This window comes from Jeotgalicoccus marinus DSM 19772 (assembly GCF_000425825.1).
Lineage (GTDB): Bacteria > Bacillota > Bacilli > Staphylococcales > Salinicoccaceae > Jeotgalicoccus > Jeotgalicoccus marinus.
In genome coordinates, this window is the sequence record NZ_AUEE01000006.1 from 57,672 (window position 1) to 115,342 (window position 57,671).

At 36.5% G+C, this 57,671-nt stretch carries 61 protein-coding genes, 1 other RNA gene, 1 riboswitch and 1 other annotated feature (2 of these 64 cut by a window edge); of the genes, 8 read left to right on the top strand and 54 right to left on the bottom strand.

Translation table 11 applies throughout. The features are described from left to right. From H624_RS0103950 to H624_RS0104060, 22 genes are all read right to left on the bottom strand, one after another. Nucleotides 1-245, bottom strand: partial view of a ComEA family DNA-binding protein gene (locus tag H624_RS0103950; RefSeq protein ID WP_026866447.1) — the 5' end (the start) only. The gene continues 391 nt to the left of window position 1, outside the view; the window shows 245 of its 636 coding nt (coding positions 1-245); it begins with the start codon at nucleotides 243-245; its stop codon lies off the left edge, out of view. Nucleotides 246-331: 86 nt separating this feature from the next. Continuing rightward, nucleotides 332-1,051 (bottom strand): class I SAM-dependent DNA methyltransferase, encoded by a 720-nt coding sequence (locus tag H624_RS0103955; protein WP_026866448.1) that lies wholly within the window; start codon nucleotides 1,049-1,051, stop codon nucleotides 332-334. After that, a complete protein-coding gene (gene rsfS, locus H624_RS0103960) occupies nucleotides 1,044-1,385 on the bottom strand; it encodes a ribosome silencing factor (RefSeq protein ID WP_026866449.1) in 342 nt (113 codons plus the stop codon). The genes H624_RS0103955 and rsfS overlap by 8 nt, the downstream gene beginning before the upstream one ends. Before the next feature lie 4 nt (nucleotides 1,386-1,389). Next, on the bottom strand, nucleotides 1,390-1,959 hold the full coding sequence (gene yqeK, locus H624_RS0103965) for a bis(5'-nucleosyl)-tetraphosphatase (symmetrical) YqeK (RefSeq protein WP_026866450.1): 570 nt from the start codon (nucleotides 1,957-1,959) through the stop codon (nucleotides 1,390-1,392). After that, on the bottom strand, nucleotides 1,949-2,512 hold the full coding sequence (gene nadD / locus H624_RS0103970; protein ID WP_026866451.1) for a nicotinate (nicotinamide) nucleotide adenylyltransferase: 564 nt from the start codon (nucleotides 2,510-2,512) through the stop codon (nucleotides 1,949-1,951). The genes yqeK and nadD overlap by 11 nt, the downstream gene beginning before the upstream one ends. After that, nucleotides 2,509-2,802, bottom strand: a complete 294-nt coding sequence (gene yhbY, locus H624_RS0103975) for a ribosome assembly RNA-binding protein YhbY (RefSeq protein WP_026866452.1) — start codon at nucleotides 2,800-2,802, stop codon at nucleotides 2,509-2,511. The genes nadD and yhbY overlap by 4 nt, the downstream gene beginning before the upstream one ends. Beyond that, nucleotides 2,802-3,599: a shikimate dehydrogenase gene (gene aroE, locus H624_RS0103980; RefSeq protein WP_026866453.1), complete on the bottom strand. Its 798-nt coding sequence runs from the start codon at nucleotides 3,597-3,599 to the stop codon at nucleotides 2,802-2,804. The genes yhbY and aroE overlap by 1 nt, the downstream gene beginning before the upstream one ends. Nucleotide 3,600: 1 nt before the next feature. Further along, on the bottom strand, nucleotides 3,601-4,707 hold the full coding sequence (gene yqeH, locus H624_RS0103985; protein ID WP_026866454.1) for a ribosome biogenesis GTPase YqeH: 1,107 nt from the start codon (nucleotides 4,705-4,707) through the stop codon (nucleotides 3,601-3,603). A gap of 1 nt (nucleotide 4,708) precedes the next feature. Then, nucleotides 4,709-5,233, bottom strand: a complete 525-nt coding sequence (locus H624_RS0103990) for a YqeG family HAD IIIA-type phosphatase (protein ID WP_026866455.1) — start codon at nucleotides 5,231-5,233, stop codon at nucleotides 4,709-4,711. Between the two features lie 179 nt (nucleotides 5,234-5,412). Beyond that, the gene (locus H624_RS0104000; protein WP_026866456.1) at nucleotides 5,413-6,114 is read right to left on the bottom strand and encodes a 5'-methylthioadenosine/adenosylhomocysteine nucleosidase; all 702 of its coding nucleotides are present in this window, start codon (nucleotides 6,112-6,114) and stop codon (nucleotides 5,413-5,415) included. Continuing rightward, on the bottom strand, nucleotides 6,107-6,583 hold the full coding sequence (gene greA / locus H624_RS0104005; protein ID WP_026866457.1) for a transcription elongation factor GreA: 477 nt from the start codon (nucleotides 6,581-6,583) through the stop codon (nucleotides 6,107-6,109). The genes H624_RS0104000 and greA overlap by 8 nt, the downstream gene beginning before the upstream one ends. 27 nt (nucleotides 6,584-6,610) lie before the next feature. Then, nucleotides 6,611-7,231, bottom strand: a complete 621-nt coding sequence (gene udk / locus H624_RS0104010) for a uridine kinase (RefSeq protein ID WP_026866458.1) — start codon at nucleotides 7,229-7,231, stop codon at nucleotides 6,611-6,613. 14 nt (nucleotides 7,232-7,245) lie between these two features. Beyond that, nucleotides 7,246-7,929, bottom strand: a complete 684-nt coding sequence (locus tag H624_RS0104015; protein WP_084145715.1) for an O-methyltransferase — start codon at nucleotides 7,927-7,929, stop codon at nucleotides 7,246-7,248. Between the two features lie 26 nt (nucleotides 7,930-7,955). Then, nucleotides 7,956-9,083 carry an endolytic transglycosylase MltG gene (gene mltG, locus H624_RS0104020; RefSeq protein ID WP_026866460.1) on the bottom strand — a complete coding sequence of 376 codons (1,128 nt, stop codon included), beginning with the start codon at nucleotides 9,081-9,083 and terminating at the stop codon, nucleotides 7,956-7,958. A gap of 57 nt (nucleotides 9,084-9,140) precedes the next feature. After that, nucleotides 9,141-9,452, bottom strand: a complete 312-nt coding sequence (locus H624_RS0104025) for a DUF1292 domain-containing protein (RefSeq protein ID WP_370545384.1) — start codon at nucleotides 9,450-9,452, stop codon at nucleotides 9,141-9,143. After that, complete coding sequence (gene ruvX / locus H624_RS0104030) at nucleotides 9,449-9,880, bottom strand: Holliday junction resolvase RuvX (protein ID WP_026866462.1); 432 nt, start codon at nucleotides 9,878-9,880, stop codon at nucleotides 9,449-9,451. The genes H624_RS0104025 and ruvX overlap by 4 nt, the downstream gene beginning before the upstream one ends. Further along, nucleotides 9,873-10,136: an IreB family regulatory phosphoprotein gene (locus H624_RS0104035; RefSeq protein WP_026866463.1), complete on the bottom strand. Its 264-nt coding sequence runs from the start codon at nucleotides 10,134-10,136 to the stop codon at nucleotides 9,873-9,875. The genes ruvX and H624_RS0104035 overlap by 8 nt, the downstream gene beginning before the upstream one ends. Nucleotides 10,137-10,195: 59 nt before the next feature. Beyond that, on the bottom strand, nucleotides 10,196-12,823 hold the full coding sequence (gene alaS / locus H624_RS0104040) for an alanine--tRNA ligase (RefSeq protein WP_026866464.1): 2,628 nt from the start codon (nucleotides 12,821-12,823) through the stop codon (nucleotides 10,196-10,198). Between the two features lie 243 nt (nucleotides 12,824-13,066). After that, nucleotides 13,067-15,427 (bottom strand): SF1B family DNA helicase RecD2, encoded by a 2,361-nt coding sequence (gene recD2, locus H624_RS0104045; RefSeq protein WP_026866465.1) that lies wholly within the window; start codon nucleotides 15,425-15,427, stop codon nucleotides 13,067-13,069. Nucleotides 15,428-15,432: 5 nt separating this feature from the next. Further along, nucleotides 15,433-16,077 (bottom strand): tetratricopeptide repeat protein, encoded by a 645-nt coding sequence (locus H624_RS0104050; RefSeq protein ID WP_026866466.1) that lies wholly within the window; start codon nucleotides 16,075-16,077, stop codon nucleotides 15,433-15,435. Next, nucleotides 16,077-17,180 carry a tRNA 2-thiouridine(34) synthase MnmA gene (gene mnmA, locus H624_RS0104055; RefSeq protein ID WP_026866467.1) on the bottom strand — a complete coding sequence of 368 codons (1,104 nt, stop codon included), beginning with the start codon at nucleotides 17,178-17,180 and terminating at the stop codon, nucleotides 16,077-16,079. Before mnmA ends, H624_RS0104050 begins: the two co-directional genes overlap by 1 nt. A 29-nt stretch (nucleotides 17,181-17,209) precedes the next feature. Then, the gene (locus tag H624_RS0104060) at nucleotides 17,210-18,343 is read right to left on the bottom strand and encodes a cysteine desulfurase family protein (RefSeq protein WP_026866468.1); all 1,134 of its coding nucleotides are present in this window, start codon (nucleotides 18,341-18,343) and stop codon (nucleotides 17,210-17,212) included. A 122-nt stretch (nucleotides 18,344-18,465) separates the two neighbouring features. Between H624_RS0104060 and H624_RS0104065 the strand changes: the two genes are divergently transcribed. After that, a complete protein-coding gene (locus tag H624_RS0104065; RefSeq protein ID WP_026866469.1) occupies nucleotides 18,466-19,467 on the top strand; it encodes an LLM class flavin-dependent oxidoreductase in 1,002 nt (333 codons plus the stop codon). Between the two features lie 44 nt (nucleotides 19,468-19,511). Here the strand turns inward: H624_RS0104065 and thrB are convergent, their stop codons facing one another. Genes thrB through H624_RS11575 form a run of 3 tightly spaced genes read right to left on the bottom strand, consistent with a single transcriptional unit; the run spans nucleotide 19,512 to nucleotide 22,655 of the window. Beyond that, on the bottom strand, nucleotides 19,512-20,381 hold the full coding sequence (gene thrB, locus H624_RS0104070) for a homoserine kinase (protein ID WP_026866470.1): 870 nt from the start codon (nucleotides 20,379-20,381) through the stop codon (nucleotides 19,512-19,514). A gap of 1 nt (nucleotide 20,382) precedes the next feature. Further along, nucleotides 20,383-21,444, bottom strand: a complete 1,062-nt coding sequence (thrC, locus tag H624_RS0104075) for a threonine synthase (protein WP_026866471.1) — start codon at nucleotides 21,442-21,444, stop codon at nucleotides 20,383-20,385. Next, nucleotides 21,444-22,655 (bottom strand): homoserine dehydrogenase, encoded by a 1,212-nt coding sequence (locus tag H624_RS11575; protein ID WP_051220471.1) that lies wholly within the window; start codon nucleotides 22,653-22,655, stop codon nucleotides 21,444-21,446. The genes thrC and H624_RS11575 overlap by 1 nt, the downstream gene beginning before the upstream one ends. A gap of 146 nt (nucleotides 22,656-22,801) precedes the next feature. Here H624_RS11575 and H624_RS0104085 point away from each other — a divergent pair, with 146 nt between their 5' ends. Together H624_RS0104085 and H624_RS0104090 are read left to right on the top strand one after the other, a co-directional pair. Beyond that, nucleotides 22,802-24,154, top strand: coding sequence for an aspartate kinase (locus tag H624_RS0104085; protein ID WP_026866472.1), 1,353 nt, complete (start codon nucleotides 22,802-22,804; stop codon nucleotides 24,152-24,154). Between the two features lie 75 nt (nucleotides 24,155-24,229). Further along, nucleotides 24,230-25,915, top strand: a complete 1,686-nt coding sequence (locus H624_RS0104090) for an ABC1 kinase family protein (RefSeq protein WP_026866473.1) — start codon at nucleotides 24,230-24,232, stop codon at nucleotides 25,913-25,915. A gap of 55 nt (nucleotides 25,916-25,970) precedes the next feature. Here H624_RS0104090 and H624_RS0104095 read toward each other — a convergent pair whose 3' ends face one another. Further along, entirely contained in the window at nucleotides 25,971-26,387 is a 417-nt protein-coding gene (locus tag H624_RS0104095) for an RrF2 family transcriptional regulator (RefSeq protein WP_026866474.1), read from the bottom strand. A gap of 82 nt (nucleotides 26,388-26,469) precedes the next feature. Here H624_RS0104095 and H624_RS0104100 point away from each other — a divergent pair, with 82 nt between their 5' ends. Then, entirely contained in the window at nucleotides 26,470-27,741 is a 1,272-nt protein-coding gene (locus H624_RS0104100; protein WP_026866475.1) for a replication-associated recombination protein A, read from the top strand. Nucleotides 27,742-27,809: 68 nt separating this feature from the next. On the opposite strand, the gene ssrS is transcribed toward H624_RS0104100, so the two are convergent. Together ssrS and H624_RS0104105 are read right to left on the bottom strand one after the other, a co-directional pair. Further along, nucleotides 27,810-28,004: non-coding RNA, 6S RNA (gene ssrS / locus H624_RS12350), on the bottom strand. 59 nt (nucleotides 28,005-28,063) lie between these two features. Beyond that, nucleotides 28,064-28,759 carry a Crp/Fnr family transcriptional regulator gene (locus tag H624_RS0104105; RefSeq protein WP_051220472.1) on the bottom strand — a complete coding sequence of 232 codons (696 nt, stop codon included), beginning with the start codon at nucleotides 28,757-28,759 and terminating at the stop codon, nucleotides 28,064-28,066. Between the two features lie 119 nt (nucleotides 28,760-28,878). Between H624_RS0104105 and H624_RS12845 the strand changes: the two genes are divergently transcribed. The 3 genes from H624_RS12845 to H624_RS0104120 are packed head-to-tail and all read left to right on the top strand — an operon-like array spanning nucleotide 28,879 to nucleotide 31,200. Beyond that, nucleotides 28,879-29,031, top strand: a complete 153-nt coding sequence (locus H624_RS12845; protein ID WP_240921823.1) for a cytochrome c oxidase subunit 2A — start codon at nucleotides 28,879-28,881, stop codon at nucleotides 29,029-29,031. 8 nt (nucleotides 29,032-29,039) lie between these two features. Then, the gene (locus tag H624_RS0104115) at nucleotides 29,040-29,531 is read left to right on the top strand and encodes a cytochrome c oxidase subunit II (protein ID WP_026866477.1); all 492 of its coding nucleotides are present in this window, start codon (nucleotides 29,040-29,042) and stop codon (nucleotides 29,529-29,531) included. 16 nt (nucleotides 29,532-29,547) lie between these two features. Next, nucleotides 29,548-31,200, top strand: a complete 1,653-nt coding sequence (locus H624_RS0104120; protein ID WP_026866478.1) for a b(o/a)3-type cytochrome-c oxidase subunit 1 — start codon at nucleotides 29,548-29,550, stop codon at nucleotides 31,198-31,200. Between the two features lie 84 nt (nucleotides 31,201-31,284). On the opposite strand, the gene H624_RS0104125 is transcribed toward H624_RS0104120, so the two are convergent. From H624_RS0104125 to H624_RS0104255, 26 genes are all read right to left on the bottom strand, one after another. Then, complete coding sequence (locus H624_RS0104125; RefSeq protein WP_026866479.1) at nucleotides 31,285-32,004, bottom strand: YwaF family protein; 720 nt, start codon at nucleotides 32,002-32,004, stop codon at nucleotides 31,285-31,287. Between the two features lie 71 nt (nucleotides 32,005-32,075). Beyond that, nucleotides 32,076-33,836 carry an aspartate--tRNA ligase gene (gene aspS, locus H624_RS0104130; RefSeq protein WP_026866480.1) on the bottom strand — a complete coding sequence of 587 codons (1,761 nt, stop codon included), beginning with the start codon at nucleotides 33,834-33,836 and terminating at the stop codon, nucleotides 32,076-32,078. After that, nucleotides 33,837-35,099, bottom strand: coding sequence for a histidine--tRNA ligase (gene hisS / locus H624_RS0104135; RefSeq protein ID WP_026866481.1), 1,263 nt, complete (start codon nucleotides 35,097-35,099; stop codon nucleotides 33,837-33,839). Nucleotides 35,100-35,398: 299 nt separating this feature from the next. Next, the gene (locus H624_RS0104140) at nucleotides 35,399-36,136 is read right to left on the bottom strand and encodes an N-acetylmuramoyl-L-alanine amidase family protein (RefSeq protein ID WP_026866482.1); all 738 of its coding nucleotides are present in this window, start codon (nucleotides 36,134-36,136) and stop codon (nucleotides 35,399-35,401) included. Then, complete coding sequence (dtd, locus tag H624_RS0104145; RefSeq protein WP_026866483.1) at nucleotides 36,136-36,588, bottom strand: D-aminoacyl-tRNA deacylase; 453 nt, start codon at nucleotides 36,586-36,588, stop codon at nucleotides 36,136-36,138. Before dtd ends, H624_RS0104140 begins: the two co-directional genes overlap by 1 nt. Nucleotides 36,589-36,597: 9 nt before the next feature. Then, nucleotides 36,598-38,778 carry a RelA/SpoT family protein gene (locus H624_RS0104150; RefSeq protein ID WP_026866484.1) on the bottom strand — a complete coding sequence of 727 codons (2,181 nt, stop codon included), beginning with the start codon at nucleotides 38,776-38,778 and terminating at the stop codon, nucleotides 36,598-36,600. A 104-nt stretch (nucleotides 38,779-38,882) separates the two neighbouring features. Further along, nucleotides 38,883-39,401: an adenine phosphoribosyltransferase gene (locus H624_RS0104155; RefSeq protein WP_026866485.1), complete on the bottom strand. Its 519-nt coding sequence runs from the start codon at nucleotides 39,399-39,401 to the stop codon at nucleotides 38,883-38,885. Nucleotides 39,402-39,415: 14 nt separating this feature from the next. Further along, nucleotides 39,416-41,659, bottom strand: a complete 2,244-nt coding sequence (gene recJ, locus H624_RS0104160; RefSeq protein WP_026866486.1) for a single-stranded-DNA-specific exonuclease RecJ — start codon at nucleotides 41,657-41,659, stop codon at nucleotides 39,416-39,418. Nucleotides 41,660-41,713: 54 nt separating this feature from the next. Then, a complete protein-coding gene (gene secDF / locus H624_RS0104165; RefSeq protein ID WP_026866487.1) occupies nucleotides 41,714-43,993 on the bottom strand; it encodes a protein translocase subunit SecDF in 2,280 nt (759 codons plus the stop codon). A gap of 95 nt (nucleotides 43,994-44,088) precedes the next feature. Then, nucleotides 44,089-44,346 carry a preprotein translocase subunit YajC gene (gene yajC, locus H624_RS0104170; protein ID WP_026866488.1) on the bottom strand — a complete coding sequence of 86 codons (258 nt, stop codon included), beginning with the start codon at nucleotides 44,344-44,346 and terminating at the stop codon, nucleotides 44,089-44,091. Nucleotides 44,347-44,364: 18 nt separating this feature from the next. Then, nucleotides 44,365-45,510: a tRNA guanosine(34) transglycosylase Tgt gene (tgt, locus tag H624_RS0104175; RefSeq protein WP_026866489.1), complete on the bottom strand. Its 1,146-nt coding sequence runs from the start codon at nucleotides 45,508-45,510 to the stop codon at nucleotides 44,365-44,367. Between the two features lie 12 nt (nucleotides 45,511-45,522). Continuing rightward, a complete protein-coding gene (gene queA / locus H624_RS0104180) occupies nucleotides 45,523-46,545 on the bottom strand; it encodes a tRNA preQ1(34) S-adenosylmethionine ribosyltransferase-isomerase QueA (RefSeq protein ID WP_026866490.1) in 1,023 nt (340 codons plus the stop codon). Between the two features lie 19 nt (nucleotides 46,546-46,564). Beyond that, a complete protein-coding gene (gene ruvB / locus H624_RS0104185; RefSeq protein ID WP_026866491.1) occupies nucleotides 46,565-47,563 on the bottom strand; it encodes a Holliday junction branch migration DNA helicase RuvB in 999 nt (332 codons plus the stop codon). Nucleotides 47,564-47,579: 16 nt separating this feature from the next. Next, nucleotides 47,580-48,167 (bottom strand): Holliday junction branch migration protein RuvA, encoded by a 588-nt coding sequence (gene ruvA / locus H624_RS0104190; protein ID WP_026866492.1) that lies wholly within the window; start codon nucleotides 48,165-48,167, stop codon nucleotides 47,580-47,582. Between the two features lie 9 nt (nucleotides 48,168-48,176). Next, complete coding sequence (obgE, locus tag H624_RS0104195; RefSeq protein ID WP_026866493.1) at nucleotides 48,177-49,457, bottom strand: GTPase ObgE; 1,281 nt, start codon at nucleotides 49,455-49,457, stop codon at nucleotides 48,177-48,179. A gap of 85 nt (nucleotides 49,458-49,542) precedes the next feature. Next, a complete protein-coding gene (gene rpmA, locus H624_RS0104200; protein ID WP_026866494.1) occupies nucleotides 49,543-49,827 on the bottom strand; it encodes a 50S ribosomal protein L27 in 285 nt (94 codons plus the stop codon). A gap of 11 nt (nucleotides 49,828-49,838) precedes the next feature. Continuing rightward, a complete protein-coding gene (locus tag H624_RS0104205; RefSeq protein WP_026866495.1) occupies nucleotides 49,839-50,159 on the bottom strand; it encodes a ribosomal-processing cysteine protease Prp in 321 nt (106 codons plus the stop codon). After that, nucleotides 50,159-50,467, bottom strand: coding sequence for a 50S ribosomal protein L21 (rplU, locus tag H624_RS0104210; protein ID WP_026866496.1), 309 nt, complete (start codon nucleotides 50,465-50,467; stop codon nucleotides 50,159-50,161). The genes H624_RS0104205 and rplU overlap by 1 nt, the downstream gene beginning before the upstream one ends. Before the next feature lie 11 nt (nucleotides 50,468-50,478). Further along, nucleotides 50,479-50,549: a sequence feature (ribosomal protein L21 leader region), on the bottom strand. A 41-nt stretch (nucleotides 50,550-50,590) separates the two neighbouring features. Continuing rightward, nucleotides 50,591-51,109 carry a rod shape-determining protein MreD gene (mreD, locus tag H624_RS0104215; protein WP_026866497.1) on the bottom strand — a complete coding sequence of 173 codons (519 nt, stop codon included), beginning with the start codon at nucleotides 51,107-51,109 and terminating at the stop codon, nucleotides 50,591-50,593. A gap of 3 nt (nucleotides 51,110-51,112) precedes the next feature. Beyond that, on the bottom strand, nucleotides 51,113-51,961 hold the full coding sequence (gene mreC / locus H624_RS0104220; RefSeq protein WP_026866498.1) for a rod shape-determining protein MreC: 849 nt from the start codon (nucleotides 51,959-51,961) through the stop codon (nucleotides 51,113-51,115). A 71-nt stretch (nucleotides 51,962-52,032) separates the two neighbouring features. Then, complete coding sequence (locus H624_RS0104225) at nucleotides 52,033-53,181, bottom strand: aminotransferase class I/II-fold pyridoxal phosphate-dependent enzyme (protein ID WP_035856033.1); 1,149 nt, start codon at nucleotides 53,179-53,181, stop codon at nucleotides 52,033-52,035. Continuing rightward, on the bottom strand, nucleotides 53,181-53,987 hold the full coding sequence (locus H624_RS0104230; protein WP_026866500.1) for a MetQ/NlpA family ABC transporter substrate-binding protein: 807 nt from the start codon (nucleotides 53,985-53,987) through the stop codon (nucleotides 53,181-53,183). The genes H624_RS0104225 and H624_RS0104230 overlap by 1 nt, the downstream gene beginning before the upstream one ends. Continuing rightward, on the bottom strand, nucleotides 53,987-54,586 hold the full coding sequence (locus tag H624_RS0104235) for a methionine ABC transporter permease (RefSeq protein WP_084145725.1): 600 nt from the start codon (nucleotides 54,584-54,586) through the stop codon (nucleotides 53,987-53,989). Before H624_RS0104235 ends, H624_RS0104230 begins: the two co-directional genes overlap by 1 nt. A 52-nt stretch (nucleotides 54,587-54,638) precedes the next feature. Further along, the gene (locus H624_RS0104240) at nucleotides 54,639-55,652 is read right to left on the bottom strand and encodes a methionine ABC transporter ATP-binding protein (RefSeq protein WP_026866502.1); all 1,014 of its coding nucleotides are present in this window, start codon (nucleotides 55,650-55,652) and stop codon (nucleotides 54,639-54,641) included. 58 nt (nucleotides 55,653-55,710) lie between these two features. Continuing rightward, a riboswitch (SAM riboswitch) is annotated at nucleotides 55,711-55,813 on the bottom strand. 36 nt (nucleotides 55,814-55,849) lie between these two features. Beyond that, a complete protein-coding gene (locus tag H624_RS0104250) occupies nucleotides 55,850-56,338 on the bottom strand; it encodes a SprT-like domain-containing protein (RefSeq protein WP_026866503.1) in 489 nt (162 codons plus the stop codon). Nucleotides 56,339-56,666: 328 nt separating this feature from the next. Continuing rightward, nucleotides 56,667-57,521: a putative RNA methyltransferase gene (locus tag H624_RS0104255; protein ID WP_026866504.1), complete on the bottom strand. Its 855-nt coding sequence runs from the start codon at nucleotides 57,519-57,521 to the stop codon at nucleotides 56,667-56,669. A gap of 116 nt (nucleotides 57,522-57,637) precedes the next feature. Between H624_RS0104255 and chrA the strand changes: the two genes are divergently transcribed. After that, nucleotides 57,638-57,671, top strand: partial view of a chromate efflux transporter gene (gene chrA, locus H624_RS0104260; RefSeq protein WP_026866505.1) — the beginning only. The gene runs 1,139 nt beyond the window's last position; 34 of the gene's 1,173 nt are visible here — the first part of the coding sequence; it begins with the start codon at nucleotides 57,638-57,640; its stop codon lies beyond the right edge, outside the window.

Genomic DNA, 57,671 nt, shown 5'->3' on the forward strand with positions numbered 1-57,671 from the left:
TAGACACCTGGTGAGTTAACTGCACCCTTCACTTCAACGTACACCGTCGTCTCTATGTTTTCTAGGTCAGCTTCTTTAGCATCTACTTCACTGCCCTCAATATCTTCACTGACGTTCATAGAGATATCCTCAATAGCCACAGTGTCTTCTTTCATAAAGATAAAAAGAACAATGACCAAACCAATGAATAATCCCCCACCAGCAAGGTAAAATTTATACTGTTCGAAAAAGGTTTTGATTTCCAATCCATCTCCTCCTTAAAATAGCTCTCATACTATATATATTAAAAAAAGATGGATTTACTTTTTATCGGACAAGTTATTTAATTTACCTAGAGTCGTTTTAGAATATAGAAATTCCTTTCAGCTACTTCTGTTAATGGATTATCAATATCAAAATCACTAAAAGAGTGATGGATTGTAAAGCCGGCCTCATTAGCTAACTGTAATATGTCACTATGCTTATAAGTTTGTTGATAATGCGTTTCTTCAAATTTTTCATAGAGATCATTTTGAACTTTGATGAAAAATGTCAATTCATGCCAGACACTGAGTTCCGCTTCACCCGGTATCGTCTGCCAAGTATAGAATACATCATCGTTAGAATCAGAATATAGTTCATAGTTAAAATCTGTTTTCATCTTATATTCTGTATGAACATCAAAGATAAAGACGCCGTCTTTGTTCAAATGTTTGTATGCATTTTGAAGTACATTACCAAAGGCTGTTACATCTTTTGCATAATTGAGTACATCTGCTGTTGCTATGATCATATCAAAGGATTCACTCAAGTCGAATTGAGTCATATCGTCACAAAAATACTCGGATGTTGGATCATTTTCTCTTGCAATTTCCACCATTGTTAATGAATTATCGATACCAACTTTCCTTGGTACTTTTAATGCATTTAAAACAGTCCCCGTACCTGAGCCTATGTCTAAAATTGAGTTTACATTTTCACCGTAATATTTAATGATATCGAGCCATAAGTTATATGGCATCTCATCATTAAATAAGTCGTAAACTTTAGAAAAATTTTCGTATTTAGGCACGTCCAAGGTCATCACCAGCATCTTTGAATAAACGCTCTAAATTGTAGTATTCTCTTTGAGTTTTTATAAATACGTGAACAATCACGTCTCCTACATCACAGAGAATCCACTGCCCTTCTTTATGGCCTTCAATTTTTACATCAAGGTTATTCTTAAAAGCGACATCTCTGATTTCATCAGAAATTGCTTGCGTTTGTCGTTCTGAATTACCGTGACAGATTACAAAATAATCTGTCACAGGGCTATGATCTTTTACATCGTAAACTTTTATGTCGAGGGCACGTTTATCATCCACGGCCTCAACCATTAAATCTAATAGCTTATTGCTATCCATACTTTCACTCCTTAGCCATATTGTAATAATTCAAGCACTCTAATGTTTTATAATAAATGGTTTGATCTTTTTCTAGTAAATGCTGCATATTTGCTTTAGTAATCTGATATACAGCCCGGTCAATATTTTCTTCTTTATAAATTATATCCCTGATGAAATCTACACCTGGCTGACTTCTTTCGGGCTCAATATAATCCGCCACAAATATAATTTTTTCAATGATACCCATCTGCTTTGCCCCAGAGGTATGGTGGGTAATTGCTAAAAGTACATCTGGGTCATCTAGACCAAATTTATTTTTAACTTTAACTGCTGCAATCGGACCATGTAATACTTCTGATTTGTACTCTAATAATTCAGGATCTAAGCCTTCAGATTGAACAGTTTGATACATCTTGCCAAGGTCATCATACTTGGAATAATCATGTAATACACCTGCAAGATATACTTTATCTTTATCTGCGTTAAAAATCTTTGCCATTTTTTCTGCAGTTTCAGCTACCCTTTGGCAATGTTTAAAACGTTTTTTTGGTAATTTTTCTTCTGAAACTTTTAAAGCTTCCTTACGTTTCATAAATACGCTGCTCCTTTATAAACTTAAATACGTTTGGATTAACAAGGTGTTGTATTTCTGTATTCGTCTTAAGTCGCTCTCTGATTGTTGTGGATGATACTTCAACAATATTTGTTTTTAAATATTTGAATGGTGATTTAATTTCAAGGTTTGAAACATCACGATTAATGACCACAAATTGAGCTAAATTATGGAGTGCTTCTGAATGCGCCCATTTGTCAAAATTTAAATAATGATCTGTACCAATAATGAAATACAAGTCATCATTAAGATATTTTGACTTTAAAGTGCTTAAAGTATCAAAAGTATAAGTGACTTCTGCACGTTCTAATTCACTTGTATCAATAGAAACAAATTCGAAAGGTTCAACGGCAAGCCTAAGCATTTCTAAACGCTCAGAATCACTTGAATTTGCCGAATTTTTTAAAGGTGAAACATAAGTCGGAACGATAATGATCTGGTCTAAATTCAGACCAATATATGCTTCCACAAAGGCATTGATATGTCCATTGTGAACAGGATCAAAAGTTCCGCCGAAAATGCCTATTTTCATGGTAATTCTATCTCTTTATGTTCATCAGATTCTCTATATAATACGATAGTATTTCCCATAATTTGAACAATTTCAGCACCGGTTGCTGATTCTAGCGCTTTTGCAATAGAATCTTTATCTTCTAAACAATTTTGTAGTACAGAAATTTTAATTAATTCTCTTTTGATCATGACATCGTCCACTTGTGCAATAAAATTCTCAGTCACACCATTTTTCCCAATTTGAAATAGTGGTTTTTCATGATGAGCGAGTGATCTTAAGTAGCGCTTTTGTTTTCCTGTCAATGTCATTATGATTCCTCCATATATTTTTCTAATTTGTCTTTTACTGATTTAGTGTCACCAGTTTGCCCTGTCCAAATTTTATAGGCATCCATCGCTTGATTAACTAGCATATCTAATCCATTAATACTGTGCTTAAAATATGTCATGAATGGTGTTGTTTTCGGATTATAAATTAAATCCATACCCACTGTATCATCATCAATAAATGATGGATCAATGCCCATTGTTTCAAATACATCTTCATGATTTAACCCTATAGGTGTAGCATTAATGACAGCATCATAATGCCGGTTTGTAAAATCGTTTGTCACAATACCTGTAAAATCATCAGACTTAAACGTAGCAAAACTTTCAAGTCTTCTAGCAACAATTGTAACAATATCACCATGATCAATATGTGCTCTGTGGACTGCTTTTGCTGCACCGCCAGCACCTAGAATTAAGATATGACGTTCTTTTTTTTTCTCAAATGCTGCATTAAAGGCAGCTATATATCCTGTTACATCGGTATTATACCCATGTAATTCACCGTCTTTATAATGAACAGTGTTCACAGCACCAATTTTTATCGCCTTAGGATCGATATAGTCTAAGTGAGCCATGATGGTTTCCTTATGTGGCACCGTCACATTAATGCCCGATAATTCACTGTCCATGATCCATTTTTTTATATCTTTAATGTCTTCTGCTAGGACTTCATGGGCAGTATAAGTCGACTCATTTTTTAAGGCGTCAAAGTTTGTTTGGTGTATAAGTGGTGACATGGTATGTTTTATAGGATAACCGATTACAGCATAGTTCATCTTACTGCACTCCTTTAAAAATGGTCGGTCGTACGGTAACATTTACATCTTTAGGTACTCGAACACTTACCTTCGCTTTCTTTGCCACAGAAATAAAGGCTAGACCACTAATCAATACATCACTCGCACCATGTAAATCGAATTGATATTCGTCGTAATTTGACGTTAAGAAATCTTCTTCTATGGTTGGGGGTGCCAACAATTCATTGAAATGCTTACTGTAAAAGTCATAGGCATTTGTCGTTTTAGTTCGGTGAACGGTAAGGTGTTGACTACAGTAGACAGAAAAACTATTTGAGCCACCTTCTGTATAGTCTATACGTCCAAGATTACCGATAAACAGAGTTTGATCAATATTCAACTGAAAAGTCTTTGATTTAATCTCTTTTGTTGGAGATACAAATTTTAAGTCACTTGCTTTTACAAAATGTGAGATTTGTGAATCCACAACAATACCTGGTGTGTCATACATCGTTTGATTATCACCGAGAGGAATATCAATCATGCCAAGTGTAGTCCCTGGAACATTGCTTGTCGTGATCACATGTTTTAAGCCCGTATTATCTTCTAGTAGTTTATTGATTAAAGTAGATTTCCCAACATTTGTCGTACCGACAATATAGACATCCTTACCTTGTGCCATACTACTTATCTTTTTCAATAATTCATCTAAGTGTTTTCCTTTAAGTGCACTGATTGCTATCGTATCATTTGCAGTTATACCTTCGTCCTTAAGCATTTTTTTGGCACGTTCAACTAATCTAGATGTATTCGTTGATTTTGGCAATAAGTCAATTTTGTTAATGACTGCTAAGACCTGTTTTTTTCCGACGATTCGATTAAATGATGGTATAATACTACCCTCAAAATCAAATACATCGATGACCTTTACAATTAAGCTATCTGTTTCATAAAGTGAATTCAACATGGTTAAGAAGTCGCCAGAATCCATAGAGACTTCTTGTACCTCATTATAATGTCTTAAGCGGTAACAACGCTGACAAATAGGTTCATCTTTCTTTAAGCCAGACTCAGTTATATAACCTTCTTTATTCTTATCATTGGTTTGGAGTACACTGCCACAACCGATACATTTTATGTCTGTCAAATTAATCCTCCCAGGTAATCATGTTCTTTTTCTTAAAGTACTTCATTATAACACGTTCTATACGGCGGTTTAAGTAGGTCGCCCATCCATCTTTTTCTTTGACAGGGATAACGAGTACACTTTTTATGCCAACCCGATTTGCACCCAGTACGTCTGTCATTAACTGGTCTCCGACCATCACAGTATTTTTCTTTTTAGTACCTAATAATTTCAAGCCTTTATGAAAGTTTGCAAGCATTGGTTTTCTAGCACTATCAATATAATCTATACCATGCGGTTCAGCAAATGCTTTTACTCTCTCATGACGTCCATTTGATAAGATGAGCAACTTGATATTGGAAGCTTCAAGTGACTGAATCCACTTAAGTACATTATCATCTGCATCCGCTTCGTCAAAAGCAACCAAGGTATTATCTAAATCCGTCATGACAGCACTAATATTATGCGCTTTTAAAAATTCAACAGTAATATCTTCATATCTATTCACAAAATGGCTAGGTAAAAATTTATCTTCAATAATTGTCATAAGCTCTCTCCAAATTAGTGATAATACACAAAAAAAGCACCTTAAATAGTTTAAGGTGCGCATTTTACTACTCGATTATTTCAGGGTCTTCCGTTTCAGTTTCTGTGTAAACAACAAAGCCAATAATAACCGTAAATACAATTGCAAGAATCATTAAGAATAACATAGCTACCTCCACATTACAGTTCTCTTAATATTGATTTTACAACTTCAGAAGAATGAACACAAGCCCGAGCTAAAAATTCATCATAACTCATGTCCGCACTATCATCCGCTTTATCACTCATCGAACGCATAATTAAAAATGGTGTCTCAAATTGATAGCAAGTTTGTGCAATACTACTTGATTCCATATCTACACAAAGTGCATCAGCAAAATTACTAAGAATGTTATCTTTTTCTACTTTACTATCGATAAATGAATCACCACTTACAACTTGACCACATTGTCCTTTAATCTCTTCGTTATTGTCGATTATAGATAGGGCGAGTGCTTGAAGCTGATCATCACTATGATAAACCTCTGGCATGCCAGGAACTTGGCCCAATACATAACCGAAGGCAGTTGCATCCACATCATGATGTGTGACATCTGTTGAAATCACCATATCTGTTACGTTTAATTTATTTGATAAAGCACCAGCGACGCCAGTGTTTATTAAATAATCTAAATCATAGCGCTCAATCATTAATGCCGTAATGATACTCGCATTCACCTTACCAATCCCAGACTGGACTAAGACAATATTCTGCCCATTCAACTGTCCAATACAGGCAGTAGTGTGAATAAGCGATTCTTCTCTCTCTATTGTCATCGCCGTTTTTAACAAGGCAACTTCAGGTTCCATTGCACCTACGATACCGACTGTAAACTTAGTCAATTTTCACGATTTTCACTTTCATTGAGTTACCATTTGGTAAGGGTACATCGACTTCGTCTTTTAATTTTGCACCTAATAGTGCTTGTGCCATTGGAGATTCGTTCGAGATTTTTCCTTCAAACGGATCCGCTTCTGCACTACCAACGATCTGATATGATTCTTTATCACCATCAGGCACTTCAGTAAATGTTACTGTATTACCTAAACCAACAGTGTTTTTATCTCCATTATCTTCAATGATAACAGCGTGTCTAATCATTTCTTCAATTTTAGTAATCTCTTTTTCAACAAAACCTTGTTCATCTTTAGCTGCGTCGTACTCTGAGTTCTCAGATAAGTCACCGAAACTACGTGCAACCTTTATTTTCTCAACCACTTCTGGTCTTTTAACTGTTTTTAATTCATCTAGTTCAACTTGTAATTGCTCAAAACCTTCTTGTGTCATTGGGTATTCTTTTTTGTTTTCCATCGTAATCCTCCGTTAAATATAAATCTTTTATTCGTTGATTAAAGTTCTAATCTTCGTTGTAATGATATCGATTGCCACCATATTTTCCCCACCTTCAGGAATAATAATGTCACTGAAGCGTTTGGTAGGCTCAATAAATTGAAGATGCATTGGTCTAACAACTGATAAATACTGATCGATCACTGAATCTAGTGAGCGACCACGTTCTTTGATATCACGTGCCAAACGACGTAAAATACGAATATCTGAATCCGTATCTACATAAAGTTTCACATCCATAAGATCTCTAAGCGTTTCATTTTCTAAGGCGAAAATACCTTCAATGATGATTACTTCTTTAGGTTCTACCCTTATCGTTTCAGTACTTCTTGTATGGTTAGCATAATCATAAGTCGGTATATCAATCGTTTCCCTATTTATCAGCTGGTTGATATGTTGAATCAGTAGATCATTATCAAAAGCAAATGGATGGTCATAGTTGGTTTGTAATCTTTCATCCATGGTCTTCTCACTCTGATCTTTGTAATAGTAGTCCTGTTCGATAAGAACAATGCTGTGTCCTTCAAGTGATTCCATAATTTTTCTAGTAACTGAAGTTTTACCAGAACCTGAACCCCCAGCAATTCCTATTATCGTCGGTTTTTCCATTTGCGTACACACCCTTAGTAAATGACTAGTAAGCCGTCTCCGATATTTAAGTATGAAGTCGAATACTCACTATCTTTCATATTCTGATTGAATTCCCTAACCTTATCACGAAGTTTTCTTTTGTTTTTATTCTCAATTTCATCTTCAGTGATTAGCCCACGGATAAAAATATTGTCTACAATGATCAGTGCATCATCGGATAAATAAGTCTTATATTTATCGAAAAAGAATTGATTGTTTCCTTTTGATGCATCTATAAATAGAAAATCAAAATCTTTTTGATTTAGTTCAACTGTTTTAGCATCGGCTAGGATCGTTGTAATTCTATCCTTATATGGGCTGTTGTTGATATTTTCATTTGCAATATTATGACTCGCTTCGTCCTTTTCGATCGTTGTCACGTGAATATCGTCATCAACGCTTGCAAAATGCAAAGCACTATAGCCAATAGCCGTTCCAATCTCTAAGATGTTTTTTGCACCTTTAATAGATATGTACTGTTTAACAGCATTTAAGGCATCGCCATCAATGATTGGAACATGGTGCTTAACTGCGTAGTCATATATATCTATAAATATCTCAGCCTCTGTATTCAATTCTCTAATATATTGTTTTAGTTCCATCTGATCACCATATACAAAAAATACAACTGATAACAAAGTTATCAGTTGTTCATCCATTACGATAGATAATAACACATTTCAATTAATTTGAAAAGCGCATATTATTCTCCATCAATATATTTCTCTCTATTTTCGTTATGCTCTTCATAGGTTTCTGCAAAGTGGTTATTACCTTCACTATCCGCTAGGAAGTAATAATAATTAGTATCTGATGGATTTAATGTACTTTGAACAGATTCTAAACCTGGTCCAGCAATAGGTCCTGGTGTTAAGCCGTTGTGAATGTATGTGTTATAAGGATCATCAACCTCAAGATCTTCATACAAGACCACTTCTTGGTGTTCCCCAAGTGCATAAAGTACAGTGGGATCTGTTTGTAGTGGCATTGTTGGAACGGATGCCATGCGATTTAAAAATACACTCGCGATTCGTGAACGGTCCGCAAGGGAGGTCGCTTCTTCTTCAATTAATGATGAGAACGTCAAGAATTCATGGAATGTTAAAGTACGCGATTCACCTTCATAAGTAATTGTATAATCAGGTGACGATGTATATAAGTTATAACTGTTCTCTTTTGTTGCATTCAGCATATTTCTCACCAATTGTTTTAAGTCTGGTTCTTCTGTTGTAATATCATAGGTTGCAGGATAGAGATACCCTTCAAGTGCATACTTAATATCTTCTTCCTTAATTTCATCCGTTAGCATCTCTGGGTACTCACTTATCAATTCATCAATAAATTCCTCATCATTCATGAGTTCTAGGAATTCATCTGCTGAAGCAGGTGTATTGCTTTCAATCTGGCCAGCGATTTCTTCAATTGTATAGCCTTCTGGAACTGTTAATCTATACTGAACTTCCTCATATATCGTACCGGTTTCTAATGTTCGAGCGATCTGCTCGAAATCCATTGCGGGTGACATTTGATATGTACCTGCTTGATAGCTAGAAATACTATTTAAACGTAAGTATAACTCAAACATCGTACCATTCTTAACAATGCCTTCACTTTCTAATAAATCCCCAATGTCACTAGCAGAATAGCCCTGTTCTATGGACATTTCAATTGTTTCAGTTGAATCCTCATCGACGGGTTGTAAACCACTTCTAATATATAAAAAGGCTGAAATAATACCGACGATTAAAATAACAACTAAAATAATTACGATAAAAAGTGTGAGGTAAGACGATACATTTTTTGAAAATTTAACATCATCGTATTTACTCATAGATTTATCCTTTCTGAAAAAATAGCTTCCAATATTTCTATTGGAAGCTGGAGGGTATTACTCGTCGTAATCATCCATTTGTGTGTTTACAACTTCTTCGATCATGTCCCATTCATCGTCAGTTTCCACTGGTAGGAATTTACCGCCGTCGCCTTCTTCATCGGGAACGTTAATCATTGGGATAAGCTCGATATCCTCTTCTTCGTCACTAAAGTTTCCTTCTTCAGCAAGGATAACGTAGTTCTTATCGAATTCTGGGTGATAAAATTCGAGCATTTTTCTGTAAAGTACTTCTGAACCATCCTCATCATAAAGCGTAAGTAGTTCTTCTTCTTTGTTAAATTCTGTATTCTCGCTCGTCATATTCATGCTCCTTTATGCGGATTATCTAAGTAGCCTTGTAGTATAAATACTGCAGCCATCTTATCAATAACCGCTTTTCTTTTTTTGCGTGATAAATCAGCTTCTAGTAATGAACGTTCGGCAGCGACCGTGCTTAAGCGCTCATCCCACAGAGTTATTTTAACATCTGTGAGTTCAAGAGCAAGTAATTCGGCAAAATGTTGAGATCTTTCTCCACTTTCCCCAATCGTATTGTTCATATTTTTAGGTAAACCTACAACCACTGTATCTACTTCATACTTTTTAACAATGTCTACAAGTTCATCTATGCCGTAATCATCTTGATGCGTGTCTATTTTTAGTGTAGTCAGTCCTTGAGCAGTCCAACCTAAAGCATCGCTCATGGCCACACCAATTGTTTTTGTGCCTACATCGAGCCCGAGAATTCTAACCATTTATCTCTTTGTCGACATAATTCTTCACTAAAATTTCCATAATCTCATCACGTTCAATGTGTCTAATCTGATTACGTGCTTCATTATGGCGAGGAATATAGGCAGGATCCCCACTTTGCAGATAACCGACAATTTGATTAATAGGATTATAGCCGCGTTCTTCCAAAGTGTTATAAACGTTAGTTAAGACATTTTTAACGTTCTCTTCCTTACGTTCATCTACACTGAACTTCATAGTTTTATCGAACTGGTCCACTAAAAGCACTCCTATTCATACATCTATATTTGGTTCATATTATAACATTTTACAGCGTTTTATACATTATCTTTAATATACTCTTCAACAAATTGTAATGCTGCTGTTATACTCTCAGGGTTTGTTCCCCCTCCCTGAGCCATATCAGGACGGCCGCCGCCTTTGCCGCCTACAATTTCTGCCATGCCCTTCATAATTTGTCCAGCATGGATTTTTTCTGTCAATTCCTTAGGCACAGTGACGACTAGTGATACTTTGTCACCCGTTACTGCACTAAGCGCGATAACCGCATCCTGATTTTGTGATTTTATGACGTCCATTTGTTCACGTAATTCTTTGGCATTTGATGCCTCAACTTCTTGGCGAATTACATTGATACCGTCAATTTCAACTGTTGATGCAGATAAATCATTGAGTTTGGTTTCTTGAAGTTCACGTTTTAACCCATCGTAAGCAATCTGTAGTTCTTTTTTATCTGTTAATAGTGTTTCTAGTTTGTGAACCGTATTTTCTGGTTTTGATTTTAGTAATTGATCAATTTGTGATAGTTTATCTTCTTCTTCCTTATAGACATTGACTGCAAATTTACTTGTAACTGCTTCAATACGACGAATGCCGGCGCCAATACCACTTTCTGAAACAATTTTAAATACACCGATATCAGAAGTATTACCAACGTGTATCCCACCACATAGTTCGACTGAATAATTATATATATTTACCACGCGTACAATTTCACCATATTTCTCACCAAAGAGCGCCATTGCACCAAGCTCTTTCGCTTTATCGATTGGCATTTCTTTAATAACAACATCTAAACCTGCATAGATTTTTTCGTTTACAATGTCTTCAATCTGTTGTAAATCTGCCTTAGATATCGACTCTAAATGAGAGAAGTCAAAACGTAAACGTTCAGCTTGTACAAGTGATCCCGCTTGGTTGGCATGTTCACCAATAACATCCTTCAATGCTTGGTGTAATAAGTGAGTTGCAGTATGATTTTTAATTACAAAACGGCGTTTTTCTGTGTTTACTTGAAGTTGATAACTTTCTCCTTTGGTTAAGCGACCTTCTACAACATTAATCACATGAACATTTTGACCATTTGGCGCCTTGTAAACGTAGTCGACCTCTGCTTTACCATACTGGTTAGAAATAATACCAGTATCTGCAATTTGTCCACCACTTTCACTGTAGAATGGAGTTTCACTGAATATGACTTCAACTTTACCTTCTTCAACTGAATCAACGAGTTGATCATCTTTTACAATATAATCTAAAGTTGATTCAACATATGTGGTCTCATAACCTTTAAATACACTTGGGGAGGTAATGCTATGGAAGGTTTCAGACTGCACTTGCATAGAGTCCCCGCTCTTTCTACCTTGTCTTGCGCGTTCTTTTTGTTGAGCCATCTCTTCATTGAATACTGCTTCATCAACTGTTAAACCATCTAAGGCGGCATATTCTACTGTTAACTCATAAGGGAAGCCGTAAGTATCATAAAGTTTAAATGCATCCTTACCATCAATCACACCATTCGTTTGTTTAGCACGATCACGTAATCCTTGATAGATTTTGATACCTTCATCAAGTGTTTGCAAGAACCGTTCCTCTTCACCTTTAATAACTTCTTTTACAAAGTCTTTTTTCTCAGAAACATTTGGATAGAACCCACCCATAACTTCACTTACAACATCCGTCAACTGGTACATAAAGGCTTGGTTAATATCCAAGTCTTTACTGAATCTCACAGCTCTACGAATTAAGCGACGGAGGACATAACCACGTCCCTCATTCGATGGTAGTGCGCCATCAGCAATCGCAAATGCAACCGTTCTAATATGGTCAGAAATGACCTTAAATGCAGTATCGTAAGTATCATTTACACCGTAGTCTTTCTTAGATACCACTTCAATTTCTTTAATGATTGGTGTAAATAAATCAGTATCGAAGTTTGTTTTCGCATCTTGAATAACGCTCGTAATACGCTCTAAGCCCATACCCGTATCAATATTTTGCTTTGGAAGTGGTGTATAAGAACCGTCTTTATTATGGTTGAACTCACTAAATACTAAGTTCCAAATTTCTAGATATCGCTCGTTCTCTCCACCAGGATACATTTCGCTTTCTGGGCTTGTCGTATCGTAAGCTTCACCACGGTCATAGAAGATTTCACTGTTTGGTCCACAAGGGCCTTCTCCTATATCCCAGAAGTTCCCTTCAATACGGATGATTCGTGATTCATCTAGCCCAATCACATCTTTCCATAGATTATAAGCATCGATATCTTCCGGGTGAATCGTCACATAAAGTAAATCTGGATCGAAACCAATCCAATCTTCATGCGTTAAAAATTCCCAGGCACGAATAATTGCTTCTTTTTTAAAATAGTCACCGATTGAAAAGTTCCCTAACATTTCAAAGAAAGTATGGTGACGAGCTGTAAATCCAACATTCTCTATATCATTTGTACGGATTGCTTTTTGTGCATTAACGATTCTCGGTTTTGTAGGCACTGTACGACCATCAAAATATTTTTTTAAAGTTGCGACACCTGAATTAATCCATAATAGTGAATCATCATCGACAGGTACTAGTGACGCACTTGGTTCTACCATATGATCATGTGACTTAAAATAATTTAAAAACATCTGACGAATTTCATTACCAGTTAACTTCTTCATCATTATCACTCCTGTAATTTTATAAAATAAAAAAATCGTCCCTTGTAAAAAAGGGACGATAGTTACCGCGGTACCACCCAGTTTATGACATAGTCATCACTTTAGCATTATTAGTATAACTGGAAAGTAGCACATAGACGGGGTCTCATTGCTTGCACCAACCGCAATGTCTCTAAAAAAACAATCCGTATATTTAAAATTCCAGTAAATTTAAATCAATTATAAAATCTTAAGGTTTAAGTGTCAAACAAATTCATACGGGGTAATACCCTCCATGCCAATCATTGGATCTACTAATTCTTTGTTGACGACTTCTTCCGTTAGATAGTCTGGCAAGGCTGTCGGTTGTAAAAAGGTTTTACAATACGTTCTTAGAAATTCCTCTAACATAGTATTTCTTTCTATTCCTACTCTATTAATTGCACTGTAAAAAGCATTAGGGTCCCCACATAAGACCAAGGACTCCTTCGCACGTGTAATACCTGTATATACAATGTTCTTCAACAACATATGGTAATAACTAGAGACGATAGGCATAATGACAATAGGATATTCACTACCCTGTGCTTTGTGAATACTCGTACAGTAGGCATGTGAAAGCTCCATCAAATCTTTTCTTTCATAGGAGATATGTCCAGTTTCAAATTCAACGACAATTTTGTCCTTGTCAGTTTCGCCGTCGGATTTTAAAAAGATGTTGGAAATTATGCCAGAATCACCATTAAATACATTATCTTCTGTTCGATTAACAAGTTGAATGACCTTATCACCTTTACGAAATACTTTATCACCAAATTCTATTTCGGTTTTGTCGTCACCTTCAGGATTTAGAATACCTTGGAGTAGTTGATTAAGGGTATTAATGCCTGCAGGTCCTCTGTAAATCGGGGCAAGTACCTGAATATCTCTCATGTCATAACCCTTTTCAACAGCTCTTGTAGCGACCTTATCTACTACTTCTACAATTTGGTTCGCATTTGCAGGGAAAAACACCCTGTCTTTAAACTTATCTGTGATATTCATAGGATTACCATTAGCAATATCGTATGCAAGACTAACGATAGACGAACCTTCGCCTTGACGGTAAACTGTGTCGAGAATTGTCGTATTTATAACATTAGACTTAATTAAATCTTTAAATACTCGACCAGGACCAACTGACGGTAATTGGTCACTGTCTCCTACAAAAACGAGTCTGGTATGTGGCATTACATTTTGCATCAACTGATAAAATAACCATGTATCGACCATGGACATTTCATCAATAATTATTAATTCTGCATCAATCTCATTATCTAAAATCTCGTCAGCTTCAGTATCTTGACCCCAGCCGATCATCCTGTGAATCGTCTTCGCTTCTATACCTGAAGTATCCGCCATCCGCTTCGCTGCACGACCTGTTGGTGCCGCAAGTTTAATAGGATATTCCCCATCTTCATATTCACTGAAATTTTTATAGTCATACATTTCCTTATACAGGGCGATAATCCCTTTAACTATTGTTGTTTTACCAGTACCCGGTCCCCCCGTAATTATCGAAACCTTTTCAGTGATTGAATTTAATATCGATGTTCGCTGTTTGTCACTATAATTTATATCGAATGATTTTTCGATTTCTTTAATGGTATGTCTAGCTTCATCCACATCAATCTCATCGATTTTAAAATCCATAATATGAGAAAGCTTATTCGCTGCTTTATACTCAGAATGATAGATATTCGGCATAGTGACACGTTGATCTTTTAAGATTAGCTTCTTGTTTAAAGCTAAGGTCTCAAGCGCCACATCAATATCACTCTTGGTAAAGTAATTTTTTGATGTATTTAAGAGTGTTAGGGTTTTATCTTGTATTAAATCAACAGTCGTATAAGTGTGACCGACCGCATTGATTTCATCGCTAATCGTATACATGACACCAGCAACCAAGCGCTCTGGATCATCCGCATTAATACCTGAATTCAATGCGATTTGGTCAGCCTTTTTAAAACCTATGCCAAAGATATCACTGACGAGTTGATAAGGGTGATTTCTCAATATATTTAAAGTATCACTCTTATATGTATCAATAATTTTAGAACGCTTAGATGGTTCTATATTTAAATTAATCATCAACAAATAAGCTTCATCTGATAGGTTAGACTGTCTAACAGTATCAGTTATCATCTGTCTTTTTTGTTTTGTTAAACCCTTAACCTTATTTAGAGCATCGTCATCATTTGTAATGATACTAATGGCTTCTAAACCAAGCGTTTCAACAATTTTTTCTGCTGTTTTAGTTCCTACACCAGGAAACTTATCACTAGAGAAGTATTGAATCAGCCCTTCATTAGTATCTGGAATTTCCTTATGAAAACTATCTGCTGCGAATTGCTCACCAAATCTTTGGTGGCTTGTTACCTTACCAACAAAACGGTAACTTTCACCTTCTTCAATTTCATGAAAGAATCCAGTGACTATACCATCATCACGGAACTTAGTATTTGTCTTTGTAATATTAACTTTCAATACATGAAACCGCGAATCTTCGCTCATGAAGATAACGCGGTCCACATCACCGATAATATAAAGTTCGTCATATATTGAAGTTTGTCCGTGATCAGCCATAGAATCTACTCCAACTCATTAAATTTTTTTAAGGCGTGATGACTTAGATGATGATCTGCTTGAATTTCAGTCGCCTTCTTAAAATGTTCAGTTGCCTTACTCTTATCCTCAGTTAGCATGTATATTGCAAGTCCTAGATTATATTCAGCATCTGCATGATCGATTTTTTCTGTCACTGACGATAATAGTTTAACCGCAGGTACATATTGTTCGACTTGACACAATGCTAAACCATAGTTAAACAATAAATCTGTGTCATCTGGCATGCTTTGATATGCTTTTTCAAAAAATGGGATGCTCATTTTAATTTCACCGGTATTGACGTGTGTGCGACCTAGCATGAAATTTAAATCTCCATCATCCATTTTACTACCATAAGCAGTTAAATAAACTGTTCTTGCTTCATTATAACGCTCAGCATCAAAATATAAATTACCAAGCGTATATAAGGCACTAAAACTATCTGGATTAATCACTAGTGCTTGTTGTAAAAAACGTTCTGCTTCTTCTATTTTACCTATAGTTGACAAAACAACGGCACCGTTTATATAGTGTGTGTCTTCTTTTGGAGATTCATCTATCGCTTTAAAAATTTCTTCTAAAGCTGCTTCATAGTCCCCTTTTTCAATGAGCGTCTTATATGCAAACATTAAGCCAGATACTCCAATCTCTCATCATTTCTATATACTGAATCAATCGTCGCCCCGCCAATTACAGTATCACCGTCATAGAGTACAACTGCTTGACCTGGTGTGACAGCATTTGCTGAATCGTAAGTGACCTCTATCTGATCGTCGCCCATCACTCTAACAGTTACCGGCACATCTTTTTGTCTATAGCGGAATTTCGCTGTTGCTTCAAAAGTATCTTCAACTGGGTTTATAAAGTTCACTTCACTTGCAAGTAGTCTCGTTGAAGTTAAGGCATTCGACCCATCACCTTGTACAACGTACAATTCGTTTGTTTCTAGGTTTTTACCTGCAACAAAATAGGGCCCACCATCTCCACCAATACCAAGACCTTGTCTTTGTCCTATAGTGTAGTACATTAAGCCATCATGACGTCCTTTATCTTCACCAGTTTCTAAGTTAATCATTCTTCCCGGATTTGCTGGTAAATAGTTACTTAAAAATTGTTTAAAGTCTCTTTCTCCGATAAAACATATCCCTGTTGAATCTTTCTTATCTTTAGTTGCTAGATCGTATTGATGTGCTAATTCACGCACTTCTTTTTTCTCAAGGTGACCGAGTGGAAACATCACTTTAGAAAGTTGTTCTTTAGATAATTGATTCAAGAAATAAGTTTGATCTTTATTATTATCTACCCCACGAAGCATACGTACATTTTCACCATCATGCTCAACTCTAGCATAATGACCAGTTGCTACATAATCTGCTCCAAGTTTCATTGCATGGTCTAAGAATGCTTTAAATTTAATTTCTTTGTTACACATCACATCTGGATTAGGTGTACGTCCTTTTTTATATTCGTCGAGGAAATACTGGAATACACGGTCGTAATATTCCTTTTCAAAGTTAACAGAGTAGTATGGTATACCGATTTCTTCGGCAACCAACCTCACATCTTCGTAGTCCTCAGTTGCTGTACATACACCAAACTCATCTGTATCATCCCAATTTTTCATAAAAATACCGATCACGTTATAGCCTTGTTCTAATAAGAGTTTCGCTGTGACTGAAGAGTCTACACCACCGCTCATACCAACGACTACAGTTGTGTCATTATTAGACATTTGTAAATCTTCCTTTCTTTTTCTTTAGCTTAAATAAAGCCGTTTTCATTTAAATTATTATATATTTTACTTAAAGCGCTCGAGACTGTTTTTATATCTGAGGGGGATAGTTGTTCTGAGAAACTAAAACGTAAAGAATGCTTGCTACGGTCTTTGTCGTACATGGCTGTAATAACATGTGAGGGGACGACTGTACCCGCATTACAAGCTGAGCCACCAGAGGCATATACACCTTTCATATCTAAGGCAGTTAACAAGTATTCCGATTCACTCCACGGGAAATATAAATTCAATATATGTCCTGTCTGATTAGAAATGTCTCCATTGATTTCAAATGGCACCTTATCATCTTCTAGTGACTTAATGAATGAATCTTTTAATAGATTAAGTTGCTCTGTATTTCTCTCTCTATTTTCAGCTGCCTTTTCTACCGCTAAACTCATTGCATAAGCATATAAAGTATTTTCGGTACCCGCTCGACGTTCCCTTTCCTGGGAGCCACCAGTAATCATGCGTTTAATATGTGTATTGTTTTTCACATATAAGACACCTATACCTTTAGGCGCATTTAATTTATGTCCACTTAAGGTGAGGAAGTCACAAGATAATGCCTTAACATCAATAGGTAGTTGCTTAAATGCTTGGACTGCATCAATGTGGAAAAGAGCATCAGTTTCATTCAAGACATTCGCGATCGCTTCAACAGGTTGAATCGTACCTGTTTCGTTGTTTACCATGATTATCGAGACGAGCTTTGTTTCTGGTCTAAGTGCGGCCTTTAGCTCATCGACATCTATTAAACCTGTCTCGTTGACATTCAAATAAGTAATATCAACATTCTCTTTTATATCATCAAAAGTTTCCTTAACAGAAGCATGTTCAACGTTCGTTGTAATAATATGAGGTTTTTCATAAAAACCACTAATCCCACGAATGACAAAATTATTTGCCTCCGTGGCACTCCCCGTAAAGACAATTTCGTCAGCTCTAGCATTTAGATGTTTGGCAACTCGTTGTCGTGATTGTTCATAAAAAGCTTTCGCTTCTTTACCAATCCGATGAATACTTGATGGATTTCCAAACTTATCCGCATTATTTAGCATCTCTTGTAATATTGATTCATCAATTGGTGTTGTCGCTGCATAATCTACATAAATTGACATACTATCCCTCTTATCTCATACATAATTCTTATAGATTTTATCATGTTCGAGCAGATATTTATACTTTTCTGTTTGGATATAAGAAAATGTAATAAATAATATAAATTCATGGAGGTTCACAAATGTCGAAAAACATTAATATATCTGTATTAAATTTAGTTCCTGTAAGAGAAGGTTCTAATGCTACAGGTGCTTTTGAAGATATGATTACTTTGGCTAAACATGTGGATAAAACAGCCTATCAAAGATACTGGATTTCAGAACATCATAATATGAGATCTCTTGCATCCAGTGCGACTAGACAACTCATCCAACATATCTTACAAAATACTGATGAGATTAGAGTAGGATCTGGAGGGGTCATGCTACCTAACCACTCTCCTTATATTGTTGCAGAGGAGTTCGGTACACTCCATGCAATTTTTGGTGATCGTTTAGACTTAGGGCTTGGTCGTGCACCAGGTACAGATATGTTAACTGCTAATGCAATTAGACGCAGTAATCACGAAGGTGTATTTTCATTTAAAGATGAAATAGAAGAGCTCCGTCGTTACCTAGCGGATAACGGGGCTGCCTTAGTTGCATATCCAGGTGAAGGATCAAACGTCCCCTTATATGTATTGGGCTCTTCAACAGACTCTGCCCACATTGCGGCGAAACTCGGCTTACCTTATGCCTTTGCTTCACACTTTGCACCTGCTCAGATGAATGAAGCCTTTATTATATATGAAAATAATTTTGTGCCGAGTGCCCAACTCGACAAACCGTATAAAATGGCATCAGTTAATGCTATTTTAGCTGAAACGACGTCTCAAGCAGAGCATCTAGCAACGACACATTACCAAACTATTATTGGACTAATTAGAAATAAAAGAGAACAACTTCAACCACCTGTTGATTCCATGGAAGGATTATGGACACCAATGGAAGAAAATACGATTAAGCAGCAGTTCCCAATTCAGTTCTTAGGTGACAAGGCGGACGCGATGGCGAGTTTAGAAAAATTCCAAGAGAAATATAATGTAGATGAGTTGATTGTTGCTTCGTATATTTATGATATGGATGCATTATTAAAATCCTACGACCTGTTTGCTGAGGTTGCAAGCGAATATAACAAACTTTAATAAAAGACAAATGTGCACCTGATTTTAAGTCAGGTGCACATTTTTTATTTCTGATAGACATTCACAATTCTATGCTCACAGGAGTGAATAGTTTGTAGGTGTTTTAAAACAGCCCTTGTATCATTTTCTTCAACTAATGTTAGAACTGTCGGCCCTGCGCCACTGATTACTGTGGCTAAGGCACCATTTTTGAGTGCCATTTCCTTAATTTCTTCAAATTCCTGAATTAATGGTTGTCTATAGGGTTCATGAAAGCTATCTTTCATCATTAAATGACCCATTAACTGATAATCTTGGTTTTGTAGTGCGAGAATCATCACATTGGCAAGGGCATTTTGCGCCACTGCCTCTACTCTTGTATAGGCATTTGGTAATACTTCTCTAGCCTCAATAGTATTAATCTCATAATCCGGCACACTAATAATTATTCCAAGTTCCCCAATATCGATATGATAATAATACAATTCATTATTTAAGTAGTAGCCCACAAAAGCACCGCCCGTTATACATGGGCCCACATTATCTGGGTGTCCCTCTATCTGACAGCCGATTAGTACTTTTTCGTGGTCACTTAAATTTAAGTCTAAATAATGATTTGCAATTTCTATTCCTGCAACTATTGCACTAGAAGAAGATCCTAAGCCATGTGAAAGTGGAATATCACTATCCATAATCATATGGATTGGTGGCAATGTTCGCTTATAATCTTTCGCTATTTTTAATGCAGTTTCAAAGACTAGATTGGTCTCATCAGATGGCAATACTTCTAGTTCTTTAGATTTAAATTCCACTTTAAACGCATCTGCTAAAGTGGTTTCAATAGTTAAAAACAGATCAACTGCAACACCGATTGAGTCAAAGCCGAGTCCTAAGTTAGCACTTGATGCGGGTACTTTGAATGATAACTCGCTCATATTATTGACCTAAACTCTCAATATAATCAACAATCGCTTGTTCATCTAATGGTAGTTTCTTCGGTTTTTCCATAGCTGTATCAATCGCTGTATCTGGGTCTTTAAGTCCGTTTCCTGTAAGTACAGTAACGACTGTTGTGCCTTTTTCAATTGACCCGTTATTCACTGATTTTATGACACCTGCAAGAGAAGCTGCGGACCCTGGTTCACAAAAGACACCTTCAGTTTGTGCAACTAATTTATAAGCGGATAAAATTTCATCATCTGTTACAGCATCAATTTTACCTTTTGATTCATCTCTCGCTTTTTCAGCCTTAGTCCAGGAAGCTGGATTACCGATACGAATCGCTGTACCAATTGTTTCTGGATTTTCAATAACTTTCCCTTTAACAATTGCAGCTGACCCTTCTGCTTCAAAGCCAAACATCTTTGGTAAACCAGATTGTTTTTGTTCATGGTATTCTTTAAATCCTTTCCAATAAGCAGCAATATTAGCTGCATTACCGACCGGAATTGCTAAATAATCTGGTGCTTTCCCTAATTCATCAACCACTTCAAAAGCTGCAGTCTTTTGACATTCAATACGGTATGGATTCAAGGAGTTTACTAATTCTACACCCTCATTTTTCAGAGCGATCTTACGCACAATTTTTAAGGCGTCGTCGAAATTACCATCAATAGATACCGTTTTCGCACCAGCCATCATCGCTTGTGATATTTTCCCTGCTGCTACCTTACCTTCAGGTAACACAACAATTGCATTAAGTCCTGCCCGAGCTGCATAGGCTGCAGCTGAAGCTGAAGTATTTCCTGTAGACGCACAGATTACAGTGTGTGCACCCTCTTCTTTAGCTTTTGCAACTGCAAGTACCATACCTCTATCTTTAAATGATCCTGTAGGATTCAAACCTTCGAATTTAGCATATAAATCGATGCCTAAAGTATCGGAAATTTTTTCTAATTTTACTAAAGGCGTGTTACCTTCAAATAAAGTGAGTTGAGGTGTCTGTTCTGTAATTGGTAAATATGCTCCGAACGCTTTAATTAGCCCTTGCCATGCCATTATAAATCAGCCCCTAATATTTGGTATGAAACTTCTGACGTTAGCTTATTTGTAAATGTTTTATACGATGATTCATTAGCATCTTTTATAATACAAATAGCGTTTTCATCATCTAAAACTTCATATGAAATGTTCTCACTATCTAAGACACTTTTAACCATCTTAATTTCTTCACTAAAACGAATATAATAATCTGCTTCAACTATACCATTATTAATTGCAGCAGTCTTTGTCGGTAAAGTTAGTTGATTCACATCGATATTAAAGACGTTAATCATATCACTTAAAACTGCTGAGGCCGTCTCTAAACTTCCTGCCCCAGGTCCATAAAACATTGCTTCTCCGATGCCATTACCTGTAATATACACTGCATTTTTTTCATTTTTAACACTGCTCAGTTGATGGTTATTTGATATCAGTATTGGTGAAACAGATAAGTGATAATCCTCATTTACCGCTTCAGCTACCCCAAGTAACTTTATGGTAAAGCCATTAGATTTAGCGATGTTAACATCCTTAATCTCCACACCAGATATACCAGACATAGTGACTTGATTGAAGTCAAATTTCTTATGAAAGGCAAGTCTTGCTAACAATAAGATTTTTCTTCCAGCATCTATTCCGTCAACATCAGCTGTAGGATCTGCTTCTGCGTATCCAATATTTTGAGCTGTAGAAAGGGCTAATTCATAATCCCAACCCTCGTCACTCATCTTAGTTAACATATAGTTTGTCGTACCGTTCAAAATACCCATCACTTTATTAACTTTGTTACTGTTTAAACTATATTTCATACTATTGATAATTGGAATACCACCAGCTACTGCTGCTTCATAAAGAATCTTAGTATTCGCTTCTATTGCTTTTTCCTCTAGTTCATCTATGTGTATTGCTAACATATCCTTATTCGCAGTGACGACAGGTATGCCTAATCCTAAAATCTGTAGTAAAAGGTCTTTAGTATCATTGATACCACCCATCACTTCAACGACTAAATCAATGTTATCTAAATTAATTTCTTCAATATTATCGGTCACATGCATGTCTGATACATCTACGTCTCTTACTTTTTTTGTATCTGACACTAAAATATGTGTAATGGTAAAGGTAAGACCTGTTGTTTCTTTAATCAAGTCTTCATTTTCTCTGAATAATTTGATAACACCACTACCAACGGTGCCCATTCCGAGTAAGGCAATTTTCTTTTCCATAGTGACCTCCAATAATCTGTTATAGATTCTCATATTAGATGCGTTTTGAAAAAATTTCAAGACATTATTCAGAAAACTCTACACTTTTCTAAACTTTTCTTGTAATATAATAAACTAATCAAAATATATAAAAAAAGGTGTTAATTATGAAAGTAGCTAAATTCGGTGGAAGTTCCTTATCAAATGCAAGTCAAATTAAAAAAGTTGCAGCAATCGTTAAAGAAGATCGTGACATTAAAACCATAGTTGTTAGTGCGCCTGGTAAACGTTTTGATGATGACGTTAAAGTCACAGATCTACTTATTGCGCTTTATACAAATAAAGTCGCAAATATGGATACTTCTAAGATAATAGATGAAATCATGGATCGCTATCGTTCAATCGCTGAAGAACTTTCTTTAGAGACAAAAATAGTCGAAAGTTTTGAGGCCATCTTAAATGACCGTTTAAACAATATAGAGGAACAAGCATATTTACTCGATGCGCTTAAATCATCTGGTGAAGATTTCAATGCTCAATTAATTAGTACATACCTCAATACGCTCGGCTTATCGAGTAAGTACGTCTCTCCAAAAGAAGCGGGTATTATCGTTTCAAATACACCTGCTAACGCACGCTTACTCCAATCATCTTATGATGAAATAAAAAAACTTAAAGACTATGAAGAAGATGTCTTAGTTATTCCAGGATTCTTTGGCTATTCAGAAGATGATGACATCATCACTTTTGCGAGAGGTGGATCAGATATAACTGGTGCGATCATTGCCCGAGGACTATCTGCAGATATTTATGAGAACTATACGGATGAGTCTTATATTTTTGCAGCACACCCAGGTATTATAGATAATCCTTATAAGATTAAAGAAATCACCTATAAAGAAATGCGAGAATTAGCCTATGCAGGTTTTGGTATCTTCCATGATGAAGCGCTTGAACCACTCTATCAGGAAAAAATCCCTGTCATGATTAGAAATACAAATGATCCAACTGTTGAAGGAACAAAAATTGTTGCCGAAAGAGCTTTAGATCCAAAAGTTCCGGTAATCGGCTTTTCATGTGATGAAGGTTTTATTTCCATAAACTTACACAAGTATCTTTTAAACAAGGAAGTCGGATTTACAAAGCGGATTTTACAAATACTTGAAGATTACAACATATCTTATGAGCATATGCCTTCAGGAATTGATGATATTTCAATCATCATACGTTCCAATCAATTTGAAGGCAACGACAATTTAGAACGTGTCATTGAAGATATCGACACACAACTAGAGCCTGAATGGATTGAAGTCGAAGATAATCTTAGTCTCTTATTCATTGTCGGACTTGGTATGGCTCGGCAGGTCGGAACCGTTCAGCGAGTGACTACCGCACTTGCTGACAGCAATATAAATATTCGTATGATGAATCAAGGTTCGACTGAATATAGTATGATGTTTGCCATACAGTCACAGGATCATGTCCCTGCGATTAAAGCATTATTCAATCAGTTTTTCTAAGTCCTATACTTTAACTATTACTTTAGTTTATTCTATAATAGACTTAAGCGTTTTTTCATATAGGAGTGATGGTTTATGAGTCTGCAAACACGTGTGTCTTACATTAATCGCTACAGAGAAATTGCAATTGCAATTTCAAAAAGTGGCTTTGGTTATATTATTGAGGAGCTCGGCCTAGATAAGGTAATTTCCCTACCAAGAAGATTACTAATTTGTCAAAAAGATGATGAAGTTCAAGAATTAACCTATGCAGAGAGAATTCGCTTGTTTATCGAATCGATGGGGACCACCTTTATTAAGCTAGGTCAAATTGCTTCTACACGTGGTGACTTACTCCCACCAGAGCTCATTAAAGAACTTGAAAAACTACAGAGTCACGTGCCAAGTTTTCCGAGTGACAATGTGAAGACGATTATTGAAGATGCACTCGGCGCTCCAATGGATGAAATATTTATGATCTTTGATGAAGATCCAGTCGGGTCTGCCTCAATTGGTCAAGTTCACCGGGCAATGTTATTAAGTGGTGAAGATGTTGCCGTTAAGGTGCAACGTCCAAATATTGAAAAGACTGTCCGCACAGACCTTGAAATTCTCAGGCATTTAGCAACACTCGCTGAGTCAAATCTTGAGTGGGCAAGAAACTATCAAGTTACCGATATGATCGATGAATTTTCAACCGCTTTAATCAATGAATTAGATTATACGATTGAAGCGAGAAATATGGAACGCATAAGTAAAACTCATAAGCATGACAGTCGTGTAATCATCCCTGGTATTCATTGGGATTATACGACTAAAGAAGTTTTAGTGATGGACTTTATAAAAGGTACACCTATAAACCAATTCGATAAGCTCGATGCATTAAATATTGACCGAAGTAAAGTGGCAGACACACTAGCTAAGTCAATTTTTAAACAAATCTTTGAAGATGGCTACTTCCACGGTGATCCGCATCCAGGTAATGTCAGTGTGTTAAATGACGGCAGTCTCGTCTTTTTAGACTTTGGAATGATTGGTCGCTTGACAAGTGATTTAAAAAATAACTTTGGTTCATTACTGATTTCATTAATGAAAAAAGATGCATCAGGTGTTGTTAAATCTATCGTAAAAATGGGTGTTGTCCCAGCTGATGTCTCAATGAAAAAGTTAAATCGTGAAGCGGAAATCATGAGAGATAAATATTATGATGTTCCCTTATCCAAATTGAATTTCTCTGATGCAGTCAATGATTTATTTGGCATTGCGAATAAGTATAAAATTAAGTTACCTCAAGACTTCACAATACTAGCGAAGACACTCTTAACTCTAGAAGGTGTCGTCAGTAAGCTGGATCCAGACTTTAGTATTATGGACGTTGCTGAACCGTTTGGTAAGGCTTTATTACTTGAAAGATATAACCCTAAAAACTTAATCGATTTTCAAATCGATGAGCTCCAGCAAATTGGTACAGAACTTAGAGATGTAACTTCTAATGTGCACCAGTTTTCTAAAGGCTTAAAAAACTCTAATTTACCGATTGAAATTGATGTTAAAGGCCGTTCCCAATTTTCAAAACATCTAGATAGAGTCATTAACCGACTTAGTTTCTCTATTGTTTTACTTGCCTTTAGTATTGTCATGGTAGGACTTATAGTCGGCTCAGCTATACTCGGTGAAGGTAGTATTATTTTTAGAATACCTATCATTGAAATTGCAGCTATTTTTGCAATGGGCATGTTTATTTGGCTCCTCTGGTCAATCGTTAAATCAGGTAGGTTCTAAAGAATAGGTATATAAAAAATGCCCTTAGATTTTTTAATCTAGGGGCATTTAACATTTAGATATAAAACATATATCCATCAAATTCATCTGTATCATTGTCGATAATATCGTGTAAGGTCGTGTGATCTAACACATCGTTAACGGCATTACCAATACGTTTCCACAAGAAGCTTTCATTTTTACTCTCATGATCGTCGGAATCAACCACCATGACATTTTCTTCTACTGCAGAGAACACTTGCCCTACTGTTATTTCTTTTGGTGGATAATTTAGTTCATATCCCCCGTACGCACCTCTTGTACTTTTAACTAAACCATCTTTCTTTAAGTTAGCAACAATCTGTTCTAGATATAAATCACTAATATCTCTTTCTATTGCTACTGATTTTACACTACGTTTTTTTATGCCATATTCTTTTGCTAATGTCAGCATAAAATATAATCCATATCTACCTTTAGTGGATATTTTCATTGTTACACCTCTAAAATTTAAGTTCATAAAGATTTTGTATTATAATTAAATATAACATATCTTTAAAGTAAGGTGAAAAACTATGAATAACCAACCGTTAAGCTATCGAATGCGTCCTCAAAATATTGATGAAGTCCTAGGTCAGAACCATCTCGTCGGCCAAGGTGGTATTATAAGACGTATGGTCGACGCAAAAAGATTGTCATCAATGATTTTATATGGCCCACCGGGTATTGGTAAGACCAGTATAGCAAGTGCCATTGCTGGTTCAACTAAATATAAATTCCGCACTTTAAATGCGGTGACGGATACTAAGAAAGATATGCAGATTGTGGCAGAAGAAGGTAAAATGAGCGGGAGTGTCATCTTACTCTTAGATGAAATCCACAGGCTGGATAAGGCTAAACAAGATTTTCTTTTACCTCATTTAGAGAAAGGTACGATTATTCTAATTGGGGCGACAACCTCCAATCCCTACCATGCAATTAATCCCGCCATTCGCTCAAGAACTCAGATTTTTGAACTAAATCCATTAGAAACAGAGGATATTAAAACCGCAATCCAGAGAGCTCTTAACGATAGTGAACGTGGTTTAGCTGATTTAAATATAACAATTGAAGACGATGCAATTGAACACTTTGTTTCCTCTTCACATGGTGATGTAAGAAGTGCTTTAAATGCTCTAGAGCTTGCTGCCTTAAGTTCTAACAAAGAAGATGGTACTGTTAACATCACCTTGCAAGATGCCTTAGATTGTATGCAAAAATCAGCATTCTTACACGATAAAGACGGTGACATGCATTATGATGTAATGAGCGCCTTACAGAAATCTATTCGTGGTAGCGATGTCGATGCAGCGCTTCACTACCTAGCACGTTTAATTGAAGCTGGTGATTTGGTTACAATTGCAAGACGTATACTCGTCATTGCTTATGAAGATATTTCCCTTGCAAATCCAAACATCGCATCCAGAACTCTTGATGCGATAATTGCTGCAGAACGACTTGGTTTTCCAGAAGCGCGTATTCCTCTGTCACAAGCTGTAATTGAGCTCGCCTTAACACCTAAATCAAATACAGCAATTACAAGTATTGATCAGGCATTATCTGACGTACGTAAAGGAAAAACCGGTGCAATACCTCGCCATCTAAGGGATGGACATTATAAAGGTGCTAAGGAATTAGGTAATGCCATTGGCTACAAATACCCACATGATTATCCTAACCATGTTGTTAGTCAACAATATCTACCTGATGCGATTAAAAATAAGAGATATTATAAAGATGATGGCATTAGTAAATACGAGCAAACTTTAACCGAAACCTATCGCAAACTTAAAAATTTAAATAAATAAAGCAGTGTGGAAAATCCACACTGCTTTTTCTCATAAAAAATAACCACCAAGAAAACTTGGTGGCTACCGAAATACCCAACATAAGCCGTGTGTTATTGTTGATTATTTTGGCCTGCTATTTGCAGGTGGGTGCCCTGTTTCCAACTCCAAACGTCCTATTGCGTTCATAGGCTTGTTTTTCGAAAGAAAACCAATTAGGCTCCCGTTTAAAAAGGTGTTAGGTCAAAATATAATTCAACACATCACGAACTCTTCAGGAATTTCTATTAATATAATAATACCACAAAATATATAGAAGTAAACTAAAAAGTCTGAAAGCGCTTTAAAATACTTGGCAAACATCTATATGACAGTCTTCACAATTAATCATATGTCGTAGTTTTTCGATGTTATGTATTGTAATTACTTTATTTTCTATTGTAATCAATTCCTGCTGAATTAATTCTCTCAATAATCTATTAACGACCTCTCTAGAGGTTCCACACAATTGCCCCATCTCTTGGTTTGTAATCTTTGTTTTAATTACAATCCCTTTTGAAGTCTTTTCACCAAATGAATTGGATAAGCGAATTAAAGTTGAACAAAGTGCCCCAATTTTACCGTACATGATATTGTCTCGCATTTTAGTAATTGAGCGTTGTCGATCAATCTCTACCCAGTGCATCCATTCTGTTTTTATATCTTCATTTTCTAATATTAGAGTCTCAAATCTCTTTCTAGAAATTTTATAGATTTCTGTATTTACTTTTGCCTTAGCGTAAGTTGCATGAACTTTCGGTCCACAAAAGAGTGTTACAGCACCAAATATGCCTTTCTCACTAATTAAATTTGTGGCCAATTCAACACCTTCTGGTTGCATACGACTAATAAATACTTGTCCTTTTTTAATGGTGCATATGTAGGTTGTTTCATCACCTGGATAATAAATATAATCGCCTTTGTTAAAGCTCATTTTTGAGCCGTGAGTTTCTATAAGACTAATGAGTTGGTCAGGATAAAAAATTGTATTATTCATCATAATTTAACCTCCAGTCATTTGAGTAAATTTTATCATAAAGTGTGACAAATATCACTTTTTTCTGAGGCCTACTCGCTTACAATTTATGTATAGAAAACATTCGTAAAGAAGGTGAAAGTATGACTGAGAAGAAAAATTTAGACAAAAAGAACGAAGAAGATAGCCATCAAAATATGGATTTAAGAGGCACATTTATGATGGTACTTTTTCTCGGAGGTTTAATGTTACTCAGTTGGTTCGGTGCATTTATTTTATTCATGGAAAGGATGTAGGTTAACACATGCACAAGTTTGAGAAAATTTGGATTACGCTTGGGACCGGTTCTCTTGCGATATTTTTAATTATTTTAGGTATATCTGCAGTCCATGGTGGGCACACACCTGCTGCAAGTGGTATTGAAACTATAAATCCTGAACATGTCAGAGATGATGAACGATTTAAAGAGCCCGGACTCGTCGAGGCAACTTCTGGAGATCATGATTATGATTTATATTTTGTTGCGAGTGCTTTTATGTATGAACCAGGTGAAGTTGAAATTCCTGTGGGTTCTAAAGTTAAAGTCCATGTCACCAGCCCAGATGTTGTTCACGGCTTTCAAGTCGTTGGGACAAATATCAACATGATGGCTGAACCGGGTCTAATTTCCACATATGATATGACCTTTGATGAGCCTGGAGAACATCTAATACTCTGCAACGAATATTGTGGTGTCGGTCATGCTGATATGACATCTAAATTGAAAATCGTAGATGGAGGTACAACGAATGACTAATTTCACAACTGCTCAAATGTTTGCACCACACACTAAGGTCGATTCTAAAGATAGTAAACTTGTTTTAGCAAACATGTTTTGGGTTGCATTCGCCTTACTTATCGGTGGATCTGCTGGTCTCCTGCAGACCTTAGTACGTTCAGGTCAATTCGAATTACCTTTTGGTATCGGTTATTATCAACTTTTAACATTACACGGTGTTATACTTGCCTTAGTCATGACATTCTTCTTTATAATGGGCTTTCAAATTGCTGCGCTTTCAAGAACTGCAGGTCCGTTAAACAACAAAGAACGTCGACTCGGTTGGATTGGCTTTTGGGTAATGACTGTCGGTACGCTTATGGCCGCGGTGATGATTGCGACTAATGAAGCTTCAGTTTTATATACTTTTTATGCACCGCTTCAAGCACATGTTATTTTCTATATTGGATTAACGCTAGTCATCGTTGGTACATGGTTGTCTGCTTTAGGCCAAATGATGCGTTACTTCCGTTGGCGCAAAGAGAATAAAGGACAAAAGACACCTTTACTGAGCTATATGACAGCTGTAAATAACCTTATGTGGTATGTCTGTACAATAGGTGTTGCAACAACAGTACTATTCCAATTTATTCCTTGGTCCGTTGGTTGGGTTGAGACAATAAATATTACACTAAGTCGTACCTTATTCTGGTATTTTGGTCATGCCTTGGTTTACTTCTGGCTCTTACCTGCTTACATGGTATGGTACGCAGTGATGCCAAAAATATTAGGTACAAAAGGATTCTCAGATAAACTAGCGCGTCTTGCTTTTGTATTATTCTTATTCTTCAGTATCCCAGTTGGTATTCACCACCAACTCGTTGATCCTGGTATTGATGCATTTTGGAAAGGACTACAAGTTGTTCTAACTTTCATGGTTATTATTCCATCCTTAATGACTGCCTTTAGTATGTTTGCTGTATTTGAAACTTATGGACGTAACAAAGGCGCCACTGGTTTATTAGATTGGTTTAAAAAATTACCATGGTCTGATGCACGATTTGTGCTGGTATTTATAGGTATGCTCTTCTTCGTTCCAGGTGGACTTGGAGGTATTATTAATGCATCCGGTCAAATGAACCAATTGGTACACAATACGATTTGGATTGTGGGTCACTTCCACATCACAGTAGGTGCACCTGTCGTACTTACCTACTTCGCAGCAATGTTATTTTTACTTCCACATATTACAGGACATAAAATCGACCGCATTGCGAACAGATTGGGACTGATGCTCGCTTACACATGGGCACTGGGTATGGGTATTATGTCTGCAGCTATGCACTTTGCAGGATTAAGAGGCGCTCCACGTCGTTCAACCTTCTCTGAATACGGCGGTGCGCCAGTCGCAGAAGAATGGATTACTTATCAGGTCATGCAAGCCGTCGGGGGTTCTTTCTTATTCATTGCAATTATTATCGCAATACTAATGTTCCTGAAATTGATTACTGGACCAAAAACAGATGAAATTGAAGAATTTCCTGTCGCAGAATTCCTTGATCAGAATGATCCGCCAGTCAGATGGGTCGATAATTGGAGGCTGCTCTTTATAATTACAGCCTTTTTAGTACTAATTGCCTACACGGTACCAATCACACAAATGTTTACAGAGAACATTCCAGGTGCTAAAGGCTTTAAGTTATGGTAGCAAAATAAAAATGGTGTGAACATCTTAAACAATGGATGTTCATACCATTTTTTATATTGCCTGCTTGTTTTTCATAAATAAAGTTTAATTTTCTTTTAATCGACTCTTTGTAATATAACGGAACATTGGTATAACTGATTGTATCAGTATGCCGACAATAACAAAACCAAACATCACACCAGAAAGTGTAATAATATAATATTCGAACTCTCCTAAGTCTTGCCAGAATGGCCGGTCAATAGTGTAGAAGTAATTACTACCTATTGATTTATTTAATAAGTGTGCAACTGTCATATATACCATAAAACCTAATGCAGAAATTATTGAACCTTTGATATTAGGTACAAAGCCATTAATGGCATGTCTGATATATGGATATACGATAATTAAACTATGCAGGATAAAGAATGTTACACCAAGCATGTGGAATGGTGATGAGATGCCTACAGGATAGATGAATGATGCGTAAGCAAAAATTCCCCAATAAAAAATAATTTGATCCAACCAAGCTTTGTTTACAAAGAACTGAATGATAATCAGATAGCAAACTAAACGGCAAATGTGCAATGGTAAGGACTCAGTTAATGAATAATCAGTGAATCCGACAAAGTAAATGACACTCAGAACGCGCTGTAAAACGGCAAATGAAAGTATGATCACCATTGCCTTTTTAGGTTCTTTTTTTACCCGCCATCTGTTCTTGATTAAAAATGCAATAACTAAAGCAAATCCAATCAAATAAATGATGTGCTCTAAACTGCCGAGTTCAATTGTCGCTGCATTTGGATCAACAAATGTTTGCATTCCCCGCCTCCATAATTTTAAAAATAGACTGAGATGAATTCATCTCAGTCTAAGTGTAAACAATTTTCGTCTTATTTGCCAACGTCTAAATCAATATTTAACTCTTTTAATTGTGCTTTAGAAACCTCAGAAGGTGCTTGCATCATTAAGTCGCTCGCATTTTGCGTCTTAGGAAAGGCAATAACATCTCTGATGTTATCAGATCCTGTTAATAGCATGACAAAACGGTCTAGTCCATAGGCAATACCACCATGTGGTGGTGCACCATATTGGAAGGCTTCAATTAAGAATCCAAACTGACGGTCTCTTTCCTCATCAGTAAATCCAAGTGCTTTAAACATTTTTTCTTGAAGACTTGAGTCGGAAATACGAATCGAACCACCACCGAGCTCATAACCGTTTAAAACGATGTCGTAGGCGTTTGCTTTTACTTCTTCAGGTGCTGTTTCTAGTTTGTCAATATCTTCTTCTCTAGGTGAAGTAAATGGATGGTGGGCAGCAAAATAACGCTCAAGTTCTTCGTCGTATTCTAGTAATGGCCAGTCGGTTACCCAAATGAAATTAAATTGTTCTGGATCGATCAATCCTAAATCCTTACCTAATTTATTTCTTAAGTTTCCTAGGCTTGCATGTACAACAGATGTTTTATCTGCAACGAATAGAACAAGGTCATCAGTTTTAAGGTCAAGTTTTTTAAATAATTCCGCTTGACTTTCATCATCAAAGAATTTTGCAATTGGACCTTGTAGTCCTTCTTCACTGACCTTCAACCAAGCGAGACCCTTAGCACCGTAATTTTTAACGAAAGCTTCAAGCTTATCAATATCCTTACGTGAATAGTTTTTAGCTTGGCCTTCGAGTACTAAAGCATTCACTATACCCCCGCTTTCCACTGCAGAAGAGAATACTTTAAAGTCTGATGTCTTAGCAAAATCACTAATATCTTGTAGTTCTAAAGCAAAACGTGTATCGGGTTTATCTACACCGTATCTCGCCATTGCTTCATCATAAGTGATTCGGCTAAATGGTGCAGGCACATCAATATTCTTAACCTTTTTCATAACAAACTGAATTAACCGTTCATTCATCTCAATCATATCTTCAATGTTAGTAAATGATTTTTCAATGTCTATCTGTGTAAATTCTGGCTGACGGTCTGCACGTAGATCTTCATCTCTAAAACATTTAACAATCTGGTAATATCTTTCTAGACCCGACAACATTAATAGTTGCTTATAGATTTGTGGAGATTGTGGTAGTGCATAAAATTCTCCTGGATGTACTCTAGAAGGTACAAGATAGTCTCTCGCACCCTCAGGTGATGATTTCGATAAAACAGGTGTTTCAATATCCATGAAATCTTCTTTATCTAAGAAATCTCTGACAGCTTTATTTATTTTATATCTCGTGCGTAAAATATTTTGTAGTTTCTGACGACGAAGGTCAATATAACGATATTTTAAGCGTGTATCTTCATTTACCTTGTCTTCGCTCACTTGGAACGGTGGCGTCTTAGCTTTTGCTAAGATTTCAATGTCACTCGCTAAAATTTCAATGTCACCAGATGGAATATTTTTATTCACTTGAGATTCATGTCGTTTGATTACTTCACCATGAATACTTACAACATATTCTGTACGGATTGTATCTGCAATCTTAAGCGCTTCAAGAGATACATCTGGGTTGAAGACGACCTGCACTTGTCCTTTTAAGTCACGCATATCAATAAAAATTAATCCACCTAAATCACGACGCTTTTGTACCCATCCTTGTATATGAACCTGCTCACCAACCTTGTCTAAGGTCACTTCATTTGAAAATATTCTTGTCATTTATTGGTCCTCCAAAAATTGTATTAATTCGTCGAATTTCACATTTTTACTATCGCCAGTAGCCATTTCTTTGATATCAACCGCTTCACTACTTAACTCATCATCACCTAAGACGATGGTATAGCGTGCATTTTTTCGGTCTGCATCTTTCATCTGTGCCTTCAGTTTACGATTTTCATAATCCATCTCTGCACTAATATTGTTTTTTCTAAGCTTGTGAAGTAAAGTACTTGCAACATCTCGCGCTTCATCAGTCATTGTACAAATATATAGTTCAATGCCACTTTCATCTGGAATTGTGATACCTTCAGCTTCTAAGGCTAGGAGTAGACGTTCAATACTTAAGGCAAAGCCAATACCCGTTTTTTGTGGACCATCTAACAGCTCTAAGAGACCATTATAGCGACCGCCACCACATAAAGTTGTTATGGCTCCGAATCCTTCAGAATCACTCATTAACTCAAAGGCAGTGTGCGTGTAGTAATCTAAACCACGAACGAGATTATAATCTACTTCGTACTCGATATCTAAATCATCTAGTTTGTTTTTTACTGCCTCAAAGTATGCTTTTGATTCGTTATTTAGATAATCGTACATTCTCGGAGCAGTTTGAACAAGTTCATGGTCCTTATCCTTCTTACAGTCTAGAATGCGCATCGGATTGGTGTTAATTCTGCTTTGACAATCACTACAAAACTCACCAATCCTTGGAGAAAAGTGTTCAACCAAGGCTTTATTATATTCATTTCTTGAATCGATATCACCAATTGAATTTATCTTAAGCTTAAGCTTTTTCAATCCAAATGATTGGTAAATATTCATCAACATACTGATGACTTCAACATCGATTAATGGATCCTCTACACCAATTGCTTCTATACCAAATTGAACGAATTGACGATATCTACCTTTTTGCTTTCTTTCATAACGAAACATCGGTGCTAAATAATAAAGTTTTGTGGGTTGTTCAACATCATGTTGCATCTTATTCTCTATATAACTTCTCACCACGGGAGCAGTACCTTCAGGGCGTAATGTTAGACTACGATCACCCTTATCTTGGAAGGTATACATTTCCTTATTGACAATATCAGTTGATCCACCGACACCTCTGACAAAAAGTTCAGTTGATTCGAAGACAGGCGTGCGAATTTCTTTATAGTTGTAACTTTTAGCAACTTCAGCTAGTTTTTTTTCTATAAACTGCCACTTATAAGATTCCGACGGTAAAATATCTTGGGTACCTCTTGGTACTTGAATCATAATATCTCTCCTAAATAAATTATTTAAATATAAAAAAACCTTATACCAAAAATGGTATAAGGGACGAAATGGTCGTGGTGCCACCCTATGTTCAGTACGAGTATCGTACTCTCAAGACAGATAACGGTTGTTGCCGCTGATTTTCAGATGTATGAGCAAAGTGTCGGCCAATATCTTTTTAAGCATTCACTTCCAGCCTAGGTGAATTTCTCTTTTGCTTTTATATAGATACTCTCTTTGCAAATGAAATATTTATAATTAGTCTCTTAATAATAGTCAGAATTATTGTTAATGTCAAGTTATCTATGAACATAAGAATTTATGCCTTCTATTAAGGCTGTCACCATCTTATCTTGATATTCCGGTTCATTTAAAATATAATCATCAAACTCATTTGAAAGATAACCAAGTTCAACTAAAACCCCAGGATAATCTAACTGCCAAGTGACCTGATAGTTCATCGTTTGATTTCCACGATTATAAAGGAATGAATGTCGATCTAAGGCTTCGTTTAAATGTTGACCAAAGGCCTCTTGTTCTGGATAAGTATAAAAAGTAGTAAAACCAGATATAGCAGGATCATCAAAAGCATCACTATGTAAGCTTATAAATAAATCTGCTTCAACCTTCCTATCATCTAAACTCTTCGTTTCTTCTTCACTGCGAGTCATAATGACTTCTGCACCTGAATCCTCTAAAGTAGTTTGTAATTTAGAAGCAATCGAGTAGACGACATTATCTTCATTTTCTCCGTATTTACTTGGTGCACCCGGATCTTCACCGCCATGGCCAGGATCAAGCGCCACAGTGATTCCACTCAAATCATAGGTTGGTGCTTCTGTTTCATTTGAAAAATCCATAGTAATTTTTTGTTCAGGTTCATGAATCACTGTTCTATATATATAAACAGCTAAATATAAAATTCCAACTGCAATAATTAAAATAAATAAAGGCTTTACATATAAATGTTTTTTATATTTTAAGAAATATAAAATATTCGAAACTACTTTTTTAAAAAATGCTTTGATCGTATTCATCAGACTATTTTTCCATCCACAGCTTCATAGATGAGTGTAATCGGACCGTCATTTACAATTCTAACGTCCATATGTTCACCAAAGAAACCTTCTTTAACAATGAGTCCTTCATCTCTTAGACCTTCATTGAATACTTGGTACAGATCTTTTGCCACGTCACCAGATGCGGCATCGGTAAAGCTCGGTCGATTCCCTTTTTTCAGTGAAGCATATAAGGTAAATTGAGAGATACTTAAGATTTGACCGCCTACTTCTTGAATCGAACGATTGATTTTTCCTTCTGCATCTTCAAACACACGGGCACTGGCAATTTTTTTAGCGAGTACTTTGGCATCAGCTACAGTAGATGATTGACTCACACCCACTAATAAGCAATAGCCATCATTGATTTCATTATACATTTCGTTATTGCTAACTAGTGCATGTGATACTTTTTGTAATACAATCTTCATCGTCATCCCTCACTTAAATACGCGTTCAACGCTGTATATATCTTGTAATTGTCTAATTCTATCTACAACACGGTGTAAGTCATGTTTATTCGGTACCATAATCGATAAACTTACCCGTGCTTGTTTTGTTTCATCAGCTAAGCCATTCACTCTCGTAATTGGAACTTTTAAGCTTGAAATTAAATTTAATATTTCATTGACCAGGCCATTTCGGTCATAACCAGTAATTTCTAAATCAACTTGATATCGCTTGTTTTCTTCTTTGTTTCCAACCCATTCCACATCAATTAAACGCTCAGTTTCATTGATGATGTTTGGACATGTACTGACGTGTACTTTCACACCATGTCCCTTAGTAATGTAGCCGATAATGTCATCACCAGGAATTGGATTACAACATTTAGATAAGTTGATCAACATATTATCCATGCCTTCAACATAGACACCGGATTCGGTTGCAATATCTTTATATTCCTTAGTTCTGTCAATCTCTTCAACATGGTTGGATTGAATTTCTGCTTCTTTTGCCTTAACCTTCTCTAACAAACGATTCGTTACTTGATTAACGGTTACACCACCAAATCCTATCATGGCAAAGAGATCATCAGCCTCACGTAAATTATAGCGATCTAAAACTGCATCAATATAATTTTCTTTCCATATTTCATCAGGAATATAACCACGTTCTTTAATCTCTGCCTCTACAGCAGTTCGCCCTTTTTCTATATTTACTGCCTTATCTTGTTTCTTAAAGAATGAACGTATCTTATTACGAGCAGAAGACGTCTTTACCATTTTTAGCCAATCAATGCTTGGTCCATATGATTGTTTACTTGTTCTGATTTCTAAGATGTCTCCAGTTTCTAACTCGTGATCAATCGGAACAATTTTACCATTTACCTTAGCTCCGACCATCTTATTACCTACTTCTGAGTGAACCTGATAGGCAAAGTCAATCGGAATGGCACCTTTAGGTAATTCAATGACATCACCATCTGGTGTAAAGACATATACTTTATCACTCAATAAGTCAGTTTTTAAGGCTGCCATAAATTCTTCGGCATCTGGATTGTCAGAAACATTCCCTACAATTTCTTTAAACCAGTTTAGCCTAGAATCAAGTGATACTTTCGATGCATCAACGCCTTCTTTGTACGCCCAATGCGCAGCGACCCCGTGCTCAGCAATTTCATGCATTTCATGGGTCCTAATTTGTATTTCCAATGGATCTCCATTCGGCCCAACGACCGTCGTATGTAGCGATTGATACATATTCGGTTTCGGCATAGCAATATAGTCTTTAAATCGTCCTGGCATCGGTCGCCATATGGTATGAATAATACCAAGCGCTGCATAACAATCCTTCACATCGTCCACTAAGACACGAATTGCAAGTAAATCAAAGATTTGCTCAAAATTCTTTGCCTGCTTTTGCATCTTTTTATAGATACTATAGATGTGTTTAGGTCGTCCAGACAGATTATGATTGACTTGACTGTCTGTGAGCTCATAGTCAATTTTTTCAATTGCTTCATTAATGACATTTTCTCTCTCACTACGCTTTTTCTTCATCAGACTTACTATACGGAAATACTGACCAGGTTCAATGTATCTTAATGAAGTATCCTCTAGTTCCCATTTAATACTGGAAATACCAAGTCGGTGTGCAAGTGGCGCATAGATTTCTAAGGTCTCCTTAGAAATTCTTACCTGCTTCTCCTCAGGCATTGCCTTTAACGTTCTCATATTGTGTAGGCGGTCTGCAAGCTTAACTAAAATAACTCTTATGTCTTTAGCGATAGCAATGAAGAGCTTACGGTGATTTTCTGCTTGTTGCTCTTGATGAGAACGGTATTTTACTTTTTCTAATTTTGTTACACCGTCTACAATAACTGCAACTTCTTCATTAAACATCTCTACAAGATCATCAAATGTATACGGCGTATCTTCTACGACATCGTGAAGAAAGCCTGCGATAATGGTTGGTGCATCTAGTTTTAATTCTGTTAAAATGCCTGCTACTTGGACAGGATGTGCAATGTACGGCAGACAATTTTTACGGAATTGTCCCTCATGAGCTTCTTTTGCAAGACCATATGCTTTTTTTATAAGACGGACATCGCTGTCATCTATGTATTCACTGCACATGTTGAATACGTCTTTCGCACTATATGGGTATTCCTTATCCATGATCAGACCGCCCTTCTTAAATTAGATATAGAACAATAATACTACAAATAAACGTTGAATAAAACATTTGCTATATAAAAAAGCCTGTATAAACAGGCTTTAAGTTAATCTTCGTAAGTTATTAAGGAAATGGTATCATAACCTTCTAGTAGTTCCATACCATTTAAGTATTTTAGTTCAATTAAAAATGCAATTCCTGCAACAATACCGCCAAGTGCCTCCACAAGTTTGATTGTCGCTAAAATCGTCCCACCTGTAGCAAGTAAGTCATCAGTAATTAAGACGCGTTGGCCAGGTTTGATTGCATCCTTATGCATCGTTAGTACGTTTGTACCGTATTCAAGTTCATATTCATATTCTAACACTTCTCTTGGTAACTTACCTTTTTTACGTACCGGTGCAAAGCCAATTTCCATGCTGTAAGCGACTGGACATCCGATAATAAAGCCACGTGCTTCTGGTCCAACTACAACATCGATATCTTTTTCTTTCGCATAAAGAACAATCTGATCAGTGGCATACTTATATGCTGGACCATTATCCATTATTGTTGTAATGTCTTTAAAACTGACACCTTTTTTCGGCCAGTCTTCTACTTCTGATACATACTGTTTTAAATCCATAATTTCCTCCACATTTACGTCGTAATTAATGTCCGTAAATAATCTTTCATTTTAATCCCAGATGACATTTTTAATTTTGCTTCCGCTTCAATTTTATCAGTCAAGCGTCTTAAATGCACGCTCTGTTCAATATCAATATCATCTTTGATTTTATCCTTATATACTATACCATGTTCTAACGTAATACGGCTTAAATCCACTAAAATATCTATAATATTTTTCAAGTTCTTCATAGATATATCAAGTTTACTAGCTAGGTACGGTGCATGAATTGTAAGGTCGATTGACCCATTCTCGGCTTTTTTAATGACTGCATCTGTCTTTTCAATAATTTGTTTACTAGGTAAACCTTCAAAGAAGAGCTCATTTTTATCGTTAAAAATAACGATGATTTTAGAGGCTTGAATACCGGATAAACTTTCTTTTAGTGCCGAAAGGGAGTAAGGAATATCTCTAAGTACAAGTGTGTCCATTGCTAAAGGTAATTCCTCACCGTAAACAAAATAGTTTCCTTTTTCCGTCTCATTTACATCAGACGTTAGAAAGGTATCTTCTTTAGATACTAGTGAGAAGTCTTGGTCATTTTTCGCCCTCATATCTAATATCTGTAGGTCATCCACTCTTGCATCTGAAAGAATCATCTGAAGACTTCTCTTATGATTGAATTCATTGATATCTAAAGTGCCGATAAGAGAAATCCGGTCTCCTACTTGTACTTCATTATATAAGTTACCAAATTTAAAACCTATGATATCAATATCCGTATCATCTAAATTAATTTTAATATGTGTCTTATCTTTACCAACTTGGCGAATGCTCTTGATTGTTTGATTAGTAATCATGAATGTGGGTACGTTAAAGTCTTTACCAAACGGTTTGAGTCTAGACAGTCGTTCAAAATCTTTCATGGTCAAATTATCTTTAGTAATTTTATAATCTATAAATTTAACTGGTTTTAACTTCAAGTTCAAATTGTTGAAGTGGTCAGTAACGGTCGTTTTAAATTCTTCTGCTCCACTCTCGTAAATCGCTAGACCGAGTGCCTGAGAGTGTCCACCCAGGGATTCGAAATACTCAGGGTACTTCCTCAACGCTTCAAGTAAGTTTACACCGTCTATAGACCGTGCAGAGCCTTTAAAAAGCTCAAAGTCTCGGCTTAAGACGATAGCTGGTTTTCCAAAAGCATCGGTGAGTCTAGAAGCGACTATACCTAATACACCATGATGCCAGGTCTCTCCAATAACAATATTAATTTCATTACTCTCATCTATCTGTTGTACCGCTTCATTGTATATAGTTTCTACAAGTGCCTTACGCTCCGTATTTAAACCATCAACCACACTTGACAGTTCATAAGCCTGGTTTTCATCCTCGGTGAGTAGGAGTTCTACACCAATAGAAGCCTCATCGATTCTACCTGTTGCATTCAGTCTAGGTGCGATTGTAAAACCTATCGTCTCTTCATCAATCAATCCACTGTGATTACTCGTTTTAAGTAATGATTTTAATCCAAGTGGAAGTTGTTCGTTCAGCACTTTTAAGCCTGCTTTTACTAACATTTTGTTTTCATCTGTCATTGAGACAATATCTGCCACAGTACCAATAGCAAGTAAACCGAGATATTGGTCTTTCATTAAGTCTAAACCTTCAATCACCTTGTATGTCACACCTGCTGCTGCGAGTTCCTTAAAGGGATAGGCACTCTCTTTATAGTCAGTGTGAACAATGGTTGCATTTGGAATTTCTTCTGAAAAACTATGGTGATCAATAACGACAACTTCAATGTCATTATCTCTTAATAAACCGATCTCTTCACTGTGTGCCACACCATTATCTACAGTAATAACTAAATCGACGTTGCCCACAACTTCAAATTCAAAAAAATCATAGTTCGGCCCATAACCATGTTCTATACGGTTTGGAATAAAATAAGATACATTGTCACTTTTACCTCTTAAAGCGTCATACAGCATAGCAGTAGATGTAATACCATCAGCATCGTAATCTCCATAAATTAAGATGCGACTATTATTTTCAAGATGGGTGTTAATTATATTGATAGCATGCTGGATGTTCGGGATATATTGCCAATTATAAGTTTGTGGATTTAGAATTGTCTCCACTTCAACGCTTGATGTATAGCCACGATTTTCTAGTAATGTCTGCTCTAAATGGTTTAATTTATATTCTTTAATTAGCTGATCTTCAATTTGGCTCGTTCGTTCTCTTACTTGCCATGTAAATTTTGACGTAAACACTCAATCACCTCTTAAAAAACGCCCGGCGTAACCGGACGTTTGAATGTACTAATATTATACTACCACTTTATCATCATTTTTTGGTTTATCAGTATAGACAACTAATTCTCCACCTGCTTTTCTAAGCTGTCTACGTTTAAGCACTCCCCATAGTTGAATAGCAATGAAGAATGAAGAATATACACCACTGATTAAACCAATGAGTAAAGCTAGTGAGAAGTTAAAGATTGAAGTCGCTCCAAATAGTACCAAGAGGACGACAACTATAATAACTGTCAATACTGTATTAATTGATCTTGTCGCTGTCTGTCTTAAGGAACGATTGATGACTTCATTAATTTCAGCTTCACTTCGGTATACTTTAACTTTTCTATTATTTTCCCTAATCCTATCTAAAGTAACAATTGTATCATTGATACTATAACCAACGACGGTCAATACTGCTGCAATGATAGTTATATCAACCTCAAGCCTTAAGATAGAGAAAACTGCAATAATTATAAAGACGTCATGTAAGAGCGCAAGTACTGCTGGAAGCGCCATTCGCCATTCAAAACGAATCGACGTATAAATGATAATACCAATCGAAGCAATAATTAAGGCTACTATTGCATTTTGTACAAGCTCCTGACCAATCACAGGACTCACCGTACTAATCATTGGTTCTGAACCATAAAGTTCATTAAAGTGATTTTGTAAGTCAGTGACTTCCTCTTGATTCAAATCAGTCGCATAGCGTGCTACAAATGTATCCTCACCTGACATTGTAATTGACTCTGCTGGAACCCCTAGGTCACTGAGCTCTTCTGTGACTTCACTTTCAGTCACATTACCATTTGTCGAAATATCAGCACGTGTCCCGCTTGTAAAATCGATACCTAAATTTAGTTTAAAAATAAAGAGAATCACAATACCCGCTACAATCATTAAACCGCTAAGGGCAAAGAACTTATTGGCATGTTTGACAAAGTCAAAACGATCCCAAATTGATGAAAGATCTTGAATGTCTTTACCTTCAGTAATATTATGAATGTTCTTTTTAGCTACACCAAACCAGGTTATTTTTTTATTAAAGTAATTTGAATTAACGATTAAATTCATTAGCACTCTCGTTAAGACTACTGCTGTAATAAAACTCATTAGAATTGATAAGAGTAGCATTGTTGCGAACCCTTTAACACTACTAGTACCAAATATAAAGAGCACAATAGCAGCGATTAATGTTGTTAAGTTCGCATCTACAATCGTCCATAGGGATGAAGATGCTGCTTTTTTATACGCTTGTTTTAAGCTTCGGCCAATCCTAATCTCGTCTTTTAATCGCTCGTATAATATAATGTTCGCGTCCACAGCCATACCAACACCGAGTATGATTGCCGCAATACCTGGGAGGGTCAATGTACCACTGATTGCATTAAAGCCAACTAATGTAAGATAGATATAGATTGTTAGAGTAATCGCCGCAATGATGCCAGGTACTCTATAGAAGAAAATCATAAATATAAATACTAAAGCAACACCAATCAATCCAGCAGTGACCGTTTCATCTAGAGCTTGTTCACCAAACTGTGCACCAACTGAAGTCGAATAAATCTCAGTTAATTTAACAGGTAATGAACCAGAGTTTAATAGTGCTGCAATATTTTGTGCACGTTCTACACCTTCTTGACCGTCAAATCCGCCAGAAATCATGACATCTGAAGAATTAATCGGTTGTGAAACAGTCGGTGCAGAGATAAATTTAGGGTCTTCCTTTTGAACTTCTTCGGCGAATGAATCTTCACCTTCTACAAAGTCCATCCAAATCACCATCAGGTTTTCACCTTGTGGTTTAGAAGAAATTTCCTCAGTGACTTCCTTAAATTTATTACTATCACGTAGTTCAAGTGACACCATTGCATTATTCAGTTCATCATAGCCCTGAGATGCGCCGCCCTGAACTAAGTCTTTACCAGAAAGTAAAACATTATCATCAACATCACGGATGGTCAGTTCTGCCTGTGTACTTAATAATTCACGTGCTTCTTGCTGATCTTCTACACCTGCTAGCTGTATTCTAATTCTATTATTATCCTCGATTTGAATACTTGGTTGTGATACACCGAGCACGTTAACACGTGAATCTAACGTTGATGCGGTCGATTCAACAGCACTATCGTCAATCGTATCCCCCTCTTCTAAAGGATCAACTTGATAAAGTACCTCGAAACCACCCTGTAAATCCAAACCTAAATTGACGTCTTTTAAGACATCTTTTAACGTTAAACCAATTGTCGTAAATGACACGACAACAATCATCAATGCAATTATTATTTTATTAATTTTCTTTTTCACTACTACACCTCTAGTTTCAACAGTGAGTTCATTATAACGCTAATGAAAAGAAAGATAAATATAAAAAAAGCCGACTACAGTCGACTTTATTTTAATTATTTAACTACTTCTTTTAAGGCAATTCGGTCAAATTTAATGACAACTGATTCATCTGTACGCACGTACATATGTTTTTGGTCGAATGATTCAATTGTACCGTGCATTCCACCAATTGTAATGATGTCATCGCCTTTTTGAAGATTAGCTTGCATGTTTTGAACTTCTTTTTGTCTCTTCTGTGCCGGGCGAATCATCAAGAAGTACATAACAAGTACTAAGACGATTATCGGCGCTAATGTAACTAATAATTCCATCTAGCTGCTTCCTCCTGCTTAGAAATTTTTCGGATTTTCTTTATTCAATCCGTAAGATTCGAAAAATGCTTCTTTAAAATCTAGTAAGTTATCATTTAAAATTGCAGTTCGAACATCTTTCATCAAGTTTAACAGAAAATACAAGTTATGATAAGTAGTAAGTCGTAAACCGAGAATTTCATCCGCCTTGAACAGGTGACGTATGTATGCTCTCGTATAATTCTTACAAGTGTAGCAATCACAGTTCGGGTCTAGCGGTGTAAAATCTCGCTCATAGACTTTGTTCTTAACTACGACTCGTCCTTGTGATGTCATTGTAGTACCATTTCTAGCGATGCGTGTCGGTAAGACACAGTCAAACATATCCACACCACGAATGACACCTTCGATTAAAGCGTCTGGAGATCCGATACCCATCAAATATCTTGGCTTATTTTCAGGTAATAAGGGTACGGTTTCTTCAAGGACTCTATACATCGTTGGTTTGGGTTCTCCAACGGATAAGCCTCCAATTGAATAGCCTGGAAAGTCCATAGACACTAAATCTTTGGCACTTTGTTCACGGAGGTCTTTATATTCTCCACCTTGGACGATACCAAAGAGTGCCTGGTGTTTATCGTGTCCTTTTTTAATGTGGTGATTCAAGCCTCTTTCAGCCCATCGAGATGTTCTTTCTACAGACTGTTTGACGTAATCATGTGTTGATGGAATCTCAGCACACTCATCAAAACTCATCATGATATCTGAACCGAGGTCATGTTGGATATCCATAGCACCTTCAGGTCCTAGGAATAAGTTTCTACCGTCTAAATGACTTTTAAAGTGCACACCATCTTCAGTAATTTGTCTTCTATGACTCAAACTAAAGACCTGGAAACCACCAGAATCAGTAAGGATTGGCTTATCCCAGTTCATAAATTTATGAAGGCCACCCGCTTCTTTAACAATTTCATTACCCGGACGTAGCCAGAGGTGATAAGTGTTTGATAAAATAATCTGTGAGCCGATATCAGCGAGTTCTTCCGGTGTCATCGTCTTAACTGTTGCGAGTGTGCCAACTGGCATAAAAATTGGCGTGTCGATAACACCATGCGGTGTATGAAGCTTTCCTAGACGTGCACCAGTTTGTTTACAAGTTTTTATATGTTCATAACGTATAGCCATTTTGTCACCTCTTTAATATAAAATCATTGCATCACCAAAACTAAAGAAACGATATTCTTCATTTACTGCATGGTGGTAAGCATTTAAAATATTATTTTTTGTCGCAAATGCGGACACTAACATAACTAACGATGACTTAGGTAAATGGAAGTTAGTAATCAATACATCGACAGCTTTATATTCAAACCCAGGATAAATAAAAATATCTGTGAATCCTGATGCTGCCTTAAATTCCCCGTGATCATGCATAATAGTCTCAAGTGTTCTTGTACTCGTCGTACCCACACTGATTATGTTATTTCCAGCTTGTTTTGCTTCATTTAAAGTTTTTGCCACATTGTCAGTCATGGTGTAAAACTCACTATGCATAACGTGATCTTCAACCGTGTCTACTGAAACAGGTCTAAAGGTACCGAGACCAACATGTAAGGTAATGTAGACAATTTTTATGCCTAATTCTTCGATTTCACTAAGTAAGTCTTTAGTAAAATGTAAGCCAGCAGTTGGTGCAGCAGCAGAACCTGACTCCCGTGCAAAGACTGTTTGGTAGCGGTCCTTATCTTCTAACTTTTCTTTAATATAAGGTGGTAGAGGCATCTCACCGAGTTCATCTAAGACATTTTCCAAGATGCCATCATAACTCAACTTCATATGATGAATACCTTCATCAAATTTCTCGACACACTCCGCAATTAAACGCCCTTCACCAAAGATCACTTTCGTTCCCACTTTAACCTTTTTAGAGGGTTTTAGAAGCACCTCATAACCGACTTCTATCGGTTTTAAAAGTAGCATCTCTACTTTGGCGTGAGTATCTTCTTTAACACCAAATAGACGTGCCGGTAAGACTTTTGTGTCATTTAACACGAGCACGTCGCCGCGCTTAAAATAATCCGTCACATTATAAAAATGTTTGTCTGAAAGTTCACCGGTCGATTTATTGACTGCGAGTAAACGAGAATGTGTACGCTCTTTTAAAGGTGTCTGCGCAATTAAATTTTCAGGTAAGTCGAAATCAAATTCGTCTAACTTCATGTGTATCCTCCACTTTAACTTAGTTCGTTTTGTTGTCTTTAAAATATTCGAAGGATTTAGCAGTCGCTTTACGTCCTCTCGGTGTACGTTCTAAAAATCCGCGTTGAATTAAATAAGGCTCGTACACATCATTTAATGTTACAACTTCCTCACCAATCGAGACTGCAACTGTTTCTAGTCCAACTGGACCGCCACCGTATGTGTCAATAATCGTCCGCATTATTTTGTGATCCACAGGTTCTAAGCCTTCTGGATCAACTTCTAAGACTTTTAAAGCATGGTTCGTAGTCTCTAAAGTAATTTCATCCTCTTCTTTTACCATAGAAAAATCCCTCACACGTCTGAGTAGACGGTTGGCAATTCTAGGCGTACCACGAGAGCGTCTCGCAAGTTCATTCATACTATCTGTCGGCAATGTGACTTCAAATATATCTGCAGTACGTTCGATGATATGTTTAAGACTTTCAAGATCGTAATATTCTAACCTAAGTTGCACTCCAAAGCGGTCTCTTAGCGGTGCAGATAAAGAACCGAAGCGCGTTGTGGCACCAACAAGCGTAAAGGGTGGCAAGTCAATTCTTATACTTCTCACTTCATCACCACTACCGATGACGATATCGATGAAAAAGTCTTCCATAGCTGAATATAAGACCTCTTCAACGACTCTCGGAATTCTATGAATCTCATCTATAAAGAGCACATCGCCAGGTTCTAGACTAGATAAGATCGCAGCAAGATCGCCTGCCCGTTCAATTGCTGGTCCTGAGGTGGTCTTGATGTTTACATCCATCTCAGCAGCAATGATGTTTGCCAATGTCGTTTTACCTAAACCTGGTGGGCCATGTAAGATAACGTGGTCAAGTGCTTCTTCACGCATCTTTGCTGCTTTTATGAAGACATTTAAATTTTCTTTAATGGCATGCTGTCCGATATATTGTGATAATTTAACCGGCCGTAGCGAGAGTTCTAAGGACGCTTCATCACCGTGTTCATGTTCATCGAGAATACGTTCATCCATAATGTCACTCCTACCATTAGTTTAATAATAAGTTTAAGCCTCGTTTTACGTTAGCATCAACTGATTCCAATGTTTCATCAGCAAGTTTCTTTTCAACTTTTGTAAGTTCTCTCTTTGAGTACCCTAAAGCCTCTAGTGCTAAGAGTGCTTCACTTAGATAATCATTCGTAGTCACAGACTTATTAGTCTCTTCAACATTGTCAGTAATTTGCAGTTTGCCTTTTAAGTCTAAGATAATTTGACTCGCAGTCTTTTTACCGATACCAGGAAACTTCTGCATAAAGGCACTATCTTCGTTCTCTATGGCACGAATGATATCACTCGGCGAAGCCGAAGCAAGTATTGCAAGGGCACTCTTTGGCCCAATTCCAGTTACCTTCAAGAGTGAATTAAACAAGTCCTTTTCATCCTCAGCCATAAAACCGTATAGTAGCTGTGCATCCTCACGCACTATAAACTCAGTGTAAATTTTAACTTCCGTATTAATATACTGCTCTAAACGAAATGGATTCGCGACTAATAAATGATAGCCAATACCACTGTTTTCGACAGTGACACCTGTCGGTTTTACTTCTGTGAGTTGTCCTTTTATATATTGGTACATTATATTCACCTATTCTACAAATTCAAACTCTCCGCCTAATATACGAACGATATCTCCTGCTTTAATGCCACGTTCACGAAGGGCATCATCAATTCCCATTGTACGCATCTGTCTTGCAAAACGACGTACCGCTGCTTCTCGGTTAAAGTCAGTCATCATGAAGAGACGTTCAATCGAGTGTCCAGATACGACATAAGCACCGTCGTCATCTCTAGTAATTTCAAAGCGATCAGGATCTTTTTCGTGTCGGTAAATTACACGGCTTTCCGTTTCGATTTCTTCTTTCACTACAGGTTGACTCTCAAGTAAGCCTGCAACTTTATAAAGTAATTCATCTAGGTTTTCACCTGTTGCTGCTGATATTTCCACAATATCACTATCTGAGTCAATGCCAGCCTTAAAATGATTGATAATTTCATTATCGTGATCGATTAATTCAACTTTATTTAATGCAATAACTTCAGGAAGATTTAGAAGTTCTGCATTAAACAGTTCCATCTCTTGGCGAATCGTCTTATAGTCACTAATCGCATCCCGACCATCTACCTCAGCAATATCAATAACATGAACAAGCACTTTTGTACGCTCAATGTGTCTCAGGAACTGATGACCAAGACCAGTACCATCTGATGCACCCTCAATTAATCCCGGCATATCTGCCATGACAAATGTACGTCCATCCTGTGTAGACACTACACCTAAGTTGGGTTGTAAGGTTGTGAAATGATAGTCGCCTGTTTTGGGTTTAGCTTGTGATACAGTTCCAAGCAATGTTGATTTACCTACACTTGGAAAACCGACTATACCCACATCTGCCATCATTTTAAGTTCCATAGTAACTTCTAATTCTTCTCCTGGTTCACCGTTCTCGGCAAAATCAGGTGCTGGATTACGACTGGTCGCAAATCTTGAATTTCCACGGCCGCCGCGTCCACCTTTAGCGATGACTGCTTGTTGACCATGTTCAACTAAGTCAGCAAGTGTCTCACCAGTTTCTTTATTTTTAATAATTGTACCTGGTGGTACTTTTAATACTAACGGCGCACTATTTTTTCCATGCATATTAGAATTCATACCATTTTCACCGTGAGTTGCTTTAAAATGACGCTGGAATCTAAAGTCCATCAAAGTTCTAAGACCTTCGTCAACTTCCATGATAATGTCAGCACCATTACCACCATCGCCACCTGCTGGTCCACCCAGCGGTATATACTTTTCTCGGCGGTAAGCAACTAAGCCATTACCACCATTACCAGCCTTTAAAAAGACGGATACGTAATCTATAAACATAGATTCACCTCCATGTATTTTTCTCTAATTTATATTATAGCACTCATAAAAAAAGGCATCAGCAGAAGCTGATGCCACAATAGTCTTATTTCGCCTCCTGGTATACAGAAACACGTTTTTTGTCGCGTCCAACACGTTCGAATTTAACAACACCATCGATTTTAGCGAATAGTGTGTCGTCTCCCCCGCGTCCTACGTTTTCACCTGGGTGAATTTTAGTTCCGCGTTGACGGAAGATAATAGATCCTCCAGTTACGAATTGACCGTCTTGTCTTTTGACACCAAGGCGTTTTGATTCTGAGTCACGACCGTTTCTAGTCGAACCTACACCTTTTTTCGATGCGAAGAACTGTAAGTCTAATTTTAGCATGTAAATACACCTCACTTGTATTCAAGTTTTATAAATTCCGTATATTCTGATTCAATAGTCTTCAATGAAACAATCATAGTTTCCAAAATCAATTGAACTTTGTCGTCATCCGGATTTTCAAGTTTCATACTTAAGTATCCGCCATCATCCGCCATGTCGACGTCAGGTTCACTTGCAGTGAGTGCAAATAGTGCATTGACACAACCGAAAACAACTGCCGAAGCACCTGCACAAACTAGATCCTTACCGTGGACATCATAGTCCGCGTGACCTGTCATAGTAAATTCGGTAATTTGTGACTCACTGTTACGTGCGATGATTACTTTAATCATTATGCGTTGATTTTGCCGATTGTTAATTTCGTGTACGGCTGACGGTGACCTTGCTTACGGCTATAGTTCTTTCTACGTTTGAACTTGATAATGTTGATTTTCTTGCCGCGACCGTGTTTTTCAACCGTTGCTTCAACAGTAGCACCTTCAACTGTTGGGGCACCAACTTTAACACTGTCTCCACCAACAAAAAGTACTTTGTCAAATGTGAATGAAGCACCTTCTTCAGCGTTGATTTTTTCAACGAAGATTGATTGTCCTTCTTCAACTTTTACTTGTTTTCCACCTGTTTCGATGATTGCAAACATACTTACACCTCCTATTTTTTAAGACACGCCATTATAGGTGGGTTTCCCGCTTAGACCTATATATGAGCGGTTGATGTTCACTTTTCATCAACTACTGTATTATACAAATTTTGTACCACCATGTCAATTGTTACTACGTAATTCTTTTCTCACTTTTGCTGTTTGTATGGCTAAGACATATATAATTGTAAACATAATCGCATTAACCAATACACTCGGTATTGCTCTTAAGGCAATATAATCAAAGAATGGCATAGAAATAAATTCTAAAATACGATAGATAAGATACTGATATAAATCAAAGAAAAACGAATTCAGCAATACAACAAAAGCCATAGCTACAAAGTCACGGTAAAATACGCGAAATGCTGTTTGCATGAATATAACAAAAGCAATAAACCCAAAACTATAGATCCCATAAATCGAACCGATATAGACATCGAGCATGACGCCGAACAGTAGCGCGAAAAACATGCTTACTTTTGGTCCCGCATAAATAGTGAGAAGTAAAATATACATAAATAAGAACTTAGGTACAAAGTATACCTCAACACCAAACAACATCATGGGACTAAAAGCTGTAAATGTCATATCGATGTACATGAGTATAATTCCCAAGATGAAGATGACAATCATCTGCATGATTTAGTCCTCCAATGATTCAGGATCTCGTTTTAAAACAAACACCGTATCCACGTCATTTAAGTCGCTGTTCATTTGGACATAAGCATTTTGACTCAGACCATACTCATCATTTTCTACTTCTACTACCTTACCGATCACAATCCCTTCAGGTAAAGAACCTGTTAATCCAGAAGTATAGACCTCATCACCTTGTTCTATCGTTACCTGATTTTTAATGTTTTCGATAACTAAAACATTTTTGTCTGTATTAAAATTTCTAATGTTACCATAAACTGTCTCGTCACCATGTTTGACCTCTACAGATAGGTTATTTTGAGACGCATTGGATGAAATAATCTCTACAAAGGCTGAACCACCGTTCACCCTATTAACAATACCAATCAATCCCTTAGAAGTTGATACAGCCATACCTTCTTTTAGACCATCCTTCTCACCCTTATCGATAGTAAAAGAGTTTAACCACTGGTCAGGAGATCTTGAAATGACATTTGCATTAATTGTTTCATAATCCATATTAGAACTAACGTCTAGGGCTTCTTGAAGCTTTTGGTTCTCTTCAGTTAACCGCTCATTATCCGCCTGTAGTTGCGGTAACATATCTAGTTGTTTTTTTAATTCTTCATTCTCTTCAACTGCACCAAACATATTAAAAAAATTTGAAAATATATTGCCGATAAAACCAAATGGTGCATTAACGGTTTCTTGTGTAGTTGCGACCGCATCGCCAGTAAATTGTTCAGCTTTTGTCGTCGTACTACGGTCTGTTAATGAAAACCCTATTAAGGCAATCAAAACAATGATCCCAAATAGTACGATGAGCAAGCGGTTTCTATTAAAAAACTTAGTCACTCTCCGTCCGCCCCCAATAAAATATATCTGAAATAAATAATAACACATTTAATAAGGGACTAGCACTAAACTTACCAGAGATTTTTAATCTCTTTTAGCCTGTCGACAAAAGTTTGTAATATCGAATTCTCTACGGCTAAAGATATTCTAATATAATTCGTCCCTCGGCTACCGAATGGAATACCCGGCGTAGTCAAAATCGACTGTTCCTTTAATAAATACTCAACGAATGTTTCACCTGTAAATCCGTCCGGTACTTTAATCCAACCAAAGATACCCCCGTCGATATGTTGAATTGGAATATTTAATGACCTTAAAGCTTCATTAATATATGTCTTTCTCTTGTTAAAGATTTCATTTTGTTTTGGTATCAGTTCATCTGCATGATCTAAGGCTGCCACTGCTGCATCCTGAGTGACACCAAAGACACCAGCATTTGTATGATCTTGGAATCTATTAATGCTTTCAATCATGTCCTTATTGCCGACAGCAAATCCTATACGATAACCTGACATATTAAATCCTTTTGACAGTGAGTAGACTTCAATGGATTGTTCAAGATTTTTATCACTCGTTAATATGCTCGGATGTTGTTCGTTAAAACCAAATGCTGCATAGGCGAAATCATGAAGGATTTGTGTATTCGTACCTTTAAAGCGTTCAATTGTTTCGTCGAAAAATTCTTTTGTTGCAACTGCACCGACTGGATTAGAAGGATAGTTTAAATAAATTAAATCCGTCTCTTTAAGTTCTCTTTCAAGGGCATCGAAATCTGGTAAATAATTATTTTCTTCAAGTAAAGGCATATCGATGGCCTTTGCCCCCGCTAATTCAACAGCTGTAATGTAATCGGCATATCCTGGGTTTGGCAACATAATTCCAGAGCCAGGATTTAAATGTGCAAGTGGGAAATTAACCAAGCCGTTTTTTGTACCAAATAAAATTGCGATATTCTCATCATTTAAATCGACATCATAAGTTCTCTTGTAAAAGTTTTTAATACTGGTTTTCAATTCTTCTTTACCACGAAAAGCACCATATTTTTGGTTTTCTTCCTTATCAATCGCAACCTTAACAGCATCAGTAATAACTTTTGGTGTTAGACCATCAGGGATACCCACTGCTAGATTTAAGAGTGGTTTTTCCCCTGTTTCTAATTTTTTGTTCATCATGCTAGAAAAGTAGCTCGGACTTAAACTATCCAATAAATCACTCGCCATTATTCATCCTCCTTTGGTTTATCGAAACCTTGGAAATCCGCATCAATGACTTCATTAAATTCGTCTGATTCTACAGCATTGATAAGGTCTTCCTCCATTTTGCTACCAGCGTCTTCACCATTAATCACTATTTGATTTCTAAAATATTCGTTCATATTCTCTAATGACAAAGCATCTTCTAGCTTCATATCACTCGCAAGTGCAAAGTTCCCAGGCACTAGAGACAGACCAATCTGATCGACACTTCTAGGAAGTTGACCAGCATCTTGGAAGATAAATTCTAAGTTTTTCTTGTTATCAATAATGTCTGCTTCTTCAATGGCAAACATATCAGCATCTTCACTAATAGTTATGAGGCCAGCATCTTGTAAAGTTAAGAAACCTCGTGAAGCATTAACAGGGTCTAAAGGCAGAGCCACTTCACTTCCCGAAGTAATACTTTCTATACTGTCGAATGTTCCACTGTATAGCCCCATGGGCGCCGTTGGTACTTGAATGATATTCTTTAATTCAGTATTATTTTCTTCATTATAACTATCCATAAAGAGAACATTTTGGAAGAGGTTCGCGTCAATATCACCATTGGCTAGAGCATTATTGGGTTGAATATAGTCACTGTACTCAATGACTTCAACTGAATAACCTGAATCTTCCAGTACTGGTTTTAAAGCATAGGTTGCCATATCTGCAAATGGTCCGCTAGATGCACCAATAGTTATTACTTCACCTTCATCTTCATGGAGTAAAACTGTTGTTAGAACGATGACTAAAAGTGTACCAAGTAAAAATGTTATAATACCTCTCATTACTTATCCTCCGCTCTGTTTGCGAGTCGGTCGCCGACCCACTGAACAATTTGTACGATAATGATTAAGACAACCACTGTCACAATCATCGTTAAGGTGTCATAACGGTAATAACCATAGCGTATGGCTAGGTCACCAACACCACCACCACCGACAACGCCTGCAGTCGCTGAGAAAGCAATAATTGAAATAATTGTTAGCGTAATCGCTTGGGTAATACTCTTTTTCGCTTCTGGTAACAAAACATCCGTAACGATTAAGAAAATTGAAGCGCCACCAGCAATACACGCTTCAATCACTCCGTCCTTAACACCGTTGAAACTAGATTCAACGAGTCGGGCAAATAGTGGTACTGCAGCTATTGATAAGGCCACACTTGCAAATACTGGCCCATGTGAATCATTGACTAACCAAGTTGCAAAAGGCATTATCGCAACGATTAAGATAATGAAAGGGAATGACCGTATAATATTCATCACCCATCCAAGAACACTGTTTAAAGATTTAATTCTAAAAAGGAGTGGATGCTGTGTAATATATAAAAGGATACCAAGTGGTAAGCCTAATAACACTGCAAAAAATATTGAAATAGAAACCATTTGTACGGTCTCAAGTAATGCTTTATATAAAATTGGCCATAACTGACTGAAACTATCCAATGTAACCCACCCTTTCTATGCCGTTCGTCTGGTCAATATGACTTTTCAGTCTATTAATTTCTTCTTCTTTACCAGTCACTTGGAACATTAAAAAACCAAGTGGTTGATCCTTAATGTATTCAATACGTCCATTTAAGATGCTTATGTTTAAATCAAAATTACGGTAGAGTTTGTTGAGATAATTTTCCTCTGCATTTTCACTGAGAAACTGTATTGTAATCACTTGATTCTCACGCGTTGCCTTAAACTGATTAGGGACTTCAAAATTATAAATTTCTTGAACAAAGTCTTTAGTAATTTCATGCTTAGGATGACTAAAGACATCGTAAGTATGACCCATTTCTAAAATTTCGCCTTTAGACATTACACCGACCCGGTCTGCAATCTCTTTGATGACTTCCATTTCATGAGTAATAACGATAATCGTAATACCTAAATCCTTATTGATTCGATTCAATAATTTAAGAATACTCTTAGTCGTGTCTGGATCTAAGGCACTTGTTGCTTCATCACAAAGCAAAATGTCAGGATCATTTGCAAGTGCACGAGCAATACCGACTCTTTGCTTTTGCCCTCCACTTAAATTTGATGATTTAATTTCAGCCTTGTCTCCAAGACCAACCAGTTCCAATAGTTCTTTGATACGGGCTGTTCTGTTCTTTTTATCAAATTTTGAAGCTTTTAAGACAAACTCAATATTTTCATAAACGGTCTTAGATTCAATGAGGTTAAACTGCTGAAATATCATGCCAATTTTCTGTCGTTTCTGTCTGAGTTCATGCTTAGTGAGCTTTGTTAAATCTTCACCAGCAACTGTTACAGAACCCGTTGTTGGTTGTTCTAATAAGTTGATTAGTCTAACAAGAGTAGATTTACCTGCACCTGAATATCCGATTAAACCAAAAATCTCACCTGATTTAATTTCTAATGATGTTTCTTTTAATGCTTCAACCTTACGACCTTTTAATTGATAGGTTTTTGAAACGCTCTCCAATTTTATGCTCATGATCTACCTCCTCTTTAAAATAAAAAAACCATTCATCATGTAGACAAATGGCGATGTTTGATTATCTTCCAAGCCGATGCCTGCAGGATTTAGCACAGTACTTAAATAAGCCCGCTGCTGAGACTTCATAGGGCCCGACCCTCCATCTCTCTTGATAATTTCATATTCAATTTAGAGTAATACTATATGATTTAATTCTAAAAGTCAATATAAGGCGACTCATTACTTTGACCGAGATAAGCAAATCTCGAATGACAACCTGCACAGACATACCGCTTCTCATAGCCCTTCATACGTTTAGTAAATTTATAATTACAGTGCATACATTGATAATGATGTAAAATGCCTTTGTATCTATAGGTTCTTGTTAATGAAATGTTGAGCTTCTTGAGTGTATTCTTAAAATAATCATCTTGATCTCGGTAAGGTTTGTTTAGTCGATATAGACAAAAATGCACACATTCATGGTGTAGGACATCAAGAATTACGTGCCTCGGATTATTGTCAATAAAGGTTTTCGACATGACAATCTCTTCGTTAATAACCCTGTTGTGTCTCGTCTTAATTACAAAAGCGCCAAGCTTTGCAGTCATTCTATTTGAGATTCTTAGTGAAATATTAAAATCCACATTAAAATGCTTCTTAGAGAATGCTACTGCATATTCTAATAATTCTTTTTCGTCCACCTTACTCACCACTACTTATAAATAGTCATAAAAAAAGAGAGACTCGAAGTCTCCCTAACAGATAAATAATATAATATGATATCTAGGCCAAAGGCACTATCAAAGAACGATTGAGCTAATAATATGAAGTATAGCTATAAATTAATAGGTCGTTCTGTTATGTATTTCTTAATATATTTTCATTATATTTTAATCTTTGGGTTATTTCAAGCCTTAATGTGAAATAATTATGTTTGTAATATCTTTGTAATATAAGCTCAAATATTTCAAATAATAGCCCATAAACAGTATTATAACGCAGTTTGATAAGATTACAATGACAGTTATTTCAATATTTCGCTTGAATAATGTGTAAATCTACAGTAATTATTTTACTGCTTGTTTCAGTAAAATCTTTAATCTCTTGCTGACTTACGTGCCAACCGAGCGGGGTCATCTTTATTAAATCTTTTAAAGCGACGCTAGCCAGTTCAACTTCATATGTGATTCTCTCTTCGGAAATAACATCTACTTTATTTCTCATTAATTCCAAGGTATCCGTATTCTCATATTCTTGACTATCACCAGCTAAAGTTTCTCTAATTTCTTTTAAGTACTTGCTACCCGGAATAACTTTGATCAGTATGCCGTTCGGCTTTAAAATACGTTGAAATTCTTCATAATTCGCAGGAGATAAGTAGCTTAAGATTACATCTATACTACTCTCTTTAAACGGTGTACGACTTAAATCTCCGACCACCCAGTTTTCATGACTATAGTTTTTACTCGCGAGTAAAACACCATCTTTTGAGATATCTAATCCAATACCATGAGTGTTATCTTTATCAACTAGTTTTATAATTGAACGTAAATGTGAACCTTCACCAGAACCTGCATCAAAAATAAGGCGGTTTTCATTTGGAAGTGCATTAATTATATCAGCAATTTTTTGATGAATTATTTTGTAAAGATTATGAACTGATATAATATTATACCTCGCATCAAATAAGTCTTGATCATACATCGAAGATACTTGTTTTTGCAGCATATTGACGTAGCCTTGTTTTGCTAAGTCATAACTATGACGTTTTACACACACTAAACGATTTGAATCGACGACATTTAAATCAGCACTACAAATCGGACACTGTAGATTCGATTCTAATTTCTGAAAACCAAGCGCTGCAATTTCTCTCTTTTTCATTAATTCACCTACTTTATTTCAATTACATTATGAATTGTAAAAGAATATAAATTTCTATAGTACTCAATAACTTTAAATGGTATTCTACACAAAAACAAGTTTTTAAGGAGGATTAAATGAAGCGATTCATGCTATTACTTGAAATATATT

What these genes read in the sequence shown, in the direction of transcription:
- rsfS (WP_026866449.1), bottom strand. Translation starts at nt 1,385, where the DNA reads ATGGATAGCAATAAGCTATTAGATTTAATGGTTGAGGCCGTGGATGAT.
- yqeK (WP_026866450.1), bottom strand. Translation starts at nt 1,959, where the DNA reads ATGAAACGTAAGGAAGCTTTAAAAGTTTCAGAAGAAAAATTACCAAAA.
- nadD (WP_026866451.1), bottom strand. Translation starts at nt 2,512, where the DNA reads ATGAAAATAGGCATTTTCGGCGGAACTTTTGATCCTGTTCACAATGGA.
- yhbY (WP_026866452.1), bottom strand. Translation starts at nt 2,802, where the DNA reads ATGACATTGACAGGAAAACAAAAGCGCTACTTAAGATCACTCGCTCAT.
- aroE (WP_026866453.1), bottom strand. Translation starts at nt 3,599, where the DNA reads ATGAACTATGCTGTAATCGGTTATCCTATAAAACATACCATGTCACCA.
- H624_RS0103990 (WP_026866455.1), bottom strand. Translation starts at nt 5,233, where the DNA reads ATGACAATTATTGAAGATAAATTTTTACCTAGCCATTTTGTGAATAGA.
- greA (WP_026866457.1), bottom strand. Translation starts at nt 6,583, where the DNA reads ATGGAAAACAAAAAAGAATACCCAATGACACAAGAAGGTTTTGAGCAA.
- udk (WP_026866458.1), bottom strand. Translation starts at nt 7,231, where the DNA reads ATGGAAAAACCGACGATAATAGGAATTGCTGGGGGTTCAGGTTCTGGT.
- mltG (WP_026866460.1), bottom strand. Translation starts at nt 9,083, where the DNA reads ATGAGTAAATACGATGATGTTAAATTTTCAAAAAATGTATCGTCTTAC.
- H624_RS0104025 (WP_370545384.1), bottom strand. Translation starts at nt 9,452, where the DNA reads ATGAATATGACGAGCGAGAATACAGAATTTAACAAAGAAGAAGAACTA.
- ruvX (WP_026866462.1), bottom strand. Translation starts at nt 9,880, where the DNA reads ATGGTTAGAATTCTCGGGCTCGATGTAGGCACAAAAACAATTGGTGTG.
- alaS (WP_026866464.1), bottom strand. Translation starts at nt 12,823, where the DNA reads ATGAAGAAGTTAACTGGTAATGAAATTCGTCAGATGTTTTTAAATTAT.
- recD2 (WP_026866465.1), bottom strand. Translation starts at nt 15,427, where the DNA reads ATGGCTGATCACGGACAAACTTCAATATATGACGAACTTTATATTATC.
- H624_RS0104050 (WP_026866466.1), bottom strand. Translation starts at nt 16,077, where the DNA reads ATGTTTGCATATAAGACGCTCATTGAAAAAGGGGACTATGAAGCAGCT.
- mnmA (WP_026866467.1), bottom strand. Translation starts at nt 17,180, where the DNA reads ATGTCTAATAATGACACAACTGTAGTCGTTGGTATGAGCGGTGGTGTA.
- H624_RS0104060 (WP_026866468.1), bottom strand. Translation starts at nt 18,343, where the DNA reads ATGTCAATTTATGTAGATTATGCAGCGACAACACCAATTGATGAATCA.
- H624_RS0104065 (WP_026866469.1), top strand. Translation starts at nt 18,466, where the DNA reads ATGTCGAAAAACATTAATATATCTGTATTAAATTTAGTTCCTGTAAGA.
- thrB (WP_026866470.1), bottom strand. Translation starts at nt 20,381, where the DNA reads ATGAGCGAGTTATCATTCAAAGTACCCGCATCAAGTGCTAACTTAGGA.
- thrC (WP_026866471.1), bottom strand. Translation starts at nt 21,444, where the DNA reads ATGGCATGGCAAGGGCTAATTAAAGCGTTCGGAGCATATTTACCAATT.
- H624_RS11575 (WP_051220471.1), bottom strand. Translation starts at nt 22,655, where the DNA reads ATGGAAAAGAAAATTGCCTTACTCGGAATGGGCACCGTTGGTAGTGGT.
- H624_RS0104085 (WP_026866472.1), top strand. Translation starts at nt 22,802, where the DNA reads ATGAAAGTAGCTAAATTCGGTGGAAGTTCCTTATCAAATGCAAGTCAA.
- H624_RS0104090 (WP_026866473.1), top strand. Translation starts at nt 24,230, where the DNA reads ATGAGTCTGCAAACACGTGTGTCTTACATTAATCGCTACAGAGAAATT.
- H624_RS0104095 (WP_026866474.1), bottom strand. Translation starts at nt 26,387, where the DNA reads ATGAAAATATCCACTAAAGGTAGATATGGATTATATTTTATGCTGACA.
- H624_RS0104100 (WP_026866475.1), top strand. Translation starts at nt 26,470, where the DNA reads ATGAATAACCAACCGTTAAGCTATCGAATGCGTCCTCAAAATATTGAT.
- H624_RS0104105 (WP_051220472.1), bottom strand. Translation starts at nt 28,759, where the DNA reads ATGATGAATAATACAATTTTTTATCCTGACCAACTCATTAGTCTTATA.
- H624_RS12845 (WP_240921823.1), top strand. Translation starts at nt 28,879, where the DNA reads ATGACTGAGAAGAAAAATTTAGACAAAAAGAACGAAGAAGATAGCCAT.
- H624_RS0104115 (WP_026866477.1), top strand. Translation starts at nt 29,040, where the DNA reads ATGCACAAGTTTGAGAAAATTTGGATTACGCTTGGGACCGGTTCTCTT.
- H624_RS0104120 (WP_026866478.1), top strand. Translation starts at nt 29,548, where the DNA reads ATGTTTGCACCACACACTAAGGTCGATTCTAAAGATAGTAAACTTGTT.
- H624_RS0104125 (WP_026866479.1), bottom strand. Translation starts at nt 32,004, where the DNA reads ATGCAAACATTTGTTGATCCAAATGCAGCGACAATTGAACTCGGCAGT.
- aspS (WP_026866480.1), bottom strand. Translation starts at nt 33,836, where the DNA reads ATGACAAGAATATTTTCAAATGAAGTGACCTTAGACAAGGTTGGTGAG.
- hisS (WP_026866481.1), bottom strand. Translation starts at nt 35,099, where the DNA reads ATGATTCAAGTACCAAGAGGTACCCAAGATATTTTACCGTCGGAATCT.
- H624_RS0104140 (WP_026866482.1), bottom strand. Translation starts at nt 36,136, where the DNA reads ATGAATACGATCAAAGCATTTTTTAAAAAAGTAGTTTCGAATATTTTA.
- dtd (WP_026866483.1), bottom strand. Translation starts at nt 36,588, where the DNA reads ATGAAGATTGTATTACAAAAAGTATCACATGCACTAGTTAGCAATAAC.
- H624_RS0104150 (WP_026866484.1), bottom strand. Translation starts at nt 38,778, where the DNA reads ATGGATAAGGAATACCCATATAGTGCGAAAGACGTATTCAACATGTGC.
- H624_RS0104155 (WP_026866485.1), bottom strand. Translation starts at nt 39,401, where the DNA reads ATGGATTTAAAACAGTATGTATCAGAAGTAGAAGACTGGCCGAAAAAA.
- yajC (WP_026866488.1), bottom strand. Translation starts at nt 44,346, where the DNA reads ATGGAATTATTAGTTACATTAGCGCCGATAATCGTCTTAGTACTTGTT.
- tgt (WP_026866489.1), bottom strand. Translation starts at nt 45,510, where the DNA reads ATGGCTATACGTTATGAACATATAAAAACTTGTAAACAAACTGGTGCA.
- queA (WP_026866490.1), bottom strand. Translation starts at nt 46,545, where the DNA reads ATGAAGTTAGACGAATTTGATTTCGACTTACCTGAAAATTTAATTGCG.
- ruvB (WP_026866491.1), bottom strand. Translation starts at nt 47,563, where the DNA reads ATGGATGAACGTATTCTCGATGAACATGAACACGGTGATGAAGCGTCC.
- ruvA (WP_026866492.1), bottom strand. Translation starts at nt 48,167, where the DNA reads ATGTACCAATATATAAAAGGACAACTCACAGAAGTAAAACCGACAGGT.
- obgE (WP_026866493.1), bottom strand. Translation starts at nt 49,457, where the DNA reads ATGTTTATAGATTACGTATCCGTCTTTTTAAAGGCTGGTAATGGTGGT.
- rpmA (WP_026866494.1), bottom strand. Translation starts at nt 49,827, where the DNA reads ATGCTAAAATTAGACTTACAGTTCTTCGCATCGAAAAAAGGTGTAGGT.
- H624_RS0104205 (WP_026866495.1), bottom strand. Translation starts at nt 50,159, where the DNA reads ATGATTAAAGTAATCATCGCACGTAACAGTGAGTCACAAATTACCGAA.
- rplU (WP_026866496.1), bottom strand. Translation starts at nt 50,467, where the DNA reads ATGTTTGCAATCATCGAAACAGGTGGAAAACAAGTAAAAGTTGAAGAA.
- mreD (WP_026866497.1), bottom strand. Translation starts at nt 51,109, where the DNA reads ATGCAGATGATTGTCATCTTCATCTTGGGAATTATACTCATGTACATC.
- H624_RS0104225 (WP_035856033.1), bottom strand. Translation starts at nt 53,181, where the DNA reads ATGGCGAGTGATTTATTGGATAGTTTAAGTCCGAGCTACTTTTCTAGC.
- H624_RS0104230 (WP_026866500.1), bottom strand. Translation starts at nt 53,987, where the DNA reads ATGAGAGGTATTATAACATTTTTACTTGGTACACTTTTAGTCATCGTT.
- H624_RS0104235 (WP_084145725.1), bottom strand. Translation starts at nt 54,586, where the DNA reads ATGGTTTCTATTTCAATATTTTTTGCAGTGTTATTAGGCTTACCACTT.
- H624_RS0104240 (WP_026866502.1), bottom strand. Translation starts at nt 55,652, where the DNA reads ATGAGCATAAAATTGGAGAGCGTTTCAAAAACCTATCAATTAAAAGGT.
- H624_RS0104255 (WP_026866504.1), bottom strand. Translation starts at nt 57,521, where the DNA reads ATGAAAAAGAGAGAAATTGCAGCGCTTGGTTTTCAGAAATTAGAATCG.